We start from the raw sequence: 57,671 nt of genomic DNA, 5'->3' as shown, positions 1-57,671 counted from the left end.
GGACCTTTTAATTGATAGGCATGACTGGTTACTTCAATGGCTGGAGTAAAAGTCTGCCCTTGCGCCATAGCCAATGAAGAAGCCCATAACGCCTGAATAATAGACGCAGTGAGTACACTGCGTCTGATAAAACGGCGGCGGGTGTTAATTGGTGCCACTGTAGTAATAGCCATATCCTTTGCCTTGATTTCGATGCGCTTTATTAATCACAAAGCCGACCGCAAGATCTTCAGGCAATAACGCCACTGCCTGATCAATTTCAGCTAATTTGGATTCGTTCTCTTCCACCACGACCACAGCTTGGCCACACATCGCCGCTAAAACTGCAGTTTCGTTCACACCCAGCAAGGGCGGAGCATCAAAAATAACCACCCGATCCGGGTAGCGAGTGGCAAATTCCGTCGCCAGTTTCAGCATTTTTTCGCTGGCCAGCAGCTCAGTGGATAAATGATGGGGCCGCCCCGCAGCAATCAACTTAAGCCGATCGACATTGGTACTCAGCAACACGTCTTCGACATCCAAATCATCCGATGATAAATAATCGGTGAGGCCATTTTCAACGCTAAAGTCCAGCGTTTTTGAGACCATAGGACGTAACACATCGGCATCAACCAGCAGCACCGTTTTGTCTTTTTCCAGAGCCATGCTCAACGCCAGATTAATGGCATTAAAGGTTTTGCCTTCACCCGGGCGTGAGCTACTCACCATAATTAAGTTTGGGTGCTTCAGGGTATGGCTCAAGCCACCAAAGGCATTATTAAGTAGCTTACGCTTAATCACCCGAAACTCTTCGTTGATCACCCGGCGCTCTGGGGTGAGTGAAACAAAGTTCATCAGCTCCAGCCGCTCTAAATCAAGCTGAACTGTCGCTTTGCTCAAATAATCTTTTTGTGTGCTGGCTTTAGCCGCTGCATCTGCACGGGCAGCCTTGCGCTCAATGGTCGTTGCATCTTGAGCTGTAGGCATATCGCCAGACTCAGTTGAGGCTATCGATGACGCTTGTTCGGCATCCAGTTTCGATTGTTTATCGACCGCTTTTTCAATAGTACTCATTGCAAGACCCTCGACAGCATTTCAGCAGGCTTGCCTACCAAGACTTCATTACCCACCAGCCCAATGTAAGCCGTTACCAATAAACCACTAAGCAGCACAAAGTATAGAAAGTGCAGTCGTACCTGACGAATGATCGCCCCTTTATTGGTATGCGATACCACGCCAAAAACCGGATAATTTGAAATACTGCGCAGTTGCAACGAGTTCGTTAGCACCGGTGAAATCAAATTGCGTAATAGTGCCATGCCAACCCCAGCACCAACACCAATGAACAGAACCGCCGTATAGAACAAAATACGATTCGGGCCTGATGGTTGCATTGGCACCCTTGGCGGGTCAATCACCCGGAACTGCAACTCAGACTCCGATGCATTGACCCGACGCGACATATCAGCTGCTTCGCGGCGCGACAGTAAAGCCTCATAATTGGCTTTATTGATTTCATAATCACGATTTAATGCCGCATATTCCGCTTCAATTTCAGGGATCAAATGCAAACGGCTACGCAGATGCTCAATGCTGTCTTGTATCGAACCTACGCGCAATTCACGCGAAGCAATTTCACCTTCCAGCTGCGAGATTGCTGTGACCAAATTCTCATACAAGCTACTTTGCATTAAAGCACTGTTATCACCGGATGAACCCAATTGACGCAACATGTCCAGCTCATCGTCGCGTTGAGTTTCTAAACGTTCAATTAAGCGAGACACTTCCACCACATCAGGGTGATTTTCGGTGTAACGCATCAGCAAATCATCCAGCCGGGTTTTGTTTTCACTGATACGGCTGTCGAACTGGGTCGCAGGCTGACGCCCTTCACGACTCATCGAGGTTAAATTTTCCAGCTCACGCTGCAAGCCTTGTCGGCGAATATCTAACTCCTGAATTTCCAACTGCGTTTGCGCTAACAATGCTTCTTGCGTATTAATGCGCCCATAGTAGCTGGCTTCCCCCCCAGACAGAACATTCATCTGATTGCGACGAAACTCGGAACGTTTACGCTCAGCAGCAAGTAGTCGACGCTCATAATCAGCGATTTGAGTGTTTAAAAAACGTTCAGCTGATTGCTGGTCGGCCCGGCTAGTGCCCAAACGACTTTCAATAAACACATTCATCATTTCTTGCACAACACGAAGTGCAGTACGAGGGTCACTGTTATTGTAGGTTAGCGTATAGATATTGGTCGTGTTGCGGCCAGTGCCCCCAAGGTTCAATCGTAACTGACGCTCTAAGCCGTCAATGATACGTTCAAACTCAGCTGGGGTTGGTGCGTTGCGATCCAAATCAGCCTGCCGGGCCACTTTTTCCAAATTAGGTCGGGTCAGCACTGTGCGAGCCAGGGCTTGCACCTGCTGTTGTGAATTGGTAGATACCGTCAAGCCACGCAACAAAGGTTCGAGGATGGTTTGGGTATCAAAATAAACTCTTGCTTCGGCCTGATAGGTCGGTGGCATGGTATACACATAATACCAACCAATTGGGCACAATAACCAAGCGGTGATGATGATGTAACGGCGGCGGATCCATATGCCATGCAATTGGATCATTATTTGCTCAATCGCTAGATTCAGCTCCTTCATGTACTGCTCCCTGCATTGGGTGTTACGATACTATTTTGTATACGAAAGGTGTGCATACGAAAAGCCTGGATTAAAACCAGGCTTCTGGAATAATGACAATGTCACCGGGTAAAACATCTACATTGGCTCGGATATCACCATCGCGAATGAGATCATCCAAACGGACACGGTAACTGATTTGGCGGCCATCCACTGTGCGCACCAACTGGGCCCGATTGCCACTGGCAAAGTCCGTCAAGCCACCCACTTGGATCATTAAATCCAGTAAAGTCATGTATTGACGGTAACTCACAGCTTGCGGGTTGGCGGCAGCACCAATGACACGTACCTGCTCACTGAATGGTCCCACAAAGCCAGATACTGACACCGTGACAATTGGATCACGAATAAACTGACCCAACACCTGCTCCATATCGCGAGCAACCTGAGTAGGCGTTTTCCCACTAACAGAGATGTCTTCTACCAGCGAGGTAGAAATCATGCCATCGGGACGCACCAAAAATGAACCAGATAGTTCAGGGTTACGCCAGACGAAGATATTCAGGTTATCACCAGGTCCAACCAGGTACTGATAATTATCGACCGAGGTGGTCAATGAGTCCTGAACCGTTGCAGAAGGTAAGCTACTTGTACTACCACAGGCAGCAAGTAACAGCATCATAGCGGTCAACAACACACCGCGAATTCCTTGTATTCGTTGTACTATCATAGATTTGGTCCTTTTTTCCCTAACCAAGCGTTATTACTATAACGTATTTTTTTCGCCTGTGATGCATGAAATAAAAAATTTATTTCCGTTTGGCGCTGGAAATAGTATACTTATTCGGCTAGATTTTAAAGCCTGCAGTCAAACCTTGCCAGGTTCTGTTGTAATTGCAAAGGATGCACAAGGACGAAAGTTATGAACAAGGGTACCGGTTACGGAAAAAACTCACTGGCTGATCATCTGTTTGTGGTAGGTGAATTGGCTTTACTTATAGTCTCCAGTTTCATTGCCAGCTATTTATTTAGTCACTTTATTACTCCAATACCTTTTGACGTTCGTGTACTAAATGCGGTCATTTTTGCGGCTGCAGTTATGTTATCGGCTTTATCCGTTGGTTTGTACGACCAGCAACTTCGCGAAACCCGCAAAGGTATTGTTAAACGTGTGGTCATTACCTTACTGTTTAGCGCCTTCTTGCTTGAAGTCATTGTATTCAATATTTTCGCATCCATCAGTATTGGTGCCTGGTACATGCTGTGGTCGTGTGCTATTTCCGCGGCTTTAATTACCTCATTCCGGGCTTTCTTTCACTACCACGATATTACCCGTATCAGTCGCCGCCGTGTTTTAATTCTTGGTTCAGGCGAACGTGCCTCTATTATTGAGAAGCGTATGCGTCGTACCGTTGATCGTCGTAATTTTGAAATTTTAGGTTTTGTTCGTATTGATGGTGATAAGGAAGATGCACTGGATAACGACAAGATTATCGATTTAAATGTTCAGGAAGACTTGTTCCAATATGTGATGGAGCATGCCGTTGACCAATTGGTCATTGCCTGTGATGAACGTCGCAACATGCTGCCGGTTGAACACTTATTCAAATGCAAAACGCGTGGCATTGATGTGGTCGAAATTCTCGACTTCATTGAGCAGGAGACCGGTCAGATTGCCGTTAACCTTATTTATCCAAGCTGGGTGATTTACTCCGATGGGTTTGAAGCAAAAAAATGGTTTAAATCCAGCCTGGACTACCGTTTAAATGTCGTTCTAGCCATTTTTGTGATGGCACTGGCATGGCCAATTATGTTGGTCACCGCCTTACTGATTTATCTGGAAGATGGTCGTAAAACCGGTGCCTCGATATTTTATAAGCAAGTACGGGTAGGCATTGATGGTAAACCATTCCATATCATTAAATTCCGTAGCATGGGCCCTAATGCTGAAGCCAATGGCGCTCAGTGGGCAACCAAAGATGATATGCGAGTGACCCGGGTAGGTCGCATTATTCGTAAGTACCGTATTGATGAGTTGCCTCAGTTGCTGAATGTACTGCGTGGCGAGATGGGCTTTGTAGGGCCACGTCCAGAGCGGCCAGAGTTTGTCTGTGAACTGGAAAAAGATATTCCTTATTACAGCCAGCGTCATAACGTGAAACCAGGTTTAACTGGTTGGGCTCAGTTGAAGTACCCTTACGGTGCCACCACAGAAGACTCGATGGAAAAGCTAAAGTTTGATTTGTACTACATCAAGCATCGCAGTCTGTTGCTGGATTTAGTCATCTTGATCCGTACCGTAGAAATCGTCCTCTTCGGTAAAGGCCGATAATAACAATAAGCAGGGCTTTATCTTTGAAAGTATTACATATTCTGGAGTACTCACGTCCAAATATTAGTGGGTACTCCCTTCGTTCAGATGCCATCATCCGTCATCAACGTCAGTTAGGAATTGAAACGGTTCAGTTGACCAGTCAACGCTACCAGGACTTTAAAGCACTTAGTGAAGATGTCGATGGGGTGACGTACTTGCGAACCCCACAGTCTGGTTCTCTACTGCAATCTATTCCATTCCTTAACTACCTGCATCACATCAATCATCTTGCACAACGTATTGAAGCCATTGTGAAACAGGAAAAACCAGACCTTATTCAAACCCACTCGCCCATGTTTAATGCATTGGCAGCCGCGAAAGTCGGGAAAAAATACAATATTCCGGTTACGTATGAAGTGCGTGCGTTGTGGGAGGATGCTGCTGTTGATACTGGAAAAACGAAAGAAGGCAGCTTTAAGTATCGACTAATCAAGCGCGTTGAACAGATGGCTTTTGATAAAGCAGACGCTATCAGCTGTATTTGTGAAGGGTTGAGGCAGGATCTACTGAAGCGCGGTATCTCGCCAGATAAAGTATTTGTCACCCCAAATGCGGTAGATACCGCTCGATTCCAGCAACTCACCTCACCTGATAAGTCGTTGCAACAGCAACTTGGCCTGACCGGTAAAAAAGTCATTGCCTTTGTTGGTTCCTACTTTAAGTACGAAGGGCTAGCCATCGCTATCGATGCCATGACCATCATTGCTAAAAGCCGGCCTGATATTCACTTGCTATTGGTAGGCGGTGGTAATGAACAAAGCGCCTTAAAACAACAAGCCGAACAACGACAACTCACTGAGCACATCACCTTCGTTGATCGAGTGCCCTTTGAAGAAGTCAGCCGCTACTATAGCTTGGCTGATGCATTGATTTTTCCACGCCAAAGTATTCGCTTAACCGAGTTAGTCACCCCATTAAAGCCTCTGGAAGCGATGGCGCAGGGCAAAGTCGTGTTTGCATCCGATATCGGTGGTCACCGCGAACTCATCCAGCATGAGAAAACCGGCCTGCTATTTCAGCCAGATTCAGCCGAAGCGCTGGCGGAATCGGTATTGACCTACATAGACCAAGCGGACTTGTTCGCACATATCATTGACAATGGTTTAGAGTTTGTCCGGCATGAACGCAACTGGCTCACCACAGCTGGTAACTATTTGCCTGTGTACCGGAGACTGATCAGTGGCAGCTAAACAAGCATCTTTGCTGGCTATCACTAATCTATACCCACTGCCCTGGGCTCCACATCGTGCAAGTTTTAACAAACAACAGTTTGATTTGCTGGCAGAACACGTCTCACTTCGCATTATGGTATTGGTTCCCTGGCGCGAATGGCTTCAGCACAAAAAAGACTACAGCAAGAGCAGTCAGGCAACACAGCAACTCTGCTATGTCCCCTACTTTCAGTTACCCGGTTTTGGCCGCTCGTTAACCCCATGGTTTCAACGGTTTGCCATTGCACGTAGCAAAAAGTGGATTGAGCAATCACCACCCAGCCATATTATTGCGTCGTGGGCTTTCCCAGATGCTATTGCTTGTTTAATGTATGCGAAAAACAAGCCTGTTGAAGTACTGGTTAAAACCCATGGTACAGATATCAATGAACATACGCTTTATCCCAAACGCCGAAAAATTATGGCTCGCTGGCTGAAAGAAGCCAAAACTATTTTCTGCGCCAGTCAGGCTTTGGCTACGAAAGTAATCGAGCTAGGCATTCCATCCACTCAGGTGTATACCAACTACAATGGCGTCAACTCAGCTATTTTTTATCCGGAAGCACAAACAACGAGTAGCGAACGCCTGCTATTTGTCGGCAATTTACTGGAAACCAAAGGCGTGTTTGAGTTGATCGATGCATTTATAGCGATCGCTGAAACCACCCCGGCTTCATTGCACTTTGTTGGTCAGGGGCCTGCTATGGCAGAACTACAAAGAAAAGCCACCGCAGCGGGGTTATCTGAGCGCATTCACTTGCATGGTGCTTTGCCACTAACCGACGTAGCTGAACATATTCGCCAGGCAGCAGTGGTGGTATTACCGAGCTACCGGGAAGGTGTGCCCAACGTGTTGCTTGAAGCATGTGCTTGTGGTGTACCTGTAGTGGCTACTCGTGTCGGCGGGATCCCTGAAGTTGTCACCAACGAAACCGGTATTCTGGTCGATGCGAAAAACAGCAATGCACTGGCTGAAGCAATTTCAACAGCACTTGCCAAACCATGGCAAAAAAGTGCTATTGTTCAGCATGCAGCTCGTTTTAACTGGCAACAGAATATTAAGAACTTCCTGGCCCGACTTTGATGATAAAGATTTTTTGGCAAGACATTAAACAAAAACAACAATTTATGCTGGAGCAAGGCTATCAGGTTTCTACCCTGCGCGCCCTTCTTAGCGATGGTAGCAGTGCCAATTTTTTATATCGTCTTACCTCTTCACTGGTCCGCTATCGGTTATCTCCATTGGCATTTATCACGCTCTGGTTGAATAAAGTACTTAATGGCTGCGTGCTGGGCGCTGGTTGCCAATTTGGCCCCGGCTTAATCTTAATGCACCCCAATGGGGTTGTGATTAACTCGAAAGTTCGTGGTGGCATGAATGTGGTCATTGAAAGTGGTGTGGTTATTGGCGATGAAAAAGGAAAAGCCCCTGTGCTTGGTCATGGTGTATTTATCGGCGCCGGAGCAAAAATTATTGGTGGGGTCTCGGTAGGTGATCACGTCAAAATTGGTGCCAATGCGGTCGTCGTGAAAGATCTACCCGACCATGTCACTGCAGTCGGTATCCCTGCCAAAATCATCAAAACAGGGGTCGACGTCTAATGGAGGTTTTGTTCTGGTTTTCTGTCAGCGTGCTGCTGTATACCTACCTCATTTACCCGATATTGCTCAAATGCTTCGTCACGCCAAAAGTGAGCAAGCCACAACAACCAGAAAGCTGGCCATCGGTTGATGTCATTTTATCCGCTTACAATGAAGAGTCTTGTATCGCTGAGCGGTTGCACAATCTGTTGCAACAAGATTACTCAGGCCAATACCGAATTCTGGTCGCTTCCGATGGCAGCCACGACCAAACCGGCGAACTGATTGAGAGCGAAACAGATCCTCGGGTACAAGCCTACGTTTTTACCGAAAACCGCGGTAAAGTCACCGTTTTAAACGAACTGGTCGCACAATCCGATGCCGATATTCTGGTGTTTACCGATGCCAATACCTTCTTTGAAACCGATACCGTTCGACAGCTGGTCATGACATTTCATGGCAACGTTGGCGCCGTCTGCGGCGAGCTGCATCTGTACACCGATGCTGGCAATCAAAACTCCGATGGCCTCTACTGGCGTTATGAGCAGTTTTTAAAGCAAAGCGAGTCCGCATTAGGTGCGCTACTAGGGGCTAATGGTGCCGTCTACGCCATCAAGCGATCCTTGTATCAACCCTTACCTAAAAGCACCGTAGTCGATGATTTTTGCATCGTTATGAACATCAAGCGTCAAGGCTATGATGTGGTTTACAATGATGCTGCCAAGGCCAAAGAAGAAGTCGCCCCCTCACTCAAAGACGAATATGGCCGACGGGTGCGTATTGGCCTGGGCAATTACCGCGCTTTTGTACAAAACTTATGGGCCTTGTCGCCAAGCCGTGGCATTCTCAGCTGGTGTTACTGGTCCCATAAAGTGCTTCGTTGGTTTGGTCCTCATTGGCTGCTACTCGCGTTAATCGCCAATAGCGCCTTAATCATGAACCCCTTATATCAGTTTACTATGGTTGGTCAGCTGCTGTTTTATGCTATTGCCTGGTTTGGTCATCGAAAAATCTCACAGAACAAACCCATAGCATCATGGATATCAATCATCACCTTTTTTGTTTCAATGAATATGGCGCTTGGCCAAGGGTTCCTGCGCTTTTTGCAAGGTAATCAGCAAGGGGCATGGAAACGAACCGCCCGACATGGAGAGTTTAAATAATGCAATGGATACTATGGATTTTTCTTGGCTTGCTGGTGGTTGCTGCTGTGTTATTTAACGTCGTTTTGCGCAAAAAATACATGCACCTGTGGTTAGGCAGTTACCTCAAACAATTGATGGCAGCCAAGCCAAAACATGATGGCCCTAAACACATTCTGTTTTGTTTTGTTGACCACTTTGAACCGCAGTGGAAGAACAAAGATATCGATCGCGAACGCGCCCGGGTAGATCGCTGGTACACCGATTACCCAGCTATGGCAAAGCAGCATGTTGATGCCGATGGCCACCACCCAAAGCATACGTTTTTTTACCCGGAAGAAGAATACCGGCACGAGCACTTGGCGAAGCTAGCGGATCTTTCAGCACGAGGCTATGGTGAAATTGAAATTCACCTGCACCACGACAATGATACCGCTGAAAATCTTACCTTAACCCTGACTAATTTTGCCAAAGTTCTGCACGAACAGCACGGCGCCCTACCCGTTCACCCGGAAACGGGCCAGATCCAATATGCTTTCATCCATGGCAACTGGGCACTAGACAACTCATTACCTGGTGGCAAGCACTGCGGTGTCGATAATGAGTTAAAAGTATTAAAAGACACTGGCTGTTATGTCGATATGACGCTGCCCTCTGCCCCCAGCCCGGCACAAACCAGCACCATCAACTCAATTTATTACGCCACAGGCCGCGATGGCCAATGTAAATCACATGACACCGGTGTCGAAGTCGAGGTTGGCAAAGCGGCCAGCGGCGATTTGATGATACTGCAAGGCCCGTTAGGTCTGAACTTTAAATGGCGCACAAAAAGCGGCATGCCTCATATTGAAAACAGTGACGTGCGTAAAACCATGCCGCTACTGCAAACCCGAATTGATCAGTGGGTCAACAGCAATATCCATGTCAAAGGCCGGCCAGAATGGGTATTTATCAAGGTACATACTCATGGCGCTCAAGAAGGCGATATGGATACCTTACTGGGCGAGCCACGCCATTTCCTGCATGATTATCTGGAAGACAAATACAACGATGGCAACGACTATGTGCTCCACTATGTTTCTGCACGGGAGATGTATAATATTGCCAAAGCAGCTGAAGCCGGCATGAGCGGAAACCCTAATGATTTCCGTGATTACGTTTTCAAAAAACCACCCTTCAAAGTACTTGAGGGGTAACGGCTTATGCACCAACTACATAAACGGCTGTGGCGTCGGTTTTTAACATACAGTAAGTTCTACAAGCTACTTTGGTATTTCCTGCCTAAAGGGGTTTATGTTTTTAACTACCATAGGGTCGGACGTAAAGAAGATAGCATTTATGACCGTACAATTTTCTCTTGCGACGCAGAAACCTTTGATCAACAGATTGTGACCATCAAATCGCACTTTACCGTAATTAGTTGTAAAGAGTTATCGGCGATGCTCGACAAGCATGGACCAAAATTTAAAGAACGTTATGCACTGATTACTTTTGATGATGGCTATCTGGATAACTATACAGAAGCATTTCCAGTGTTAAAAAAGCATCAGGTGTCGGCTGTTTTTTTTCTACCCGTCAATTTTATTGGCGCTGATGTGATCCCCTGGTGGGATCAAATGGCTCATACCTTGCGGCAGCACATAGGGCAAAACATCCGTTTCCCAGGCGAGCATGGTGAGATTTTTCTTGATCCTGCTAACCCAGATAGGACTATTCACTATTACATTCATAAAGCAAAACGCCTGCCCGATTATTCAGCTGCTGATGTTTTGCATTTTTTATTAGAAAACTATCCACTTCCTGCTGAGCAAACTCCTGAGGCAGGATCAATTTTTATGGATTGGCAGCAAGCAAAAGACATGCTAAATCAAGGAATGGAAATAGGCTCGCATACCATCCACCACCCTATTCTTTCTGAAGTCGATGAAACGACGCAGCGTCTTGAAATCACTGATTCCAAAAAACTGTTAGAGCAAAAGCTGGAAACTGAAATCATTGCGCTGGCTTACCCAACTGGCCGTAAAAACTGCTACAACCAATTATCGGTGCAACTTGCTCAAGAAGCTGGCTATCAATTGGCGTTTAGTAACGAGCCTGGTATCAATACCTCAAATAACATCCTTTTGTATGAAATAACTCGCTTTTCGGTCAGTCAGGATGATATCAAAGCGTCCGTTTTATGCCAGGGATAGTGATTCCATAGCATGTCACAGCCAAGTAGTACCTTTTGGTTTATGCCAGTTGTGAGTGATGATCTGAATTATTGATTCACCACAGCGCCGGCTGAAGTCCGGGACTGCCGTTCATTCATAAAATAATCGTAGGCAACGCCTGATGTCTCAACCATGAAAGGCTCACCGTTGATTGTAGAGCGGTAATTGACGCCCAGAGCCAGCTCGCCAACTTTAGATCCCTCATCAGAACCACTGTGTCGCTGCCAGTCAGGCAAAGTCGAACGTTGATGCAATCGGGAGTCGGGCCGGCCGTCAGAAAAATTCACCCTGCCACTAGCAACCGCATAGCCATTCATACGCATCTGTGGCATGCCAGTCAATGAACTCAAAGGCCCTACCTGACGGTCCCGCATGTGGCGGATGTTCAATACCGGATTATTACCTTTGGTATGAAAGATATTTCCAACCACTTCGACATCTATCGCTGGTGGACGTTTTCCATCAGCTCGCCTGCCATGCAAAACGTTGCCAAAAAATAGCGCAGCATGATAGGTCTGGGCACTGTTCAGCACCGTGTTGTGCCGTATCAACGAGTTCTTGGCAGCATATACGCCAATACCAGAATTACCTGTGCCATCAATAATATTGTTATCAACCATTGTATTAATTGCTTCGTACATTTCAGGGTTTTCTGCGAGGTCGAAAAAGTCAGGGGACGTATCAAAGCCCACCAAAATACCAGCAGAGCCAACATCCCGGATTAAGTTTCGCTGTATCACTGAATTTCGGGCGCCACCTTTAGCATAAACGCCTGTAGTCGCAATGCTATGAATGTAATTATCCTGAACCGTCATAAAATGGGCATTAACGTTATCGATACCCTCCGCATTACTCGAGTCACGCTGGCCGGAGTTGAATATTTCATTACGCTCAATGACGACGTGTTCAACCATAGGCTTTAATTTCATTACATCGCGGCCACTGGCATGAAAACGATTTTGAGACAATAATACATGGCTTACCCCTTTACGCTCAGGGTTGTTTTGTGACCAAGTACTTTCAAGCGATACGGTATAAAAATAGCCACCGGAAATATCCAAACCAATTACCCGGGTATGGTGCGCCCCTGCATCAATGCGCAACGCAAAATACACCGAACGATCATCATTGGGACTAATCACTCTGGCCTGATGCAATGCATCCGCACGAAGGGTAATATGAGGCTGACGAATTCGTAAACGTTCATGATAATCACCTGCCGCAATAATAATTTCATCATGTGGCTTTGCTTGATTCAATGCTGCGGTAATAGTTGAAAACGGTTTATCAACAGAGCCATCGGCATCCGAAGCTTCTGCGGCGGCATCAACATAAAGAAAACGACCTTCAGCATAATCAAAGCTTACCCAGGCTGGTAAATCAGGGCCAGCAGCACGATCAGGTACCCAAATATCAGCCTGCAACAAAAAGCTGCAAAAACATACCCAGACACAAAAAAGCTTTTTCATCATGCTCTCCTTAACAAGCTGCTATTGTCGTCATCACTCCTGAAATAAAACGCAGCATGTAACGACGAAAATACGATTGGGTAACCATAAGTAACCTAACACGGCTGAAATCATCATGCCTAAGTCTAACAAAGTGTTCATTCAAACTAGTCAAGATCAGCAGACATTTGGTTCATATGACCAGCTAGAATAAGTGAACAGCATAACAATAACACAAACCTGATGAAAAGCCGGATGATGCTCATCATCGTTAATTCAACGACTGCTCTGCCAGCAATTAATACATGTGAATACTCCATTATAGACACTAAAGCCACGAGACTTCATTGACTTACACTCCTGCCAATTTAATTACAGTTACAGTTAAAAATCACTCTTCTCAAACTAAATTTTATTACGGTACTTTTCATTGAATTTATGCAATCGAAAAAATTATTTGATAAAATAATTACTCCCTTGTTGTAAGTGGTAGTTTGCAAATATTGCTGATAAAGTGTTGTGTCGACGTATTAAGCTATTCGCGCATTGAGTTCAGAGTGGTTATCAGCTTTTAGAAATCGGTTTGTGATTTACCTTCACTTTTACCAAGGTAATTTGAAGCATAAGCTGAGAAAATGTAATCAGAGTGCGTTATTATTTGTTTTGGCATATCTTAACAAGTGTCGGATGTTATACTCACCAACCACTGCTTTGATTTTTGGCATCGGCGACTGATACAACCCAAACACGGAATTTATTGGTAATGTTTAATGGAAATAAGTAAAACTTTCTTTGTGACAGGTGGTGCTGGCTTTATTGGCTCAGCTGTCGTGCGACATCTCATTAAAGATACAACTCACAAGGTTATCAACGTCGATAAGCTGACTTACGCAGGCAACTTATCATCAGTAGCCGATATTGTTGATTCAGATCGCTATCATTTTGAGCATGCTGATATTTGCGATAGCATTGCTATGGCCGACTTATTCAAAAAGCATCAGCCTGATGTGGTGATGCACTTAGCAGCAGAAAGCCATGTCGACCGCTCAATCAATGGCCCTGGCGACTTTATCCAGACCAATATTGTAGGCACTTACACCTTATTAGAAGCTGCCCGGACGTATTGGAGTAGTTTAGCTACCGATAAAAAAACTGAGTTTCGTTTTCACCATATTTCTACCGATGAAGTTTATGGTGATTTACACGGAACAGATGAACTTTTCACTGAAACTACGCCTTATGCGCCCAGCAGCCCGTATTCAGCAAGTAAGGCTGGCTCAGATCATCTAGTGCGCGCTTGGTTGCGTACCTATGGCATGCCTACAGTTGTGACTAATTGTTCAAATAATTATGGACCTTACCATTTCCCGGAAAAGCTAATCCCACTGATGATTTTAAATGCCCTGGCTGGCAAACCTCTGCCGGTCTATGGCGATGGAAAGCAAGTGCGTGATTGGTTGTTTGTAGAGGATCACGCCCGGGCTTTGGTGTGCGTCGCCACTCAAGGTGAAGTCGGTGAGACTTACAACATTGGTGGGCATAATGAGAAAAAAAATATAGAGGTGGTGAACACTCTATGTACTTTGCTAGAAGAACTAGCACCGAATAAGCCACCCGGTATTAATCAATACACTGATTTAATCCGCTACGTAACTGACCGTCCAGGCCATGACTTACGGTACGCTATTGATGCAAGCAAAATTCAGCGTGAACTGGGCTGGGTACCAGAAGAAACCTTTGAAACCGGTTTACGAAAAACGGTGAAGTGGTATTTGGAAAACCCTAGTTGGTGGCAAGCAATTCTTGATGGCAGCTATCAGCAAGCGAAGAAAGCTTAGTAAGGAATACTATGCCAAATATTGTATTACTCGCACCAAATGGCCAGGTTGGTTTTGAAGTGGCCAGAGCGGTCGCGCCGCTTGGTAACGTATCGTCTTTGAGTCGTAGCGATGTGGATTTTTCGGATATCAAAGCGACTATTACCAAAGTTGAGGCTCTCGACCCTGCACTAATTATTAACTGTGCCGCCTGGACTGCAGTCGATAAAGCTGAAGCGGAATCAGTCTCATGCCATTTGATCAATGCAGCGCTGCCTGGCGCGCTTGCTACCTTAGCAAAACAAAAAGATGCCTGGTTAGTTCATTATTCCAGTGATTACGTATACCCAGGTCATGGCACAACGCCTTGGCAAGAAGATGATGTCACCGGGCCATTGTCGGTTTATGGCCAAAGTAAGTTAGATGGTGATATAGCAGTTATTGAGGGTACTGATAAATACTTAATTTTCCGTACCAGTTGGGTTTATGCTGCACGTGGCAATAACTTTATGCGTACTATGTTAAAGTTAGCCCAAAGCCGTGACACTTTAAGTGTCGTTGCCGACCAGATTGGCTCCCCTACACCTGCCCGGCTCATTGCTCAGGTGACGACCCTGGCTTTACAGCAAGTATTTACGAAAGAAAGGCAGAAGGAAAATGCATCCATTTTGTCTGGTATCTATCATCTAACACCAAAAGGCTATTGCAGCTGGTGCGATTTTGCGGCTGAGATTTTTAGTTTGGCCAGTACCCATGGTATGCCACTAGCGCTTAAACCAGAGCAACTGACTGCAATCACTACGGCAGACTACCCGACACCAGCAGTACGGCCTGCGAACTCACGCTTAAATCTGAACAAACTAGAGCATACTTTTCAGGTACAGTTGCCTAGTTGGCAGCAACAACTTGCACTAACTTTTGCTGAGCTTGCAGATAAAAACATTTAAGGACTAAATTATGCGTAAAGGAATTGTTCTGGCAGGTGGATCTGGCACCCGTTTACACCCCATCACTTTAGGGGTATCTAAGCAGCAACTGCCTATTTATGACAAGCCAATGATTTACTATCCAATTTCTGTGCTCATGTTGGCCGGAATTCAGGATATTTTAATCATATCAACACCAGAAGACTTGCCAGGTTTTAAAAAACTGCTTGGGACAGGTCAGCAATTTGGTGTCCGTTTTCAGTATGCGGAGCAACCATCGCCCGATGGTTTAGCTCAGGCCTTTATTATTGGTGAAACCTTCATTGGTGACGACCCTGTTTGCTTAGTTCTTGGCGATAATATTTTTCATGGACAGCACTTTTCCGAGCAACTGAAAAATGCAGCCGCCCAATCTACTGGTGCTACGGTATTTGGTTATATGGTCAACGATCCGGAGCGATTTGGAGTGGTTGAGTTTGACGAGCATGGCAGAGCCATTTCAATCGAAGAAAAGCCAAAACAGCCTAAATCTCCTTATGCCGTAACTGGTTTGTATTTTTACGATAACGATGTAGTGCAAATAGCCAAGACGGTAGAACCATCTGAGCGTGGAGAGCTAGAAATAACCAGTGTTAATAATGCCTATTTAAAGCGTGGTGACTTGACGGTTGCTAAACTCGGCCGTGGTTTTGCGTGGTTGGATACTGGCACGCACGATAGCCTGTTAGAAGCCAGCAGCTATGTGCAAACGATAGAGAATCGACAAGGGCTAAAGGTAGCTTGCTTAGAAGAGATAGCATGGCGCAATGGCTGGGTCAGCGACATCGAAATGAAAAAACAAGGTAGAGTCTTTAGCAAGACCCAGTATGGTAAATACTTATTAGATTTAGTTAAATACGGTAAATAATATGGACTATCAAGCTTTAGCTATACCTGATGTTGTACTGATTACACCCAAGGTTTTTGGTGATGAGCGTGGCTTTTTTCTGGAAACTTTTCGACAGGATGAGTTTTCCAAACATTGTGGCGACTATCACTTTGTGCAAGACAACCACTCTAGCTCAAGTCATGGTATTTTACGTGGCTTGCATTACCAGCTTAATCAGCCACAAGGTAAGCTGGTTCGTGTAACTAAAGGCGAAGTATTTGATGTGGCAGTTGATATGCGAGAGAGCTCGCCAACCTTTGGACAATGGGTTGGTGTTCTGCTGAACGAAACAAACAAACAAATGCTTTGGGTGCCGCCGGGCTTTGCCCATGGTTTTTATGTCACCAGTGAGCAAGCTGAGTTTCAGTACAAATGTACCGATTTCTATGCCCCAGAAGATGAGCACTCATTACTTTGGAATGATCCTACAGTGGCTATTAAATGGCCGATTCATAACGAGCCAGTGCTATCGCAAAAGGATAGAATGGCATTACTCCTGAAAGACTGTCCGAAGTTTTAGGTATGGTAATTTATCAAGTATTACCCTCATCAACTCAGGGAGGAAATCATTGATAATAATTAGCCCTTAGTTTTATCTGGTAAGGGCTAAGGCTTTTTCTGGTGCTACAAACTAAGCACCAGCTTTTATTACTCTTCTTACTACAATGACACCTTTAATGTTAAATACACCATAAATACCATGACCCAGGATGCCATTCCACAGTAAACAGCCATTTTGTAACTCATCAATGATTTTAACTCCGGCACATACTTGAAAACACGATAATGGGACGCAATGCTCATTCCTAAAAAGATAAACAACAACAATATATAGGAGCGACTGAGGAAAAATGCAGTAACCAGATAGGCAATCATGGAGAAAAATAATGCTGTGTTGATCTTTATCTCATCGATGACCATAGCCCGCTGTGGATGGTTTGCAAAGCGTTCTAATGGAAGTTTAAAGATCTTATAGCCAACATAAATAGTTAGTGTCAGCGCCCCCCCCCACAAGGTATAACCTAAGGTTCCTAACTCCGCCGCCACTAAAATAAAGGAGTTATGCGCGGCACGACCATGCCAGTCGGTAAAGTTACCTTTTCCAATACCGAATACTGGATTGTTTAACAGATAGTGTACCCCGTCATACCAGGCATACAATCGAGATCGTGCTGATGACTCATCAGAGCTCAAGCCACCAAATTGCGATAATAAAGTGGCTACAACTGGCCCAAGTGCAATTCCCGCAATGATCAGGCGAGTTCCGCCATAACGTAGTAATAAATAGAAACCAAATAAAGCTGCGGTTCCAAGTACAGTTCCACGTGAACCAGTGATATACACACCGTACAAGAAGATAGGAAAAATGATAAGACAGATTATTTTCGTTAAAAAACCACCGCGATGAAAAAAGTAAGCTAAAAAAGGCAAATTCATCACAAGCAACATGCCTAAATCGTTAGGGTCCTGAAAAATACCTACGTAGACGATACGCCTTAAGTCACGAGCAACAGCTTGTGTACCCGTCCAGCCAAACGCATCGTAGCTAGTTTGCTGAACCCAGCCATTATGGACCATGGCCAAGGACGCAATAATTGAGACCACCATCAGTTTTTTCTGCCTGGATGCAGAGCTGACAACAGTAGCAAATAAAAATAACGGTAAAATAGAAGAGATAAAGATATTTTGCGACTCAATAATACCCTTTGTACCCCAGCCATTTAAAAATGCGGAGACACTAATGACTGGTAAAAGGAGCAGTAACATGGTCTGTTGTGGGGCCCAGCGTAACGGTCTTTGTAACGCTAATCCTGCAATAGTACACAAGATCATAACAACCATGATGACTGGTAAACCAACCAGAGGAGTAAAAATTTCTTGAGGTCTTAGTAAAACAAGCGCTGTATATAAAAATAATAGAATGAAAGCCGCTATAGAATCCTGAGGCTGTAACTGGGCTGTGGGTTGTTTAAAGTCCGCAATCTTCTCCGAACGACTTAACTGTTCCATGTTATCTCCACACTTATTCAACATTGAGTAATGTTACTAGTCAGATGAAATTAATCCAGTATTTCCATCATAATATGTCGTCACCTGCGTAATAAACTTCATTAACCCGTCAGGTCTAAGGCCATTCACGCCTGCAGCCCCCTCGCGCCCACCACCGGTTGGAAACTGACTACAAATATCTGCGGCACCATAAGGGTTATTTTTGGGTGCCCGCAAACTAATAGTAAGGCTACCATCGCTATTCGTGCTGGCAATGACAACGGCTTTTGCAGGGTTTCCTGCAGCCAGCATATTGCCATAAGTACCACTTATCCGTGCAGCCCAGGGAGCATTGTCCAACTGTACGGCCAACACAGTGTCGTTATTGACTAAATATGGGCTCGCTGAAGCCAAGGCTAAATCAGCTTCATAGCCTGCTTTTAACACTGAAAAAGGCGACTCACTATCTGCAATCACCGCAAAAGGGTCGTCATAGGCCATAAGCTGCTGGTATAAGCTTGCAGGAGGGAAGTGCAAATCGGCTTCGCAAGCACCATAGCCATTGTAATTAACCAGAACACCCAACTCTTTCAACTGCAACTTGTGTTCAGCTGTCAGGCCGAGGCTATCTGCTAACTGCCCAGCTGAAGCATCCATGCCATCGCCATAAGCTCCGGACACTGCCCAAAGCGACTGATCTCCCCCTAGATAGGTATTTATTAACAAGGCCGTGCAGACTGTTGGTGATGTATCAATGCGGTGACTTAGCTTAGGATGCTCGAACAAGGTCTTTGCCTGGTGATGGTCACAATAAAACAGGCTTTCTACATGCTGTAGTACACGCTCTACATCAGCAGCATTCTTATCAAAGGAAACATCCAATACAGTGATACTGGCGTCATTTGCCTGAATATCCGATATGTTTCGCAATAGGCTGATATCTCGCTTTACACCAGTCACCAGTTGCTGCTGCCCGGCTGGCACAGGATAAGTTTTGCGCAGTTGAATCAACGAGAAAATACCATCCGCATCGCCGTTAAATACATCAATATTCATGCATCAGTCTCCAGCTTTGCAATAATTTGTCGCTGCTCTAAATACTGCACAACTTTTAAAGCGGCCTGCTCAATAGTCAGCTCCGACGTTTTCAGATGAATTTCTGGCTGCTCAGGGGCTTCGTAAGGCGAGCTGATGCCGGTAAAGTGAGGGATCTGCCCAGCTCGTGCCTTTTGGTATAAACCTTTTGGATCGCGCTGCTCACAGACTGACAATGGGGTATCGACAAACACTTCGATCATATAGCCTTTGGCCAACTCACGGGCCTGCTCGCGGTCTTCCTGAAATGGTGAAATAAACGCCGTGCTGACAATTAAGCCCGCATCCATAAACAGACAAGCGACCTCACTGATCCGGCGTATGTTTTCCACACGGGAGCTATCATCAAACCCCAGATCTTTGTTCAAGCCATGGCGCACATTATCGCCATCCAATACATAGGTATGACAGCCACGCTCAAACAGCATGCGATCAACTGCATTCGCAATGGTTGATTTACCAGAGCCAGACAACCCTGTATACCACACTAAACAGGGATGATGGCCATGCTGGGCGCGGCGCTCACTTTGCTCGACTGCAGCCTGGTGCCAAACAATATTGCTACTCATAAACATACCTTAAAACTTAATAAAACGGATACACCAGAGGGATGAACACAATGCACAGCACCATATAAGTCAGAGCCACCGGCACACCACACACCATAAAGTGTTTTAAACGATATTGACTGGCATTGTACACCATTAAATTGGTCTGGTAGCCGTAAGGGGTAACGAAACTGGCTGAGGCCGCAAAAGCCACCGCCATCACCATCGGCAGGTAACTGACCTCCATCCCCGATGCCAGGTTATAAGCCACCGGAAACATCAAAGCCGCAGCAGCATTATTGGTAATCAGCTCAGTTAATAGATAGGTCGTCACCAGTACACCAATAAAAGCCAGCATCACCGAGCGCTCACCCAGAGTATCTGCAGCAAACTGGCTAATGTGACCAGCCAGACCAGTACTGGTCATTGTAGTTGCAATGCATAGCGCACTGGTCACCACCAGCCAGATCTCTACCGGAAAGCGACGTTTAATTTCATTGGCCGATAAACACCCGCTGAAAATAAGCGCACCTAATAAGAAAAGTGCCGAGGTAAGCAGTGACACACCAAAGCCAGCAGAGGCCAGGATCATGCCAGCAAAGCCCCACCAAATTAGCGACTCACGCCAGCCAGACACAACACTGTGCGGCTTCACACCAGACAACACAAAAAAGTTTTTGCTGATATTGGGCCGCCCTGCAAAATCGGGGCCTGTAGCCAGCAGCAGAAAATCACCAGCTTTCAGCGGAATATCTCCAATCCGACCACTAACGCGCTCACCTTCACGGCGAATAGCGACCACAGCGGCATCAAAACGGGAGCGAAAACCAGCGCTTTTTAGTGTACGCCCACGAAGCACAGACTCCTCTTTAATAATGACTTCAGTGAGTGCTTCGATGGTCAGGCCATTTTCATCGGCAAAAAGTTGTAATCCCGGGAACTGGCGCAAAACCTGCACTTGTTTCACATCACCGGAAAACAACAATTTATCGCCAGCACAGAGTACATCGTAATGCGCCACTGGCCGAATACGATCCTGACCACGCACAATCTCAGCCAGGAATAAATCACTTAAATGACGAAGCCCGGCCTGTTCAACAGTTTGACCTACCAGGGGTGAGTCTGGACTCAACTGACCTTCAAGCAAATATGGACGGGCAGTTCCTTCCTGAAAGCCAGTGGCTGGAAGCCAGTGTGCCATCAGGTAGGTTACCACCAAACCGCCAGCCAATACCCCCAGACCGATCAACGTAAAATCGAAAAAGTGAAACCCTGGCTGCCCGACATCTGTGAGCATACTGTGCACAATCAGGTTAGTTGAGGTACCTATTAAGGTGAGAGTGCCGCCCATAATGGCAGCATAGGACAGCGGCAACAGTAATTTGGTAGGAGGCACTTTTTTATTTTTTTTCACAGTGCTCAGCAAGGTAGCCACCACGGCCGTATTGTTTAGCACAGACGACGCTAAAGCAGCAAACCCCATGGTTCGCCACAAAGAGCCAGAGACCGAGCCCGAAAACAAAAAACGTGAAAACCGACGCAACAAACTGGTCTTTTCCAGCGCGATGGATATAAGCACTAACACCACCAAAGTGGCAAGCCCGGGGTTAGCAGCACTTCGAAGCAGATCCTCGATTTGAATAAAACCAAGTGCCAACAAGCAGAGCAACATGGCACCAAACACGGAGGCAACCTGCTGCTGAAAGCGAACTAAAGCAATCAGCAGCAACGCTAACAAGCCAACTAAAGCATAAGCCTGCAGCGACATACTTAGCCTGGGTTACTTAACTGCGGGAAATGCTGTCGTATCAGTGCAATCAAGTCTTTTTCGAAGGCAGATAACGTCTCTGAACTAACCTCAGGCTCTATATGGGCAATTAACGCAGAGTCTACCATTCCAGCCCCTACCGTTAGGTTGGTCATGCGGTCTATGACAATAAAAGCGCCGGTGTGTTTGTTTTTCAAATACGCATCAAATGCCACCGGCTCAGTCAGCTGAATATTTACCAAGCCAATTTCATTCAGTCCTAATAAATCACTATCCAGTTCTTCTAAGGTATTCACATCAATGCGATGATGTAATTTCTCGATGGAGCCACCTGTAGTTTTACAAACAAACTTAAACAAGTAATCACGCTTTGCGCGCATGGGTGCATCATGCATCCAAATCACCCGTGCCCGTAACCGGCTGGATAAATGCGCCATAGAATCTTTCTTCACCAGCATATTACCGCGACTGATATCAATTTCATCATTCAGCGTCAGGGTGACAGACATCGGAGCGTGCGCTTCTTCCAGCTTGCCATCAAAGGTCACGATCGACTGTATGGTGGAAATGGTACCCGCTGGCAATACACGGATGGTGTCACCTACCTGGATCGTGCCAGACGCAATGGTGCCCTGAAAGCCGCGGAAATCTGAGTTTGGCCGTGATACCAGTTGCACAGGAAAACGGAAATCCTGATTCACAGCAGCTTCAGTAACATCGATGCTTTCCAGGTATTCCATAAGTGTTGAGCCACGAAACCAAGCCAGCTTTTCGGAGCGATTCACTACATTATCGCCCTTTAAAGCCGATATTGGCACAAAGCGAATATCTGGTATATCCAGCGATCCTGCCAGCTGCAGATATTCGTCCTGAATTTCTTTATAACGTGCTTGCGAGTACTCCACCAGATCCATCTTGTTCACAGCCACAATGACATGTTTTATACCAAGCAATGAACAAATAAAGCTGTGGCGACGGGTTTGGGTTTGCACACCTTTGCGAGCATCTACCAGAATAATGGCTAAATCACAAGTCGATGCCCCCGTCGCCATATTGCGGGTATACTGCTCATGACCTGGCGTATCGGCAATAATAAACTTACGCTTATCGGTGGAAAAGTAGCGATAGGCCACATCGATAGTAATGCCCTGCTCACGTTCAGATTGCAAACCATCCACTAATAAGGCCAGGTCCACTTCATTGCCTTGCGTGCCCGACTTTTTGCTATCTTCGGTGATCGCAGCCAGCTGATCTTCAAAAATCATTTTGCTGTCGTGCAGTAAACGGCCTATCAGGGTACTTTTGCCATCATCGACCGAGCCACAAGTGATAAAGCGCAGTAACTCTTTTTGTTCATGTTGCTTTAAGTACGCAAGAATATCTTGTTCAATCAAAGGTGATGCATGGCTCATTAGAAATACCCTTCCATTTTTTTCTTTTCCATCGACCCACTGCTATCGTGATCAATGACCCGACCCTGCCGTTCAGAGGTTTTCGTCAGCAACATTTCCTGAATGATTCCCGGCAAGGTTTCAGCTTCGGATTCAATGGCACCGGTTAACGGATAACAGCCTAAGGTACGAAAGCGTACTTTTTTCATTGTGGGCTTCTCGCCCAGCTCAAGTGGCATGCGATCATCATCCACCATAATCAAGGTGCCGTCGCGCTCGACCACAGGGCGCTCTTTGGCAAAGTACAAATCAGGGATTTGGATATTTCCCAGATAAATATATTGCCAGATATCCAGTTCAGTCCAGTTAGATAACGGAAACACGCGGATACTTTCACCTTTATCCACACGTCCATTAAAAATACTCCATAATTCCGGCCGTTGATTCTTTGGGTCCCAGCGGTGGTGCTTATCGCGAAACGAATAAACCCGCTCTTTAGCGCGCGATTTTTCTTCATCCCGACGGGCACCACCAAAAGCAGCATCGAATTTGTATTTATCCAGAGCCTGCTTTAGAGCCTGAGTTTTCATGATGTCGGTGTGCTTAGCACTACCATGGCTAAAAGGGCCAACATTCATCGCCAAACCATCTGGGTTTTGATGCACCAGTAGTTCAAAATCATGCTCTTTGGCCACCCGATCGCGAAAAGCAATCATCTCGCGAAACTTCCAGGTGGTATCCACGTGCAACAGCGGAAACGGAATTTTACCAGGATAAAACGCTTTCCTTGCAAGATGCAGTAATACCGATGAGTCTTTGCCCACCGAATACAACATCACTGGATTTTCAAATTCAGCAGCTACTTCGCGGAAGATTTGGATGGATTCGTTTTCAAGTGCTTTCAAATGCGTAAAATGTGATTCAAATGACATAACTTAACCTATGCGTCTAACATCAAAAATATGCAAGCAGAGCATCACAAAGTTGAAACGCAGTCCTGCATGCCTAGTTAGCTGAACAACAAAAGAAAAGCTCATATTTCTAGTTCATTTTGCTTCATTGACCAATACCTCCATTTTATATTCCTTTATCTGTCTGGTCGCGATCACATACCTGAATACTGAATTAGCGAGTAACTATGCTAATAAAAATTTAGCTGATAAATCGAAGAGAAAAGTATTTTACTGCTTTTTTAGCATTCGTCCGATATATCTGAATGGCCACATTGCTTTCCACCATATGGTGTTATATGCGTCTTCGAATAAATTTCTAAATTTAACTTCTGACACCAAAATTCTATCGCTATGTTCTATCAGAACTTTATTAATAGAAGAGCAGTAATCTAAGTATTGGTTATGTAATTCTTCAACCAGCAAATCATCCTCAGATTTAATAGCCTCATAAAGCTTATAAGATAAATGAGTAAGCTCATCCTGATCTTTTACTGCTGAATGATCTGTAACATGAGTTCGCAGGCTATTTTCGATAAATGTTTTTTTATCCTGATTAAGCTCAATTCCGAATGACTGCGCTATCTGCTGTCTTATCGCAACGGGATCCGCCAACAACTCGGTAAATGAAACAACAAGCCGCTGTTGATTTTTTGTACCATTATAAGACGCAAAGTTATAATTTAACCAAAGCATCAAGCCCTTATCGATACTAAACTTATCACGTTTTTCCAACGAGCGAGCCACTTCAATAGGATCTCGAATCATGAGTATATAATTTGGTTTTATGCTCAGTTGCTCAAAAATATCACTCCAAAAATTCAGTAAAACCGACACTCTTGGATCTTTCATGCCCCAAAGACTTTTCCCAAGATATTCTTGATTAATAAAACTGCTTGCTCGCTGATAAAAATTTGGCTCTGGTTTTAAATCAAGTTTAAGAATCGACAAAGGATCGTCCCAAGAAGTTGTCAGGGAGTCTTGAATGGCTTCATTGAGCTCGACTAAACGGGCATTTTCAAAAAAACCTTTTTCATTCACGCCTTTCTGAGCTTTGTAAAGAGAACGCCCCATAAAAACGCCTAAACTATCAAGCTCTCCAGATAAGGCTGATGTACCGCTTCGGTGCATACCAATAACGATTATAGGTTTGTTTTCTGAGCTCATTATATTCAGTTCTCATCTGATTAATTTTAAGTGGAAGATAATAATTAAAATTACCACACAATTACTATTTTCTTCTTTTTAACTTTTGCGAATAAGACAAAACTAACGTTGGTAATATTAGAAGCAATATTGACTTGATCAAAACTTTAAAATCAAAAAAAGCAGCATTCGCATCTTTGAGAGAGCGCCCAGCTTTTCGAAAATCGCTGTTGTAGAGATAACACGCAGCATATTTTTTATGAACTTCACTCTTTACTTTTGACCAATCAACTTCTCTCGCACTTAAATCTATTGAATCACGGATTTTATCCAAACAAACCAGCTCTGCGGCATGCATTTTTTCGTCATTCGAAGAGTAGTTTTCACCATGAAACACATGAATAGCCAGGTGCTTCTCAGCAAAGTCAAACTCAAATTGGTTCGCAATTTTCAACCATAAATGCCAATCATCAACGCCCATAAGTGAGCGGTCTTCATCAAAGCCCCCAACCGCTAAAATTGCACTTTTTCGTGCAATGACCGTACAGCAGGTAAACATATTCTCGTAAATTAACTGATCAAACACCATCCCTCGACTGTGTGATGAGAAATCAGATCGCACCTCTCGGTTATCGTTTGTATGATGAGCAATGGCACCGCAGTACACTAAACCTATTGCTTCATTTTCGAATAAGGGGACTTGATGTTCTAATTTGTTTGGGAGCCAGAGATCATCTTGATCACAAAAAGCGATTAAATCGCCTTTTGCTTTATCAATACCGAAGTTTCTCGCGCATGCCACACCGCCATTTTCTTTGTGGAACGCCCGAACCGATTCATAAGTCGAAGCTAAATCATTGATAATTTGTGCAGAGCAGTCCGTTGAGCCGTCATTGATAAGTATAACTTCAAAGTCGGTGTATGTTTGCTGCAAGAGAGAGTCAACGGTTTTGTTTATATATGTAGCGCCATTATAAACAGGCACTATAACCGAAACGAAGTTTGACACACGCGCACCATCCTATGCGGGAAATCTGTATTGTACATAGTACAAGATCCGCAAGGCAAGATCACGAGTACTTTCAATTATTGATTAGAAACGATGACGTACGCTTGAAAGCAAGCACTCATCAACGGACACGGCATGTCAGCTTGAGAAAGCTGTAGACACTAGAAGAGATAACCGAGCAAGGGATCCAGTTGCTAGCAGCCCACCAGAAGATTGCTTTTAACCTTTTCCCCTTTACATTATACTGCCAAGTACTACTTACCCTGCTAAAGATCAATAGCACTCAACAAGAAGTTACGCGGGTTTTATGAATCAAAAAACCAAGCATGTGAATGTATTTATCACGATTGATACTGAAGTCTGGAATTTTTACGACAACTTTACCGATAACTTCAATAGTGCAATCCATGGAAGAATTAATGAGCGCAGCTATGGCTTAGAGTTTCAGCTTGATCAATTTGCAAAACATAACCTGAAAGCAAATTTCTTCGTTGACCCACTATTTTCTTTGCCGGGCGGACAAGACTCACTGAAAGAAGTTGTTCAATTAATCAATAAATTCCAGCAAGATGTCCAGCTACATATCCATACTGAGTGGCTGGAAATTACAGGTATTGATCTACTAGGTAATAGAAAAACTGGCTACAACATTGCCAGTTTTTCTGCCGATGAACAAATTAAACTACTGGGCCATGCCAAAGAGTTACTAGTATCAGCCGGTGCAACTAAGTTATGTGCATTTCGAGCAGGTAATTACGGAGCCAACACATACACCTTATCAGCTCTGGCTGCCAATGACATTTATATAGATACCAGCTACAATCGCATGTATTTAGACGGTCACTGTGGTTTAAAGCAAAGTCAGGATTTATTAGAACCTCAGTACCTCGGCGAGGTGTTAGAATACCCTATAAGTTTTTACTATGAGCCAAATGGGAACGTTCGGCATGTGCAGGTTGCTGCTTGTAGCTTTTATGAGATGAAAGCCATACTCGAATACGCCCATCAACAAGGCTGGCCTTCAGTGGTCATTGTATTACATTCATTCGAGTGGATTAAGCGAATAAAAGGAAAAGCCAAGAAACATGTGCTGGACCCTATAGTACTGCAGCGGTTCGATAAGCTCTGCAAGTACTTGGCAAAGCATGAAGACAGGTTTAAAACACAGCTTTTTTCAGAGCAAGACAGAAACGCAGTCAAAAGCCATGGCATTAGCACATTGTATAAACAAGCAAAATGGACGTATTTCCACCGTCAGCTTGAGCAAGTTCGCAGGAAAATCAACATTTAATAGCCGCTAACAAGGATAGTTAAGTATCAAATGAAAACAAGTGATTCGCCACAGGCAACCCAAACAGTAGCTGCTCCTAGAGATTGTTCTTATTCACAGGAATTAAATATTCAGCAGACACTAATTGTTGTAGGCAAGATGTCACCGCCAATTTTCTCCTGCTTACTCGACTTTAGTACTGTAGGTGCTTTTAAAGTATGCTTTATCGACACACATCAAAAAACGCCCCCTTTATCATCTAAATTGTTCAATTCATTCGAGTGGCTAAGCTACCAAAATAGTTGGTCTGACTGTCTATTACGTTTAGCCGCCACTAGTGAACAAGACATTTATGTTACCTGCGTTTCGTATTTCCTCGCAAAAAAAATACGGGCAATGAAAATAAAAAATATCGATTTAATTTATGCTACCGATACTCAAATAGCACTGGCTGAGGACAAGCAATTACAAAACAAATTAGCAGAAAAAAACAACCTGGCAGTACTACCCAGTTGGTATGTGTCCCCAGGTATAAAAATTCCTGACGACATTCATTACCCTGCTGTAATAAGGCCGATCTCTGAGCTCAGCAAGGCCGATTTTAAAGTCGAAGTCATTGACTCTCCTCAACAGCTTCAGCGTTTTAGCGATAAATACCCAGTCGTCGTTCAACCATTACTCACTGGCAGGAAGCTTTTGATCCATTGCGCCAGAAATGCTGAAAACCAAACCATTGTTAGTATATATGAGGTAACAGCAAGCTTTCAGGGCCTCACTTTAGCATTGAGGAATATGCAGAACCCACCGGCTGTCGTCATTACATCATGTATTGATATGCTAAAAGACATTAATTTTATTGGGGTTTGTCACTTTGAGATTATTGAAGGAAAAAATGAATGGTTTTTCTTAGACTTAAACCTCCGGTTGGGGGGGACTACCAATAAAGTAAGGTTTCTGGATAACCACGAAGGGGCGCAACTGTTGAAAGCTTTTGTCAATCAACCTCTGGAAACGCCGCCTACACACTCAAAAATTGAAATAACGAATAAGCTTATGGTATTGAAGGCCTTATACTCCATTATGTTCAGGAGATGGACCAGAATTGACTATCCAATCATGCCAAGTGGAAAGCTAGTTATTTTTTTATTAAAGAAAATAATTTTCTCAAGAGATGAGATATTTAACTTCGGTAATATTCGATATTCTGCTTTCAAAATACTCCAGCTTGCCTCATTACCTTTTTCTTATGTAAAAGTAAGAGGAAAAACCAATAAGGGCGATAGATAACAATGCGTATTCTTAACTCTCTAAGATGGTTAGTCGGATTAGTTGTAAAAGAGTATCTTATATTCGATATCTATAAATATGATTTATTGGGGATAAAAGAGCCCCCCTCTGTTCCGGCCCCCTATAAGCTCAGCCAGCTAGAATCAACTGACGAAATATTAATTTCTGAAGATACAGATCTAAGAAAGTGCCATTCCGCTATTAATGCTGATTCTAGAGGATTCGGTATTTGGAAGAATAACTTACTGCTTGGTGTTTGCTGGATCTGGAGCGGCGAATATTATAAAAAGAAAAGAAACTTCTTACCCTTGAAGTCAGATGAAGCAGAGTTAGTTTTCTTATCTGTTGCCAAGTCAGCTCGTGGTGAAGGCTTAGCTAAACTGTTAATACAGCATGCAAGTTACTATACTAAGCAAAATCAGTACAACAAAATTTACGCTCGTATCTGGCATTCCAATACACCTTCAATTCGCAGCTTTCAAAATGCAGGCTGGTTTAAACATAGTAAAGTGATTCAGATACATGTTAAAGGAATATCAAAGCCTTTACGCTTCACCAAAATATTTAGTCAGTAACGCTGTTGTGTACCTTAGCTAGCTTTTCTCTTATCTCTAAAAATTTGTACATGACTAGCTCTTTCGTGCTTATTAAAAGAAATTAGCCAAAACAGTAAAAGATTACATATGGAAAATACTGCAACCGCGATCAGAAGCTTAATCCAGCCATTGATATACAGTGCAAGATCAAGCTGTTCGGCAAGCACAAGTAGCAGCACTGTCGCCAATATTGCCGTCAGTAGCACTTTCATAAAGTGCTTCCGTTGCTCAGCCAGTTCCCGCAATAGAATAGGAGTAAAGAATAACAACTCAGTACACAGTGATGCGATAACCAACCCACTCACCACCCCAATTACTCCATAGAGTTTCGCTAATACGATGCTTAGTGTAACCGTTAGTACCGCACCAAAAATATGAATTACAGGTAGCAGCTGATGTTTAGCTTTTGCAATCATCACAGACTGGGCCGAGTAAAAAATAAACTTGCTGATCAACATCAAGCTAAACAGCTTAATGAAAAACGCTACCGCTATAAATTCCTCTCCCAACCAGATCCGGACAAAAGCATCGGAAAAAACCAATAAAGGCATTAAAACCACGACTGTGCTGAACAGGTTTAACCTGCTCATCATGCTGATGTATTTTGCTTGCTGGCTTTTATCTTCGCGGTTAAGCACTCGCGTGGCTGCAGGGCTTGCCACCTGGCTGATAATCGTAATGATGTTCTCGCAGTGCAATACCAGCTGTTGTGCGATATTAAAAGTAGCTACCGATGCAACACCAACAAATTTTGACACCACATTCACGCCGATGCGCTTTCGGACTATCAAGGCAACATTAGCAAGTAAGATATACTTAGAGAAAGCAAATATATCCTTAATCTGTTGATAGCTTATAAAGGAAAAGCCTAACCTCAGATCAGGGTAGGTTTTTTTCAGAAATAAAAGCTTAGCGATAAATGCCAGAAAGTCAGTAACCAGCAACGCGAATAGCATCCCCATAATGCCATAACCGTTCAGTACCAGATAAATAGTACCGATGCCTTTGCCAAGCTCAGATAAAGCACTAATGTTTGCTACCACGTTCTGTTTCAAAGCGGCTGAAAAATAGCTGTTAGCCGACATGAGTACAAAGTCTGCCAGAACTTTAATACACAGGCACATTAGAATGAAAGCTGCCTCATCAAGATAGCTCTCTGGCAGCTGTAAAATATTTGGGAAGAAGATGGGTAAACTGACAATAACGATCCCAATAAATCCAAGAGCGCCATTCAACAACAAGCTGCTATTGAAAAGTGAGTTCATCTCAGAGTAATTGTTTCGTTCAATATAAATTGCAGCCGTTCTTGTCACTGCAGAACCGAAGCCTAAGTTACTCATTCGAGCCCAGGCAACCATGTTAATCAGCAGGATCCACACACCATAGGTGGTCACTCCTAGTTCATTCAGAAGAATAGGTGTAGTGATAAATGTCATCAGAATGATGACACCCTTCTCAGCTAAAACACTGACAGCATTTTTGAACAACGACCTAAGCATGCTATTTAATTCCGTTTATTCAGTGAAAGTCCATAAGCTGAAAAGCTGATGATTTACAGTTCCAGATAAGTTACCATCTAAATAATCAATGTATTCATGGTGAATTAATGGCTATCACAACCGAAGTTATCGAGGATATCCAACAACTTACCACTTTAAATTTTTCTTCTGACTTTTTTACAAATGCAGAGCTATCAACCGCTCTGTGTACCACTGCAGAGTGGTTGACTCATTGGCTCACTCATTACCTGACTCCGCAGGATAGACTTTTTATATGCTGCCATCGTCTAGGCTCGAAGTTTATCGCAATCTACCCGCTTTATCTAAAGAAAATTACTCTAGGTTATGAATTACGGTTTATTGGCACTGGTGAGCCAGAAGACTCAGAAGTGTGTAGCGAGTTTCAGGATTTTATCATTCATCCATACTACCTGAACGAGTCACTGACCTTATTTACTGAACAAGTACAACAGCTGGCAACATGCTATCGAATTTGCTTCGATAATATCTTATCAGACTCGCATTGCTTTCATTGGCTTAAGGGGTACACAAAAACAGGCTGGCGCAGCCAACACCAGCTTGTCGGTCAACGCTTTGTGATGCCTGTGGCCATCAGTGAAACTGATCAAATTAAACAGTTGGTTCAATCTGGCTTACGTCGCCATGCCCGACGATTTACCGAGCGACATGATATTGATGTGATTTACTGCAATGAACAGAACCAGTTAGAAGAATTTTTTAGCGATTTGATTCAATTACATAATAGCCACTGGCAGAGTCGCGGTAAAGCCGGCGCCTTCAGCAGCCAGAAATTTTGTAATTTCCATAAAAAACTTGCCAGTAGCATGCTACAACAGAAAAATTTATTACTTTTTAAACTAGTCTGCCAGAGCCAAACTATCGCTGTTTTTTATGGCTTTTATCACAACTTGACGTTGTACTACTATCAAAGCGGGATAAGCTCACTAAGCCCGCTACCAAATACCGGCATCGCGATCCATCTGATCGCGCTGCAGAATGCGAGGGAGAAACAGGTAGGTCACTACGATTTAATGAAAGGTCGATCCAGCAGCTATAAACAGCAGTATGTCGCTGCAACAACACCTGTCTATTCCATTAATCACTCTGTCTTCTGGCTTAGTGCTTTTCAGACGTTTCACAAGACGTTGCTTCCGTCCAGATTAAAGCGTTGGTCTCAAAGTGTACGTCTAGCATTTCAAAAGTCTTTCTCTAAGTAACTTAGCTGACTGTTTACTTCCTGTTGGGCTGCGGTAAAATGCATTTAACAAGGAAAAGCTCTGTAACTCTTCAAGGATGCCCACGTGAATACAGTACCAAGAGATAACCACTTTATATGGCTTCGCTATCTTGCTGCTTTTTCAATTGTGTTCTCCCACTCTCGTCAGTTCAATACCGCGCCGGCAGACTACTCTGATATTGTTGCTACGCTTACATGGCTATTTCCAGGCGTTCCTATTCTATTTTTTATCAGTGGTTTTTTGATCAGTTTAAGCTCAGCTCATAGTGCAAATTTTACCGAATATTTTATAAAGCGCGTTTTGCGTATTTACCCACCGCTATGGGCGGCTTTTGTGGTAAGTATCATTTTGTTGTTTAGCACTGGGATGCTCCCTTTGCAGGAGGTTAACTGGCTACACTTTTTCTTTTGGTGTATTGGCCAAGTGACTTTTATCTTCGTTTATCACCCAGAGTTTCTAAGCCACATTGGCACTGGGGTGCTTAACGGAAGCTTATGGGCTATTCCAGTTATACTACAGTTCTACTTACTAATACCCGTCTTAAAAAAAATAGATGAGCTTTGGCTGCAGCAAAATAAACCTCATCGTATTTATGTATTATTAGTAGCCTGCGCTTTGGTTAATATGGTTTTCCACTATCTCCATAATACAAACCCAAACATGCTGTTGAAAGTCATTCACTTCTTAACGATTATTCCCTGGCTCTTTTTCTTTGTTCTAGGTTATGTATTCAGCCGAGATTTCAATAGGATTATATCCCTGAGTAAACACTGGCTTCCATGGCTTATGCTTCATGTCGTTGTTTTCTTCAGCTTAAGAGAACTAGGCTTCCGCTGGGGAAGAAATGACATCAACCCACTGCTGTTTTCTGTTTTGGCACTCGTGATTATCCAGCTTGCTTTTGTTCCTAAAAGTAGCCTATATTGGTTTAATCGCTTAGAAACATTCCTTGCAAGGAATGATATTTCTTTTGGGTTGTTTGTGTACCATATGCTGGTATTAAATACGATGATCTACTTTGGCATATTTGAAAATTGCTGGTCATGCCGAATGCTTGTATTTATTTCAGTCACTATACTGGTATCAATCTTCAGCCTACTAGTATTGGAAAAGCCAATTAAAAACCAGAGAAGCAACTTAATCGCATTTTTTTCGAATAGGCTTAAGGTGACAAGAGACTAGTTGCTTTCTAGATGCAGCCTTACTCTCAAAGACAAGGCCATAATCTGAGATGGTTCTACCAATATGCTGTATTACGCTGAGCCTGCTCTGTATTATTCAGCTCTTGGGAAATTAAATCGGGTGTTAAAAATCAAGGCGAAAGCACCCTCCCAAATAATACTTAAGACTTGCAAAATCCAGATCTTTTGGTCGGCTTTGCACTCACTTCGCTAACATTTTAAAGATAATCAATTGGCTAGCATCAAAGACCTCGCTCAAATACCTGTTTCTTATTAAATAACCTCAAGGTTTTACTTTTCAGCTTAAGTGATCTTTCTTCTATGAATTGCCAAGACAGGTAGGCGAAAATAAAAGTTATAAATAATGAAACACATAGGAAGTTTAAAAAAACGATATCAGGGTTCACATACATTACTGCTTGCTGGACTGGAAAAGCATAGATGTAAATTCCGTATGAATAGTCGCCGTATTGGTTAAATTTACGGATAATACCAGTAGGAACGTATGCCAGGTAAAATAATACATATGACAGACTCAAATTATAAACTACAAAAAATGAGTCACTATGTAGCGAAGATATACACAACAGTATTGCTGATACAGCGAACAGTGTATGTGATAAAGGTATCTTTTCTTGATACTTATAGTAGGCGACACCTATGAAGAACATAGAAAAAAGCCTTGCATATTCAGAACCAAAATACCATACCGGAAATATCTTATAAAAATGATTAAAGAGATAAAGCCCCATTCCAATTATTGGGATCAATAGATAGATTACTTTCGTTGGGAGCCTTATCCACCTCATCTCACAAAAATGAAGTAAAAGGCCGACAATAACTAGAAGTGCATATGCTCTAACCTCAAAAGGGAGCGTCCACAAAGAGCCGTTCACAGTGTTCGGCCACGGTAGCCCTGCGAATACTCCGGGAAGAGTGGCTTCTTCCCCAAAAAAGAGAATTAGGTTTTTAAAAAAATAAATGTACGTCTGAGAATTGGTAAAGTAGTGAGAAAGCGGTAATGTTGTGAAGATAGGTCCTAAAATTAAAACGGTGAGCAGCAGACAAATAGCTAAAGCAGGGTAAATCCTAAGAACCCGCGCTTTTACAAAGTTAGTTAAGTTCTTTCGATTAAATAAGCTGCCTGCTATAAGAAACCCACTTGAGATAAAAAACAAATCAACAGCTACTGTTCCTAATGAAATCCCAACTAAACTTTTCAGTGGGTCCGACCCACTAGATCCATAAAATAATGGGTAACAATGACTGAACAAAACAGCAGTTGCAGCAATAAATCTGATTAGATTAAAGTTGTTATCCCTACCAGATGCAAAATTTGAAAGTGATGTATTCATATTTAGCGTTAAACACCGTTGTAGTCTATTTTCAGAAACCAAAACCTAAGCATAAAGCGCCAAATAGCTTTTGATGCACGTTGTTTGCTCAAAGATTCGGTGAAACCTTTGCTCACCAGCTTTTACCAAGGCATGCCAGTGATTATCAGCTAATAATTGTTGCAACAAACAACTTAATTGATTTGCATCAGGGTATAAGAATAGCAGACCACTCTTCTGATGCTCTACAATCTCAGCGTTACCACCCACATCTGTGGCGATTACCAAACAGCCTGCTGACAGAGCTTCCAGCATAACTAGCGACAAGCCCTCTGTCTCTGAGGTTACCACCAAAACATCAATCGTTTGGTAAATGCGGGATTTATCCATTTCCAAACCATGGAAAGTAACAGACATATCCTGCTGCAAGGGTTCGGCTTGTCGGCGACAATCATCTAGCAGAGGCCCGTCACCAAAGAAATGGACCTCAAAAGCCTGTCGCTGGTCAGCTGTCAGTTGTGCAAGTGCTTGTATAAGTAGTTTTTGTGCTTTTAAAGGCACAAAACGACCCACCTGTCCTAGCCTGATGACACTGTTATTGGTTCGGTCCGGTCGGGGAGCTTCTACCTGTTGAATGCCGTTGTAAATTAATATGCTTTTTGCTTGAAAGGCGGGATAAGTTCGCAAAAAGTCTTGTCTGGCAATATCGGCAATAAATACAATGTTGCTTAATCTAATGGATGCCAACCGATAAATCAGCCTCCACTTGAACGAGCGATGCACTACTGTGTTATGGCGAGTGTAATACAGCCGACTATCACGCTGAAACAGGGACGCCAATAGAATGGAAAAAAGGCAATGACTGCTATGAATATGTACTGCATCGAAGCGCTTTAACAGACGCCTTAACTGCAGAAACTGCTGCAATCGACTTGTCTGGTTCACGTGGTGAATGGTAATACCTTGGTCAGCACAGCGCTGACAAAGTGTATCATCCGAGCAACCAAAGCTGAGGATATCAGCCTGGACTGAGGGTCGTTGGTTCATGGCAGCAGATATATCCACCACAAACTGTTCTGCCCCCCCCATATTCAGACTACTGACTACATGTAAGACTTTCATGCTACTTTCACATCCATGTGTGCATACCGTCTAGTCCTGAGGCTGCAGTTGAAACTCCTGCAGAATTTTAGGCATAGTCAGCTCCAACGGAATAGGCTCAGCATTATGTTGGTGACTTCGCCCTTGCTGAGATACCCAAAACACACCATGCGGGTGATGCATGCCACTTTTCAGGCTATCTGCCAGGTAAAATACTTCATGAAAATCCAGCGTGCGACCATTGAGCTCTAACGTTGCCTGCGGATCGACCTCTTTATAGATGCGACAACCACCAAACACATCATGACCTTCCAACCGCAATGAGAACAGTGGACCATCATTAAAGGTTAATGCTTGTAAGCGCTCAAAGTTATCTTTTGCTGCAGCCTCACTCTCACAGAGCAAGTGGAACTGATGCGACATAACCGGACTGACTTTTTGCACCCCCGTTAAACCGAACATTGCAGGAATCTTTTGCATGTCATGCGGCCGGTAAAAGCGCTTACCGCCCTCTTCATCTTTCAATGTATAGGGCTGCTGGCTAAGTGCAGACGACAAAATGACCACAGTATCTTTGTCGGCCATTTTGAATACTTCACCGATTAATTCATCATGATTTTTGTAAGCGTGCAGCACGGCACCACCATATTTTTCAATCTCAGCCTGGGTTGGCTTCAATGGAAACTTCTCTGGCTCCATGTAACGCCAGAATTTATGCTGAAAATGCGCGGTGCTATTGGAGAAAAAGGTCGCAAAGTGCGGTTTTTGCTGCTGATAAATATGCTTAAACACATCAAATTGTAGCCAATCGAGTACGGTAGCTTTTTTCCAGCGGTCATCCGCTTTGGTCAGTTGCTTCCACAGCATAGCTGCCAGTTTTTTACTGGTTTTAAAGCTCAGGCCATGTCGCAGCATAAACCAGAAAAACCGGACGTAATCACCGGCTGAAAGCGTAAAGTTGGTATTACTGTGCTCTTGTACGTTGGCACGGACAAATTGATAAAAAGGCTGCAATGAATGAGGCGAAGCCAACACATCAATGCTCCAGGGATCTGGCAATGCGGTAATTTTGGAGTCAGCGGCATCCCATTTGGTATTCATGCTGCCACACAACCAACTGGTTTTATTGTGCTTGGCCAATACATCCCAGATGGAGTCATGTTTAAGGTTTTGGGCTTGGCCCAAACGAAACACCTGATGCTTTTCAAAAGGTAAGCCGGTGTGCAAAGTCACCCATTGGATCCAGGGTTCAAGATACTCTGTTTCACAATTCGCGTCAGTCACATACACATCAGCACTTTGATACAGCTTTGAAAAGTTTGGCAAGTCACCCGACTTCATAAAACGTTCGAGGAGTTCGGGGCAAAGTTCGTTGAACTCCAATAAAATTACTTTTTTACTATCATCCATAATTAAACTCCTAGTCATTCAAATTGCTCTTTCCCTGACCACAAAGAGCTTGCTCTATTCTACATCAAATCAGTCTAAGTTCACTTGTCCTAATCAACAAAACGACTAATTTTTGTTCTAAGTCATATCTGTTACGAATTCAATTCAATATACCACGGCATAGCCTGCTCCAGGCCTTGGCCAATCCGAAACTCTGGCTGATACCCCAGCTGTTGCTGTGCTTTGCTGATATCGGCCTGTGAGTGACGCACGTCGCCGGCACGAAAATCCCGATACACTGCTGCTTTCGGATAGCTAATTCCTTGTTGCTGTAAGCATTGCTTAATCGAGGAGAACAGCTGATTTAAGGTGGTACGATCCCCTACCGCTACGTTAAACACTTCACTGCTTTCTAGTGGAGTGACAGCAGCCAGAATATTCGCTTGCACGGCATTGGCGATAAAACAGAAATCCCGGCTGGTTTCGCCATCGCCATTAATGGCGACATCATCACCGGCTATCATCGCAGCCGTCCATTTTGGAATCACTGCAGCATAGGCCCCATTAGGGTCTTGTCGTGGGCCAAATACATTAAAGTAGCGCAAACCAGCACTATGAAACTGGTAGGTACGGGAAAATACATCGGCATAGAGTTCGTTGACGTACTTGGTGACGGCGTAAGGCGACAATGGCTTGCCAATGTTGGCTTCTACTTTAGGTAGCGCCGGATGGTCGCCATAGGTAGAGCTAGAGGCTGCATAAACAAAGCCACTGACCTTTGCATCACGGGCTGCGATCAGTACGTTCAGAAAACCGCTAATATTCGCTGCATTGGTGCGGGCAGGATCTTCTATCGAACGAGGCACCGAGCCTAAAGCTGCCTGGTGCAACACATAATCGACATCGGTGCAGGCCCGGTTACAGTCATCTGCGGAGCAAATATCACCCTCGATGAACCGAAAGCGTTGCCATTGTTCTGCCGTAACCAGTGCTTGCACTTGATCCAGGTTACGCTGAAAACCGGTGGCAAAGTTATCTAAACCAACGACCACTTGATCGTGCCGTAGTAAAACTTCCAGTAAATTTGAACCAATAAAACCGGCACAACCAGTGATTAACCAACGCTTTGGTTGTTGCTTTAACTCATCCAGTACCTGTTGGTAACGTGTCATCCGAAATCCATCCTTGTTATTAAAAGCGTAACTCTACCTGGGCCGGGTCAAGCATGTACTTTAAGTCATATACCACATGGTTTTCTTTGGCAAAACCCACTATTTTTTCTGTACCATAGTCTTTAAAGATCTGATGCGCCACCGCCAGAATCACTGCGTCGTAGGTCGTTGGTTGTAATTCACTACACAATTCAATGCCGTATTCACGCTTCGCTTCATCTGCTGCCACCCAGGGGTCAAATACATCGGGCAGCATGCCGTAATCTTCTAACTCCCGCACCACATCAATGACTTTAGTATTGCGAATATCCGGGCAGTTTTCTTTGAAGGTTAATCCCAGCACCAGCACCCGGGCACCCTGTACCTGAATACGCTTTTTCAGCATGGTTTTCACCAACGACGACACCACAAACTTAGGCATGCCATCGTTGATACGACGCCCCGCCAAAATCACTTCCGGGTGGTAACCAATGGATTGTGCTTTGTGCGTTAAATAATAGGGGTCTACCCCGATGCAGTGCCCGCCAACCAGGCCTGGCCGAAACGGTAGGAAATTCCATTTGGTTCCTGCCGCCAGTAAAACTTCTTCGGTATCAATATTTAACTTGCTGAAAATCACCGCTAACTCATTCACTAAAGCAATATTGAGATCACGCTGGGTATTTTCAATAACTTTAGCCGCCTCTGCGACCTTGATACTACTGGCTTTATAGGTACCGGCCGTAATAATACTGGCGTACACTTGATCCACAAACTCGGCTATTTCGGGCGTTGAGCCGGAAGTGACTTTCTTAATGCTGGTGACCCGATGCTCTTTATCGCCCGGATTAATTCGCTCAGGGCTGTAACCTGCAAAGAAGTCTTGATTGAAGCGTAAACCAGAGATCCGCTCAATCACCGGAATGCAATCCTCTTCGGTTGCACCGGGGTACACGGTAGATTCATACACCACAATATCCCCGCGCTTGATCACTCGACCTAACGTTTCGGATGCTTTGATTAACGGGGTTAAGTCAGGTTGGCGATGCTGATCGATAGGTGTTGGTACCGTCACAATATAAAAGTTTGCCGCCTGCAAGTCTGCAGCATCGCTACTGAAGCGAAGCAGGCTGGCCGCAGCCAGTTCGTCTTTATCCACTTCAAGGGTATGATCAATGCCCTGTTGCAACGCTTTGATACGATTGGGCTGAATATCAAAACCCATGGTGGGGTATTTTTTACCGAACTCGACGGCCAGAGGCAGACCAACATAGCCGAGGCCGATAATGGCGATTTTAACGTCTGATAATAAGAATTCGCTGTCCATAGTGTGTCCTGATACTGACGAAAGTTAATTAAGCTAGCACATTAAATGGCGTTGCTGGTTTGCCGCTTCGTAATGGCATCGACAATGCGCTGGCAGGCTTTGCCATCGCCATAAGGGTTGTGTGCCACACTCATCTGCTGATACCAGTTTTCATCATCCATCAAGCGCGATACTTCGTGAATAATGGTATCTGCGTCGGTGCCAACCAGTACAACGGTTCCTGCAGTCACCGCTTCTGGACGCTCGGTGGTTTCACGCATGACCAGTACAGGCTTGCCCAGTGAAGGTGCTTCTTCCTGAATACCACCAGAGTCGGTCAGCACCAGATGTGATTGACGCATCAGGTAAACAAATGGCAGATAATCCTGTGGCTCAATCAGATGAATGTTGCTGCGCTCGCCCAGCAAACGAAACACAGGTTCGCGTACATTGGGGTTAAGGTGCACCGGGTAGACAAAATCACAATCCGGGTATTTTTCTGCCAATGTTTTGAGCGCGGCGCAGATGTTTTCAAAGCCAGAACCAAAACTCTCACGGCGATGGCCGGTAATCAGCACCATGCGCTTATCACTTCCGCCCCAAGGTAACCGTGTTGCCAGGTCGCTAAAGTCTTCCGGTGAATGATCGAATTTAGCCACCACTGACAACAATGCGTCTATTACGGTGTTACCGGTCACTACTATGGATGCATCGGCTTTGCCTTCAGCCAACAGGTTTTGTCTTGAGCTTTCTGTTGGTGCGAAATGCAGCTTGGTAATCACACCGGTCAGCTGACGGTTTGCTTCTTCTGGCCACGGGCTGTAGAGGTTACCGGTTCTTAGGCCCGCTTCCACATGGCCAACCGGGATTTTTTCATAGTAACAGGCTAAAGCGGTAGCAAAGGTGGTGCTGGTATCGCCATGCACCAAGACCAAATCAGGCTTAAACTCGCGCAATACGGCTTTGATGCGCTCCAGAATATGGATAGTGACATCAAACAAGTCTTGCCCGGGTTTCATAATATTGAGATCAAAGTCGGGAGTAATATCGAATAAGGCCAAGACCTGATCCAGCATCTCACGGTGCTGACCAGTCACGCAGACCTTGTTGTCAATTTGAGGCTCTGCATTCAGGGCGGTTACCAGCGGAGCCATTTTAATGGCTTCAGGCCGGGTGCCAAATACAGTAAGAGTTTTGAGCATAACGTCAGCTTCCTTGTTAACTGAGCCCACCGACAATGTAGGGGCGTTACCTGTAATCCAACTGGTACAAAGGCAGCTCAGCCAAAGCTTGATTGATTTGTGCCAGCATTAATTGATATTGTTCGGATTCGATTGTATCAAAGTCTTCCCGGAAAGTATCGTATTGGATCCCTTCTGGAAATAGCGAAAAATCGGGCAATAGCTCTGCATCGGTTAAACCGTTTTGCACGATAAACTGCTGAAGTGCTCGGGCCGTTGCTTCCGAATACAGGGCAATTTCAGCGAAGCGCACACCGGCTTTATCCGCCAGTAAATCCACAAAGCTAAAGCCACTGCCACCGGGGTTGGTATCCAATAATTCTTTCATTTCACCCGCTAAAAAACCTATATCACGATTGGTGAGTGTTTTGATGGCGGCTGAATAGACAAAATGCTGCTGTAAATCCAGCCGGCCAGCTAAAGTAACCCGTTGACGGCTTTGTGCAACAGGTTGTTTAGTTCGTACATCACCTAATATCAGTTCTAACTTAGAGGAACCAAAAAAAACAGCAAGTGCAAGTAAAGCAGCCTGGTTTTCTTCAATCGCCGAGCGCGAGCCATTATTATCCTGATACCGCCTGGAGGCTTCTTTGAAAAGCACTTCCAGATAACCAGAAAGCGCCGTACCGCCTGATTGCGAATTAACCAGAGTTTGATAGTAATGTTGGATATGTTCAGGATCGCCATAGGGCTGCCACTGCTCCCTAAACCGATTTAATTGGCTGAGCTGTAATTGCTCCGGCACTTGATAATGCAAAATCAGCGTGTCGTGCTCAAAAGTGACTTCATGAATAGCTGCGCGCAACTGAGTCGCCCCGGCAGGCTTAAGCAATTGATTGCCTATTCGCTCTGCAGATGATAACACCAACCAACCGGGTAAACGTAAACGTCCAATTCGAACCTCATCGAGCTTAAGTCCCTGTTTGGACGGTAACACCAAAGCTGAGACATTCAGGTAGAGCCGCTGCTGAAACAAAGGAGCACTCATGGCGACAATCATTTGATGATTGGCAATATTCACGCGCCCTTGTACTTCGGGATATATCCTTCGGCCAATTGCAATTAGCGCATTGGCTTCATCGGACGTTATTTGAAACTCGGTTTGATGGTAGGCCCGACGTAGCCGGGTCGCTAATTGTTCTGCATTGCTGGCAACCTCAGGCGTGACCGTTTGGCTGGATGAAACCAGAGGTTGAGTCTGGATCATAAACAATAACAGTATAAAGGTCAGGACCAACACTGTAAGAAGGATCTTAAATAGGATTGATAGCAATTTTCCCACGGCAGAAAAGCTCCCTGTCTTTTGCCTATCTTATAATGACATGACCACCGAGCAATAAAACCCGAACTCCAGACAATCGCAGACAGTCTATTCTCTGTTTTGAATGCTGTTAAGAGGGTAGCGAGGGTTGGCATTGACCTTTTAGAAGCAATAGTTTAGCCTAGCTCAAGAAGTTATTAAAGGATTAATACTGTGGCTCATAAGGATCCTGCCCTCCCACTGCGGCAGTCAGTTTTTATTTTATTGCCCATCGCGCTTATTTTTGCGTTGTTCTTTCTTGCCAACCCAAGCATCATATCTGATCTGCGCTCCTACAGTTTTGATGACGGAACATACTCACATGCCTATCTCATCCCCTTCGTCATTCTTTATTTGTATTGGAATGCGGCGAAACAGCATGAACTGATACCACGCTGGAATACGCTTTTTTTCATTTTATTTTTAGGTTCGTTGCTGTGCTTTTTACTGCTGCAACTGGCTCAACAAAATATTCTGAGCCGCCTGTTACTGCCATTGGTGGTCATTTTTGCCCTGTTAAGCCTGTTTCGTGTATCAACCAGTGTTATCGTCCCTGCCAGTTTACTGTGGTTTATCACGCCGATTTGGATGGCCATTAATGGTCTGCTGCAAAAAATATCGGTGGTGGCCGTCACAGAGATAATGAAGTGGACAAATGTGCCTACCTTTGTTGAAGGTAATTTTGTTTATATTCCAGCCGGCACCTTTGAAATTGCCGATGGTTGTAGCGGGTTACGTTATTTTATTGTATCGCTGGCTTTAAGTGTCATTTTTTCGTTTTTAAATCTTAAACGCGTACGCAGTATTGTGCTGTTCTTTACGGTGGCCATTATAGGCTCCATGATCACCAACTGGATCCGCATTGCGTTGCTGATCCTGATTGGCGACTACACCGATATGCAAAGCTCATTGATGGATGACCACAATACCTTTGGCTGGTACCTGTACGTGCCTTTTATTGCATTGCTGTTTTATTTTGGTAGTTTTCTGGACCGTGATACCAGTCAGAATAGTGAGGCTGCGTCTGAAAATAGTGACACTGCGCCTGAAAAAGCAGCCTCACAAGTCACAGTGTCCGCATTAAAATGGCCCCATTACCTGTTGGTATTGCTGCCTTTAGCCGTGTTTTCAACACTAACTACCAATATCATCAGCCAGACGACCCCACGCTACCCCATCCATGCAATTGTGGTGGAGAGTAAGCCCCAAAGTGCTGATTTCACCGGGATAAGCCCGCGTATTTTTCAATCTGATCAGTATGTTCATCAACAAAGGATGGTGGGACAGCACCGGGTGTTTGCTCAGCATTATCATTTTAGTGGCACCGATGATTCACGGCGCTCAAACTACTACCTAAATCAGGTTGTCCCGGATGGCTGGAGGACACAACGCCAGCGTAACGAACACGATGGCGCCTGGTTGTGGGTGCAATCAGCCAGTGGCCAACCTGGCCTGATCTACTATTGGCATCAGGTCGGCCCGCATCGGGTTGTATCTGGCATGAACATTCGGTTAAAGCGGCTGCAGCAAGCGTTATTGCTGAATCAGCAGACAGAGTTATACTGGTATTTTATTTATTGTGATACAGCGGATTGTGAGCCAGAACAAAAAGCCGTTCTTCAACTGGTTTCATCACCAGAGATGGCTCGGTAAACAAATGATATTTTTTTAAGGAGCAGTTTCATGCAGGGTTTATCAAAGGTTGCTGTCATTGGGCTGGGTTACATTGGGCTGCCGACAGCAGCTGTTATTGCCTCACGAGGAGTGCAGGTTCACGGTGTTGATATCTCACAACATGCCGTTGATACCATAAACCAAGGTAAAATTCATATTGTAGAGCCAGATTTGGATATGCTGGTTCAGGCAGCAGTATCTACCGGTAAGTTGAAGGCATCAACCGAGCCGGAAGCGGCCGATGTCTTTATGATTGCAGTACCAACCCCCTTCCAGGGCGATAAAAAGCCGGATTTAAGCTATATCGAAGCTGCTATCAATACCATTGCGCCTTTTATTGAGAAAGGCAATTTGATTATTCTGGAGTCTACCTCTCCGGTGGGTACCACAGAAAAAATATCGCAATGGTTATCCGAGCTTCGCCCGGATTTAACCATGCCACACCAAAACCCCGACCAATCCGATGTATTTATCGCTCATTGTCCCGAGCGCGTTTTACCAGGTCAGGTTTTGCAAGAGTTAGTCAGTAATGATCGCATCATCGGTGGTATCAGCTCGCGCTGTGCGCAAAAAGCGATGGAGTTGTATCAATTGTTTGTCCGTGGAGAGTGCCTGCTCACAGATGCTCGCACCGCTGAAATGGCCAAACTGACCGAGAACTCATTTCGGGATGTTAACATTGCCTTTGCCAACGAACTTTCAATGATCTGTGATCATCTCAAAATCAATGTATGGGACTTAATTCAGCTGGCTAACCGCCATCCGCGAGTCAATATTTTAAACCCGGGCCCGGGTGTCGGTGGTCACTGCATTGCAGTTGACCCTTGGTTTATTGTCGACTCTGCTCCAGAACAAGCAAAAATGATACGCTTGGCTCGTGAAGTCAATGATAGCAAGCCTCTCTATGTGATTGAGCGAGTCAAAAAAGCAGCAGATGAATTTAAAAAACCCGTGATCGCCTGCTTAGGTTTATCATTTAAAGCAGATATTGATGATTTACGTGAAAGCCCTGCACTGGATATAGCTGTTGAGCTCACAAAACAGCAAGTGGGCGAAGTATTATGGGTAGAGCCTAATATTCACTCACTGCCTAAAAAATATCAGCAACACAGCTCTCAGTTGGTCAGCTTGCATGAAGCGTTAGAGCGAGCGCATATACTGGTGGTGTTGGTCGATCATAAACTCTTTAAATCTTTGAAGTCAGGCGACGTTGCCGCTAAAGTCGTCATCGATACCCGGGGCCTCTTTGGCTAACTGCCTCCTTAAGGAGAGATAACAATGAAAACAACACGGTTAATTCCAAGCTTGGCCATACTGGCTATGCTCACCGCATGTGGCAAAAAAGACAGTGCTGAGCATTACCTTGATGCCCAAAACTTTCTGGCCAACCAGCAATACAGTGCAGCGGTAATAGAGCTTCGTTCTGCAGTGCAACAAGATCCAGATAATGCCAGCTTTCGCCTGGCCCTGGGGCTGGCATTGATGGGTGCCGGCGATATCACATCAGCCGAGCGAGAGTTAGAGCGAGCATTGGAGTATGGTACTGCCCATGAAGATGTTGCCTTGCCGCTCATCCAAAGTCATTACATGCTGTCAAATCATTCAGCCGTCATTCAATTGCTGACTGACTCTACTGAGCTTAGCCCGCGGACACAAGCACTGCTTGATAGTTACCGGGCGCTGTCTGAATTGGAGTTGGGTGATACGCCGGCAGCCATGGTTCACCTGGAGCAGTTAGCTGCTTCTCCCGAAGCTGATGTCAGTGCTTTTGCGCAAGCTTTCCTCTATTTATCCAGTCAGAATGCTGAAGAAGCCATGAGTAGTTTACTGACCATTGGTAGCGATAGTGAGCTCTACGCTGAGTCGCTGTTTATGCAAGGTAAAATTCAGCTAAGTGATGAAAATTTATCTGACGCGATTACCAGCTTAAATCACTACATTGAGTTGGTACCCAGTGCCCACCTGGCTCGACTATTTTTAGCGCAAGCCTATGTCCGTAACGATCAATTCGATGAAGGTGAAAAACATCTAACGTTATTATTGCGCTTGTTTCCTGATCAACCGCTGGCAAACTACTTGCAAAGTATTATTACATTTGCCCGGGACGATTTTGAAAATGCCAAGATGCATAGTGAAAAAGCCGTCCGTCATGGTTTAGTGGGGACCAGAGCCAGAGTTATTGCTGCCCTGTCGTCTGTTCAGCTCGGATTAGAATCCCAGGCGATGGGCCATCTGGAACCAATTAAAGAGCAACTGCATCAGTTCCCGGCAGCACAACGTTTATACGCTATGCTGCAGCTCAGAGCGGGCGATGCCGAACAAGCACGCAGTATTCTGGCTGAAATGCCGGAGGATGAGCAAGACTTGCAATTGATTGCTTCAACTGCGTTTGAGCTGGTGCGTCGCGGTTCCATTGATACGGCTCAGGATTTGATTAGTAATTATCAGCAACAGCACGCACAAGATGCATCCAGCCTGACGACTTTAGGTACCATTAAGCTTGGTATTGAAAGCCAGCGTGATGCAGGGATCCGTGACTTAGAACAAGCATTAGAGCTGGACCCAAGCATTAACCAAACTCGATTAGTGCTGGCTATGACTTATTTGCAACAAGGTGAGTTTGAAAAAGCATCCGATTTAGCCGATGGCTGGTTGCAAGATCCTGAAATGGAAGTCGCTGGTTACAACCTAAAAGCCTACACTCACTTTTTGCGACGTGAGATGGCTCCTGCCATGGAGCTGACCAATCAAGCGTTAAGCATCAAACCAAACAACCCCTTTTCATCATTACTGCAAGCGATGGTGAAAATGCAGCAAGGTGAGCAAGCAGCAGCTAAGCAGCAATTAGTCACTATGTTAGATATCCACCCGACCTACTTAGCTGGCTTAGAGCAATACTATATTGTTAGCCGTCTTGATGGGGATACGACTGATGCAACCCGCCGGATTGAGCAGCTCTTTAAAAGTAACGAGCAAGTCTACCCTGCCCGGTTGATGCGAGCCCGGGTGGCGCATGATCAAGAGGACTATACCCTCACCGTTGAGCTACTGAATGATGTCAGCACATCAGGACAAACCTTACCGGCCATGCATCATTTAATCCTCATTGAAGCCCACCAACGTATTAACCGTGCTTCGGCTGCTGTCCGTATAGCAGAGCGCTGGTACCGTCAGGCGCCACAGGATATTCAGGCTGGTTATGCCTATGCCAATGCACTGACAGTAAATCAGGAGTTTGATAGTGCCTTGAAATTGGTTAATGAGTTAGTGCAACTTCATCCAGGTAATCGCCAATTAGTAGCGGCTCAGGTTTCGTTATTGGCTCAGTTGCAACGACCAGACCAAGCACTGGCCATTATTAATAATTTACCTGCAGAGCAGCTGCAGAGTGCGAATATTCAGTTTATTAAAGGCCGGTTAGAATTAATGAACAACAATATGTCAGCATCTCTGCAAGCATTTCAGGCAAGCTATGCTAATGAGCCAAGTGCAACGACAGCTTTGTTTATCGCAGATCTTCTGGCTCAACTTCAATCCGAACAGCATGCAAAAGATTTTATTGAGCAGCACATCAGCCAACATGGTCCGGATCACAACCTGCAAACCTATCATGCCAATTTACTACTGAGCTCCGATACTGAGCAATCGATGTCGATGTATCAGCAATTGCTGGCTGAAGAGCCTAATAACATTGTCGCATTGAACAACTATGCCTGGCTGTTAGCAGACAACGGCAAAGCAGAGGAAGCTAAGCCATACGCAGAGCGAGCGATTGAACTGATGCCAAACCATCCTGATATTTTGGATACCTACGGCAAAATTTTACTGATGCTTGGTCAGCATCAGGATGCCTTGCAGCAATTTGAGAAGTCATTAAGTACCCGGCCGGAACACCCGGAAGTACAATTGAACTATGCAGAGGCACTGAGTAAAACGCAACAGCATGACAAAGCACGGCAGGTTCTGGCAGACATACAGAGTGATGATCCAAAAGTCATCAGCCGCCGCACTGAGCTACAAAATCAACTACCCTAAACATTAGAACAGGAAGCACAGCAAAGGGAAGATGGTGACATCTTCCCTTTTTTATACCTCATAACGGATACTGAAACCTATTAGGCTATTTCAAGTGCGAGTGGTTCTGCGGCGTTTAATTCGGCAGCAACTTGCTCACTGACATGATCAAAAAAAGGCTTGAACAATGGCTTTATATTGGCGATTAGATCATCCTTATACAAAATGAACGGCATGCGGATACCATGATAGTCAATCATATCTCCCGCCGATTGAAAGTAGATGCCCGTTCGATTTAGATGCTTCATCAGCCGAGGTTCCATCATAGCAATCAAATACTGAATGGAGTCTTGTTGTGAAAAATACGCAGCCAAAGCAAAATACAGGCAAGTCGCTATATGCGAAAAGCTCTTCAACTCATCTTGGCTAAAGTTATAAGTCTGATGATCGAGGTAAGCATGTTGATCAAGCGTTATACGGCGTCGAAACTCGGCTCGTATTGCAATGCGGGATACCTCGGAGTAATCACCACGGCGTAAACCAATAGGCGTAATGATTTGCTCGTTCAATGCGTTTTGGCAAAAGACTTCTGACGGTAACCGCTGTTTGTGAGCAAACTCATCAAAAGGCAGTACGCAACGTGCCGTACCTGCACATAAACCGCTGCGGCGATGGCGTATCAGGAAATGTTGAGCGTGCGTATCAAATGGATCGCGCTCCAGAGGTTGCTTGAACTGAGTGACATCTTCATAGCCCAGCTCTTCACAGTACACCTGATAACGGATTTTATAAACTTCACGCTTTAAGGCTGGTGAATCGGCAAACACCAGTTCAAAATAATCGAAGAAATTATTAATAAATCGTCCCCTCAAACGATAAAACTGCTCACAGTCTTTATTTTATATCTTATCTAAATGATTGTTGTGACTGTGTATTCAGTGAACATTGAACACCTTGGCGAATATGTTCAAAAAGTACTCGAATATCATCCTTGAGGTTGGCAATCAGGCTTGCCTTTTCCACGACAAATGGGGCTCGTTGACCGTTAAAATCAATCACACTACCCACTTGATTAAAATAAATGCCAACACGGGATAAATGCCGTGCTAGCCTTGGCTCCATAAGTGCCATCACAGATTCTAACTCAGTTGATTCAACAAAGTAAGCCGCTATGGATAAATATAACCCAACTGAAATAAAAGGAAAACACCTTGGGTCCCATTCTTGAGGAATAACTGAAACATGGGTCTTGTACTGCTCATCGGGCCGCCGCCTGAACTCAGCTCGCACGGCTAAACGCGATACCTCAGCACAGCGTCGCGCCGACAAATAAAGGTGCTCAGTACTAGGATGTAGTATCGTCTTGCAGTAGTGCTCGATCGGTAACAGCTGATCGCTGTGTAAAATAGGATCGCGAGGTAAGATAAGCCGGACTGTGCCAGCAAATTGCCCGGAAGCTTTATGACGAATTAAAAAGTGTACCGAATGCAAATCAAAATCGTCCAGCTCCAATTGTCTTATAAAAAAGGTTTTATCCTCAAAGCCTAATTCTTCACAATAGACTTGATAGCGAATGGCATAGGCTTCTTGTTTTAACTCGAGGCTATTTGCAATCAGTACATCAAAGTATTGGAAAAAATGCTGATTAATAGGGGGCTGCGCCATAAAACGACCGCTCTTCAGTTGGGTCACATTGAATTTTACTCAATAAAAAACCAGTCACAAGGACTGGCTTTTTAATCAACGAGTGAAGCTGATAAAATTAAGCAGCTTTGTTGTTGCGACGACGACGAGCTGCGAAGCCCATGCCCAACAAACCAACACCTAAGATAGCTACTGAAGTTGGCTCTGGTACCTGAAACGAGACGTCAACTGAAGGCAAAGTAGTTGTACGAGTGTAGGTATCAAAACCATCATCATTTACACCAGCAAATTCTGGCACATTACCAATACCAAAGATATCGCTGTTGGCAAAGCCCCAAATGATTTCTGAATCAAGCAGTGTCTGAGCGAAGTCACGACCAAACTCATCATAAAAGGTTTCTGCGTAAGCAAAGGTCACACGGCCAAAGACTTCGATACCTACTGAGCCTCCACCTGGCACACCTAAGCTTGAACCAATAACATCAAGTGATAATGCAGTAGTACAGACATTCATTGCATCACAGATATTGAAGTTTACGGTTCCGCTGTTGAAAACACCAAGGAAGTCTGCGCCAACGACCTGAGTTACACCTTCAAGTTCCCAATCAACGTTCATGCCCCAAACGGAACCAAAACCACCGAAGTTGCTTCCTGGGAAAGATAATGGATTCAGGTTACCAACCGTGGCAAAACCAGAATCTAATACTGTATCGCCTGTAGTTACACCTGCAACACCGTCATCATCAATATAGGTTGATGTTGGGCTAAAGGTATTAAACGTCATACGGTTAAAGTAATCAGTTTGGTAAGTACCTGCAACTGCACCAAGTATACCTGATGCATCAATCTGAATTTGAGTGGCTTGAGCGGCGCCCATGCCAAGTACACTTGTTGCTGCGATTGCTAATGCTAATTTTTTCATTTCTATTTCCTTAATCGAACATGAAAACCATTGTTACGATTAAGAATGCACGAGCCGTGCCAACTAATTAATATTTTTTTACCCATTAAAAATCAATGGCTTACACATCTTCAAAAAGTCAGGCTAAAGCCATGTGTAAAAAAATCAGACGCTTTTTACGGCTTGCTCTTTGGTGACCACTCTTTTGGCGATAGCAAACATCAACCGTGGAAGTAATCCCCTATTACCAAAGGGACGCCAGGTCTTTTTCAGCTTATTGCGATAGGCATCAAAATGCAGGCCATAAGGCGCAGCGATGACATCGCCACGACCAAGCAAAATTTTTAATGCAAAGGTGGATGCCATGCCAGCGCATAACTGCACACCCATAATGGTGGAAGGCCCCTTTCGGGCTTTGAAGTCTACCCTGCTTTTATCGACCAAGTAGGGCATTTGTAGCATGGAGGGCGATAAACCAATTAAAAATTGAATGTACTGATCCAGTTCGGAGCGACCTTCAAAACAAAAGTACTGCTCATAATCCATTTGGCCAGGCATAAAACACAACACAGCACTGCCCATACCAAGCGGTGCAGCGGTAACAATAGGGATTTTCTTTCGCGTACAGACGGCAAAAACCAGCTTGCGGGCTGACAAAGCGAAAAAATCCAGGCTATCCACATACAAGTCGACACCATCCAGAAAAGCTTCAACGTTCGACTCATCGATGCCTTCGGGATAACTGTTGATGGTTAGCTCAGGATTGATATCTTTCGCTAGCCGCTCCATCACTTCGACTTTATCTTGATCAATCGTCGACATCATGGCCCCTGCCTGACGATTAAAATTGTGTACTTCGAACTGATCAAAATCAGAGATATTGAAGTGGCTGATCCCCAACCGCGTTAAGGTAAGCAAATGGGCACTACCAACACCTCCTGCTCCGGCAATAGCCACTTTGGCCTGACGCAACTTTTGCTGCTCTTGCTCTGTAACCCAGCCAATATTGCGTGAAAATGCTTGTTGGTAATTAAACATGAATGCCTCGTCGAATTGCCGAAAAGATGACAATCAAATTAAAGCTAGTTAGTTGATGGATGCTGCCGATAATTTATTGACTGTAAAGTTGGATCCTGCCCTTTACTTTGCGAGGCAGTCGGTGGCTTTAAGCCGCCAGATAATATCAAATCATGCTCTACAGATTCCAATAATTTTAAATAGCCCGAGCTAAGATTATTTCTTAGCTCACGTGCATCAATGTAATAAGGCGCTCGTTTACCATGAAACTCGATGACTTTTCCTATCGGCTGAAACTTTATACCCACAAAGGTCAGACTTCGTGCTAGCCGTGGCTCCATCATAACAAAACCATGGTAGCGTTTCGTTTGCATAGCCATAGCCGTTGCCGCCAAATAAAGACAGATGGCAATGTAAGGAAAACAACGTAGTTCAGTTTCAGAAAAAACTTGCTCGTTGATGGCACCTGTAGCTGCCCCTTTGAACTGATCGATTGCACGTTTACGGAAGTTCTCCGGCACGGCCAACCGGGATATCTCACAAATGGAGTGGCGCGGGAAATTTGCCGGAGATAATTCAGGATGGTCAATGGCTTCACCGCAAAATTGTTCCAGCGGTAATAACTCGTGCGGGCTATTCGAGCCAATGAGCCGGACGGTGCCTGCAAGGTTCTTAGAGCCAAGATGCCGTACAAAGCAATGAATAGCGCGGTCATCAAACTCATCGCACTCTTCATGGCTTTCTTTTACATCTTCAAAATGTAGCTCTTCACAATAAACCTGATGCCGCAAACGATACACTTCATGCTTTAAATCATCGTCGGTAGCAATTTGTGGCCGCAGATACTGCGAGAAATGCCGGGAGATCACCTTAGCATCATTGCTTGCCAATGAAGTCATAGCCCTTTTTACAACGCCACCAATAATCGGCTTCTCTGCAAGAGTTCTCAATTTTTTCATGGTGCTATCATCGGATGTTCAGTGTTAGTTCAGCTAATCTTTAGTATGGCTGTAGTTTAGTTGCGAAGCCAGTTTAATTTTAATGGAATCACCTGCATTGTCGTTTCGTAGCCCAAACGTAATAGCTGCAGCTTGGTTTCCAGCGGCAAACTGAAATCGACCGAAGATACATCGCCGGTATTAATCAGTACCGTATTATGCCAATACTCAGCATGAACATATTCACGAGACACGGCATTCATAAAGGTTTGGATCAACATGTTGATGTAGGACACCAAAGGGAAGTATCTATTTTTTATAACCGGACGATCTTCTGAATCGCTTTTCAGGCGAAAACAAACGGCGGGTACTTGCCGGCCCGACCAATTCTGATGCAATGCATCCTCCGATAAGATCACCCCATCAGCCATGATATGGCTTTCAAAGCTCTTAAAGGAAAACAACAAAGGGATCGACATCGAGTAACGAATGGCTTGAGAGATTTTTATATGTGGAGTCAGCTTTTTATTAAAAAGAACGGGCCCTCCGCCGTTAATATCAGTCGCGAGTACATGCAAATCCAACTCGACATCGGCAAAGGTTTTGCCTTTTAATTTGTCGTCCAGCCAGTGCTCAAATCGATTGCCGTCCGACACCCCCCCAGTTCTGAGCAATGACCAGAATGAGAACTCTTTAAACTGCTTAAAATCCGTTTCCATAGCCAGTTTTTTCATTGCATCCATCGACCAGCCAACAGCATAGAGGGCTGCAATAATACTCCCCCCTGAAACACCGACTAAATGGTTGAAAGACAGCTTCATCTCTTTTAGTGCCATCAATATACCTATATAGCAGCATAACCGGGTACCACCACCGGAAAAAATAGGTACGATTTCCCGTTCGAGAGGCTGAACAAGCATAATGCGATCCTTTTTGATCTGTAGCGATGTTCTGCTTTTGCAAAAACGGCACAATGCGATACACTCAGAGATGTTCGATTCTGCCTTTACCCCGATGAGTTTAGTCCAAGGATGATAAAAATGCGTTTGCTAATTGGTTGGATCCTCTTCTTTAGTTGCTCACTTCAAGCATCAGCCCTTGTAGAGCTGATCCCCGAAATCAAGCCTTCTGTGGTGGCTATTGCCATACACAACCCAACAGCATCGCCCCGGATTCGATTTATCGGCACTGGGTTTGTTGTCGGTAACGGCAAGCAGGTGGTTACAAACTATCATGTGATTGGCAGAGCTTTAGACGAAAGCCGACGAGAAGCCTATGTCGTGGTATCTGGCAATGCTAAAAATATTACCGTCCACCCCATGATCAATCGTCGCAATGCACCCCAGTATGATTTGGCGATCATGGAGATTGAGCAGGCATTACCCGCCTTGCCATTGGCAGATGATAATACATACACTGCCGAAGGCACGCATATTGCCTTTACCGGCTTTCCTATTTCAAGTGTTTTAGGGCTGTACCCCGCCACCCATCAAGGCATTATCGCGGCTGTGACGCCGATAGCGATTCCAGCCGATAACTCCAGAGATTTAAACATTCAAGCGCTCCGTCAGTTGCGCGAGCCCTATTTAATCTATCAGTTGGATGCGACGGCCTATCCTGGTAATAGCGGTAGCCCACTGCTCAATGTCAATACCGGCAAGGTCGTGGGCGTGATTAATATGGTGCATGTTAAAACCACCAGAGAAGCGGTATTAAGTGATCCCAGCGGGATCAGTTACGCCATTCCAGTCCGACATGTTCGTGAGTTGCTGCAACAGCCGTAAGCACAGGGATCATCATGACCGATTTTTGGAGCCAGCTGGCACTGGATAGAATTGGCTTTGGCTTAGCTACGGCAGGCTATCTTTTCTTCTTTGCTCTGTTATTAACGGTTAAAGTCCGCAATGTCCCGCGAAGTTTGTTGATGGCATTTTCATTAGCAACTGCTTGTTGGGCGTTCAGTTATGCCGCTTTTTCAATCATTCCCTATCAATCTTTGGTATCCATTTGGCTGGAAAACATTCGCCTGCTATTGATCATGCTATTTTTGTACGCCGCTTTGCACATCAGTCAAAACTCATTAACGAGTTTTTTAAGGCGAAAAGCGGTCTGGCTGAGCGGCTTAGCAATGCTCGTTTGGACCTTAACCGCACAATATGGCCTGATTTCGTTGAACAGTCAGGTCAGTGGTCAGCTTTTATTGACGATTTTTGTACTGGCTTTGCTCGAGGCCTTATACCGAAAAGCTGGTGAGGCTCGCTGGCAATTTAAACCGCTGATTTTTGCGCTTAGTATTTGTGTGTTATTTGATTTTGTCTTATTGGCAGAAGCCACCTTATTTCAACGCATAGATAATGAGCTCTGGGCTACACGAGGCTTTATTCATGTCTTAATGATACCGCTGCTGGTGATCTCAGTACGCCGCATTAAAGCCTGGAATATCCGTGTCTATATCTCGCGGGATATTGTTCTGCAAAGCTCACTGGTATTAGGTGCTGGTGTCTATTTGTGTTTGTTGGCTCTGGCTGGTTTTTACATCCGCCTTAGTGGCGGAACCTGGTCGCAATTACTGCAAGCTGTTTTCGTGGTACTGGGCTTTGCTATTTTAGCGGCTTTGGTCTTGTCAGAAGCAATTCGCCGCCGTTTAAAAGTCTTTATTGAAAAAAACTTTTTCGAGAATACCTTCGATTACCGGGTTAAATGGCTGGAACTCACGCATCGCTTGCGGCAAATAGATGTCAATAAAGACGATGTGCATCAACAGTGCCTTATGACTTGGTTGCAGGCGGTTGGCTACACCAGAGGCGCTTTGATCCGTGTGAACCAACAACACTTGCATGTACTGGCGTTAAGCAATCGTGAGGCACTCACACCGCACGAGCATGCTATTTTAGAGCACTACAGAACAGAGTTTCCCGATAGCAACTGGATGATCGATCTGAAACAACCCAATGATCCCTTTGTACAAAGTTTGTCGTTCTCTATAAAGAACATCAATACTCAGCTCATCATCCCTATTCGCTCTAAAGAAGGCTTGTGGGGTTTGTGTTTAATGAATGCCGAAAGCAATTTGCAGTTGAAATTGAATTGGGAATTGCGTGATTACCTCATTGCTGTGACGGAACAAATTGCCAGCTATCTGTTTTTACTGGAAGCCAGCCACAAGCTGATGGAAAACGCCCAATTTGCTGCTTTTAACCGAATGTCTGCTTTTGTGGTGCATGATTTAAAAAATATCAAAGCCCAACTTGATCTACTGCTTAAAAATGCTGAAAAGCATCGCGATAACCCCGAGTTTATTGCCGATGCCTTTGATACCATGGCAGCTACTCAAAGCCGCATGCATAAGATGCTGGCCCAGTTGATGAATAAAGAGCGTACCGAGGATCAGGGCTCACGTATCAATGTGGCTGCTGTGATACAGCAACTGATCAATGAGCGCTGTAAAGGGCAGCTCCCACTGCCTGAACTGATGGTTGAGCATGACTCAAGGCTATCACTCGATAAAGAGCGGTTTAGCAATGTATTGTTTCATCTTATTGATAATGCCCAGTACGCAACTCAATCAGATGGGCAAGTTCAACTGCACTTATCGCATGACGACAGCTTTATGATTTTAAAAATACAAGATACCGGTTGTGGCATGAGTCAGGACTTTATCGAGCACCGGCTGTTTAAGCCTTTTGATTCGACCAAGGGAAATGCTGGCATGGGGATAGGAGCTTACGATGCATTGCTGTTTGCTCAGCAGTTGGGGGGGCAATTGCAGGTCGAAAGCCAAGCGGGTGTGGGGACTACCTTTACCATGCAACTTCCATTAAACTAGAATCTGTTCAGTTTTAGTGCTGAAATAGATCAAGCACCTTCATAAGAACAATGAAGACAAGGATTGTGCCATGAAAACATTATTAATTGTTGAAGATGACCTCGGTATTCAGAAGCAGCTGAAATGGAGCCTGCCAGATTATGAACTGGTATTCGCTGAAGACCGCAGTTCAGCCCTGACTCAAGTGAGACGGCACGAACCTGCCGTGGTCACGCTTGATCTTGGGCTACCGCCTGATGCCAGCAATGCGTCTGAAGGCTTGGCTTGTTTAACCGATATTCTGGCCATACACCCTGACTGCAAAATTATCATCATCACTGGCAGCACTGATAAAGAGCATGCACTCAAAGCCATTAATTTAGGTGCCTACGACTACTACCAAAAGCCGATTGATCCGGATGTGTTGAACGTTATCCTCGCCAGAGCTTTTAAGTTAACCGCGCTAGAGCAAGAAAATCAAAGCCTGCGTAGCTCAGGTTTGCATCAGCAAGATATTATCGGCAACAGCGATAGTATTTTAAAAGCCTGCCGCATGGTCGAGAAAATTGCACCGACGGAGATCACCACCTTATTGCAAGGCGAGAGTGGCACGGGCAAAGAGGTCTTTGCCCGTAGCATTCACAAGCAGAGTCCTCGTGTTGATAAACCTTTTGTTGCTATTAACTGTGCGTCTATTCCTGAGAACCTGTTGGAAAGCGAGCTGTTTGGTTACGAAAAGGGCGCCTTTACCGGTGCCAACAAAACCACCCTGGGTAAAATTGAATGCGCCAGCGGCGGTACGCTGTTGCTGGATGAAATCGGTGATATGCCACTTAGTTTGCAAGCAAAGATGCTGCGTTTTTTGCAAGAGCGTGTCATAGAGCGTCTGGGCGGCCGTCAGGTGATAGAAGTGGATGTACGTGTGATCTGCGCCACCCACCGCAATCTGGCCGATATGGTTGCTGAGCAAACGTTCAGAGAAGATTTGTATTACCGTATCAGTGAAATGACTTTGTTTATCCCACCACTACGTGACCGTGGCCATGATGTGGTGATCATCGCGAAGGCCTTGCTGCATAAGTTTAATCAAGAGTTTAAAACTCAGGTGCATACGTTTTCTGAAGATGCCATTCAGTCGTTATTGAGCCACCGCTGGCCGGGCAATATTCGCGAACTACAAAACAAGCTCAAATCAGCCGTCATTTTAGCCGACAGCAAACAAATCACCTCCGAAGATCTTGGCCTGCAAGCGAATCAGGAATCGAGTGCTCCCAGAACCCTGCGAAAAGTGCGGGAAGACGCAGAAACACAAGCTATTCGCGAAGCCTTTGCCTTGAGCAATGGCAACTTATCCAAAACGGCCGATCAGCTGGGTGTTACCCGCCCTACTCTGTATTCATTGATCGATAAGTACCGCATGCTGGATTTGCGTAACAACGAAGTGACTAGTGACTAGTGTTGAATGTTTAATGTTTAATGTTTAATGTTTAATGTTTAATGTTTAATGTTTAATGTTTAATGTTTAATGTTTAATGTTTAATGTTTAATGTTTAATCACTAATGATAGAGTCTCCGATTTAGGATTTATCAATGATAAAAAAACCCGCCAGCTGGCG

49 protein-coding genes (1 of these 49 running past the window's edge) are annotated in these 57,671 nt (G+C 44.6%); 22 read left to right on the top strand and 27 right to left on the bottom strand.

The window, feature by feature from the left end; all coding sequences use genetic code 11:
• The 4 genes from Q3O60_RS09315 to Q3O60_RS09300 form a co-directional block, all read right to left on the bottom strand.
• A protein-coding gene (locus Q3O60_RS09315) for a TIGR03016 family PEP-CTERM system-associated outer membrane protein (protein WP_305893653.1) crosses the window boundary here: on the bottom strand, window positions 1-173 show its start. It extends 1,456 nt beyond the left edge of the window; the window shows 173 of its 1,629 coding nt (coding positions 1-173); the start codon lies at window positions 171-173; its stop codon lies beyond the left edge, outside the window.
• Window positions 145-1,053, bottom strand: coding sequence for an XrtA-associated tyrosine autokinase (locus Q3O60_RS09310; protein WP_305893652.1), 909 nt, complete (start codon window positions 1,051-1,053; stop codon window positions 145-147). Before Q3O60_RS09310 ends, Q3O60_RS09315 begins: the two co-directional genes overlap by 29 nt.
• Entirely contained in the window at window positions 1,050-2,633 is a 1,584-nt protein-coding gene (locus Q3O60_RS09305; protein ID WP_305893651.1) for an XrtA system polysaccharide chain length determinant, read from the bottom strand. Before Q3O60_RS09305 ends, Q3O60_RS09310 begins: the two co-directional genes overlap by 4 nt.
• Before the next feature lie 70 nt (window positions 2,634-2,703).
• Window positions 2,704-3,294: an XrtA/PEP-CTERM system exopolysaccharide export protein gene (locus Q3O60_RS09300; RefSeq protein WP_305893719.1), complete on the bottom strand. Its 591-nt coding sequence runs from the start codon at window positions 3,292-3,294 to the stop codon at window positions 2,704-2,706.
• 240 nt (window positions 3,295-3,534) lie between these two features.
• Here Q3O60_RS09300 and Q3O60_RS09295 point away from each other — a divergent pair, with 240 nt between their 5' ends.
• From Q3O60_RS09295 to Q3O60_RS09265, 7 genes are read left to right on the top strand one after another with little or no spacing between them, the layout of a single operon-like run.
• A complete protein-coding gene (locus tag Q3O60_RS09295; protein ID WP_305893650.1) occupies window positions 3,535-4,944 on the top strand; it encodes a TIGR03013 family XrtA/PEP-CTERM system glycosyltransferase in 1,410 nt (469 codons plus the stop codon).
• A 23-nt stretch (window positions 4,945-4,967) separates the two neighbouring features.
• The gene (locus Q3O60_RS09290; RefSeq protein ID WP_305893649.1) at window positions 4,968-6,176 is read left to right on the top strand and encodes a TIGR04063 family PEP-CTERM/XrtA system glycosyltransferase; all 1,209 of its coding nucleotides are present in this window, start codon (window positions 4,968-4,970) and stop codon (window positions 6,174-6,176) included.
• Window positions 6,166-7,281 carry a glycosyltransferase gene (locus Q3O60_RS09285; RefSeq protein WP_305893648.1) on the top strand — a complete coding sequence of 372 codons (1,116 nt, stop codon included), beginning with the start codon at window positions 6,166-6,168 and terminating at the stop codon, window positions 7,279-7,281. Before Q3O60_RS09290 ends, Q3O60_RS09285 begins: the two co-directional genes overlap by 11 nt.
• The gene (locus Q3O60_RS09280; protein WP_305893647.1) at window positions 7,281-7,799 is read left to right on the top strand and encodes a serine O-acetyltransferase; all 519 of its coding nucleotides are present in this window, start codon (window positions 7,281-7,283) and stop codon (window positions 7,797-7,799) included. The genes Q3O60_RS09285 and Q3O60_RS09280 overlap by 1 nt, the downstream gene beginning before the upstream one ends.
• Window positions 7,799-8,941, top strand: coding sequence for a glycosyltransferase family 2 protein (locus Q3O60_RS09275; protein WP_305893646.1), 1,143 nt, complete (start codon window positions 7,799-7,801; stop codon window positions 8,939-8,941). Before Q3O60_RS09280 ends, Q3O60_RS09275 begins: the two co-directional genes overlap by 1 nt.
• Complete coding sequence (locus Q3O60_RS09270) at window positions 8,941-10,116, top strand: hypothetical protein (RefSeq protein WP_305893645.1); 1,176 nt, start codon at window positions 8,941-8,943, stop codon at window positions 10,114-10,116. Before Q3O60_RS09275 ends, Q3O60_RS09270 begins: the two co-directional genes overlap by 1 nt.
• A 6-nt stretch (window positions 10,117-10,122) precedes the next feature.
• Complete coding sequence (locus Q3O60_RS09265; protein ID WP_305893644.1) at window positions 10,123-11,112, top strand: polysaccharide deacetylase family protein; 990 nt, start codon at window positions 10,123-10,125, stop codon at window positions 11,110-11,112.
• A 68-nt stretch (window positions 11,113-11,180) separates the two neighbouring features.
• On the opposite strand, the gene Q3O60_RS09260 is transcribed toward Q3O60_RS09265, so the two are convergent.
• On the bottom strand, window positions 11,181-12,605 hold the full coding sequence (locus Q3O60_RS09260) for a right-handed parallel beta-helix repeat-containing protein (protein WP_305893643.1): 1,425 nt from the start codon (window positions 12,603-12,605) through the stop codon (window positions 11,181-11,183).
• A gap of 746 nt (window positions 12,606-13,351) precedes the next feature.
• On the opposite strand from Q3O60_RS09260, the gene rfbB reads away from it, so the two are divergent.
• Genes rfbB through rfbC form a run of 4 tightly spaced genes read left to right on the top strand, consistent with a single transcriptional unit; the run spans window position 13,352 to window position 16,772 of the window.
• Entirely contained in the window at window positions 13,352-14,419 is a 1,068-nt protein-coding gene (rfbB, locus tag Q3O60_RS09255; RefSeq protein WP_305893642.1) for a dTDP-glucose 4,6-dehydratase, read from the top strand.
• Between the two features lie 11 nt (window positions 14,420-14,430).
• Entirely contained in the window at window positions 14,431-15,345 is a 915-nt protein-coding gene (rfbD, locus tag Q3O60_RS09250) for a dTDP-4-dehydrorhamnose reductase (RefSeq protein WP_305893641.1), read from the top strand.
• 10 nt (window positions 15,346-15,355) lie between these two features.
• Entirely contained in the window at window positions 15,356-16,231 is an 876-nt protein-coding gene (gene rfbA, locus Q3O60_RS09245; protein ID WP_305893640.1) for a glucose-1-phosphate thymidylyltransferase RfbA, read from the top strand.
• A gap of 1 nt (window position 16,232) precedes the next feature.
• The gene (gene rfbC, locus Q3O60_RS09240) at window positions 16,233-16,772 is read left to right on the top strand and encodes a dTDP-4-dehydrorhamnose 3,5-epimerase (protein WP_305893639.1); all 540 of its coding nucleotides are present in this window, start codon (window positions 16,233-16,235) and stop codon (window positions 16,770-16,772) included.
• Between the two features lie 140 nt (window positions 16,773-16,912).
• Here the strand turns inward: rfbC and Q3O60_RS09235 are convergent, their stop codons facing one another.
• The 8 genes from Q3O60_RS09235 to Q3O60_RS09200 form a co-directional block, all read right to left on the bottom strand.
• Complete coding sequence (locus tag Q3O60_RS09235; protein WP_305893638.1) at window positions 16,913-18,262, bottom strand: O-antigen ligase family protein; 1,350 nt, start codon at window positions 18,260-18,262, stop codon at window positions 16,913-16,915.
• 36 nt (window positions 18,263-18,298) lie between these two features.
• The gene (locus Q3O60_RS09230; protein WP_305893637.1) at window positions 18,299-19,297 is read right to left on the bottom strand and encodes a DHH family phosphoesterase; all 999 of its coding nucleotides are present in this window, start codon (window positions 19,295-19,297) and stop codon (window positions 18,299-18,301) included.
• Window positions 19,294-19,905: an adenylyl-sulfate kinase gene (cysC, locus tag Q3O60_RS09225; RefSeq protein WP_305893636.1), complete on the bottom strand. Its 612-nt coding sequence runs from the start codon at window positions 19,903-19,905 to the stop codon at window positions 19,294-19,296. The genes Q3O60_RS09230 and cysC overlap by 4 nt, the downstream gene beginning before the upstream one ends.
• 16 nt (window positions 19,906-19,921) lie before the next feature.
• Window positions 19,922-21,652 carry an SLC13 family permease gene (locus Q3O60_RS09220; RefSeq protein ID WP_305893635.1) on the bottom strand — a complete coding sequence of 577 codons (1,731 nt, stop codon included), beginning with the start codon at window positions 21,650-21,652 and terminating at the stop codon, window positions 19,922-19,924.
• Between the two features lie 2 nt (window positions 21,653-21,654).
• Entirely contained in the window at window positions 21,655-23,064 is a 1,410-nt protein-coding gene (gene cysN, locus Q3O60_RS09215; RefSeq protein ID WP_305893634.1) for a sulfate adenylyltransferase subunit CysN, read from the bottom strand.
• Window positions 23,064-23,975, bottom strand: a complete 912-nt coding sequence (cysD, locus tag Q3O60_RS09210; protein WP_305893633.1) for a sulfate adenylyltransferase subunit CysD — start codon at window positions 23,973-23,975, stop codon at window positions 23,064-23,066. Before cysD ends, cysN begins: the two co-directional genes overlap by 1 nt.
• Before the next feature lie 249 nt (window positions 23,976-24,224).
• Window positions 24,225-25,160: a sulfotransferase family protein gene (locus Q3O60_RS09205; RefSeq protein WP_305893632.1), complete on the bottom strand. Its 936-nt coding sequence runs from the start codon at window positions 25,158-25,160 to the stop codon at window positions 24,225-24,227.
• A 64-nt stretch (window positions 25,161-25,224) separates the two neighbouring features.
• Window positions 25,225-26,148, bottom strand: a complete 924-nt coding sequence (locus Q3O60_RS09200) for a glycosyltransferase family 2 protein (RefSeq protein WP_305893631.1) — start codon at window positions 26,146-26,148, stop codon at window positions 25,225-25,227.
• A 307-nt stretch (window positions 26,149-26,455) separates the two neighbouring features.
• Between Q3O60_RS09200 and Q3O60_RS09195 the strand changes: the two genes are divergently transcribed.
• Genes Q3O60_RS09195 through Q3O60_RS09185 form a run of 3 tightly spaced genes read left to right on the top strand, consistent with a single transcriptional unit; the run spans window position 26,456 to window position 29,280 of the window.
• The gene (locus Q3O60_RS09195; RefSeq protein ID WP_305893630.1) at window positions 26,456-27,439 is read left to right on the top strand and encodes a polysaccharide deacetylase family protein; all 984 of its coding nucleotides are present in this window, start codon (window positions 26,456-26,458) and stop codon (window positions 27,437-27,439) included.
• A 30-nt stretch (window positions 27,440-27,469) separates the two neighbouring features.
• Entirely contained in the window at window positions 27,470-28,705 is a 1,236-nt protein-coding gene (locus Q3O60_RS09190) for an ATP-grasp domain-containing protein (protein ID WP_305893629.1), read from the top strand.
• A 2-nt stretch (window positions 28,706-28,707) separates the two neighbouring features.
• The gene (locus tag Q3O60_RS09185) at window positions 28,708-29,280 is read left to right on the top strand and encodes a GNAT family N-acetyltransferase (protein WP_305893628.1); all 573 of its coding nucleotides are present in this window, start codon (window positions 28,708-28,710) and stop codon (window positions 29,278-29,280) included.
• A gap of 14 nt (window positions 29,281-29,294) precedes the next feature.
• Here the strand turns inward: Q3O60_RS09185 and Q3O60_RS09180 are convergent, their stop codons facing one another.
• Window positions 29,295-30,800 (bottom strand): oligosaccharide flippase family protein, encoded by a 1,506-nt coding sequence (locus Q3O60_RS09180; protein WP_305893627.1) that lies wholly within the window; start codon window positions 30,798-30,800, stop codon window positions 29,295-29,297.
• 107 nt (window positions 30,801-30,907) lie between these two features.
• Between Q3O60_RS09180 and Q3O60_RS09175 the strand changes: the two genes are divergently transcribed.
• Together Q3O60_RS09175 and Q3O60_RS09170 are read left to right on the top strand one after the other, a co-directional pair.
• The gene (locus Q3O60_RS09175) at window positions 30,908-32,038 is read left to right on the top strand and encodes a GNAT family N-acetyltransferase (RefSeq protein ID WP_305893626.1); all 1,131 of its coding nucleotides are present in this window, start codon (window positions 30,908-30,910) and stop codon (window positions 32,036-32,038) included.
• 84 nt (window positions 32,039-32,122) lie between these two features.
• A complete protein-coding gene (locus Q3O60_RS09170; RefSeq protein WP_305893625.1) occupies window positions 32,123-33,241 on the top strand; it encodes an acyltransferase family protein in 1,119 nt (372 codons plus the stop codon).
• A 241-nt stretch (window positions 33,242-33,482) separates the two neighbouring features.
• Here Q3O60_RS09170 and Q3O60_RS09165 read toward each other — a convergent pair whose 3' ends face one another.
• The 7 genes from Q3O60_RS09165 to Q3O60_RS09135 all read right to left on the bottom strand — a co-directional run bounded on the left by Q3O60_RS09165 (window position 33,483) and on the right by Q3O60_RS09135 (window position 41,969).
• Window positions 33,483-34,595 (bottom strand): acyltransferase family protein, encoded by a 1,113-nt coding sequence (locus tag Q3O60_RS09165; protein WP_305893624.1) that lies wholly within the window; start codon window positions 34,593-34,595, stop codon window positions 33,483-33,485.
• A 45-nt stretch (window positions 34,596-34,640) separates the two neighbouring features.
• Window positions 34,641-35,696, bottom strand: a complete 1,056-nt coding sequence (locus Q3O60_RS09160; protein ID WP_305893623.1) for a glycosyltransferase — start codon at window positions 35,694-35,696, stop codon at window positions 34,641-34,643.
• 30 nt (window positions 35,697-35,726) lie between these two features.
• Window positions 35,727-37,085, bottom strand: coding sequence for an alkaline phosphatase family protein (locus tag Q3O60_RS09155; protein ID WP_305893622.1), 1,359 nt, complete (start codon window positions 37,083-37,085; stop codon window positions 35,727-35,729).
• 131 nt (window positions 37,086-37,216) lie between these two features.
• The gene (locus tag Q3O60_RS09150; RefSeq protein WP_305893621.1) at window positions 37,217-38,236 is read right to left on the bottom strand and encodes an NAD-dependent epimerase/dehydratase family protein; all 1,020 of its coding nucleotides are present in this window, start codon (window positions 38,234-38,236) and stop codon (window positions 37,217-37,219) included.
• A gap of 19 nt (window positions 38,237-38,255) precedes the next feature.
• Window positions 38,256-39,542: a Vi polysaccharide biosynthesis UDP-N-acetylglucosamine C-6 dehydrogenase TviB gene (gene tviB / locus Q3O60_RS09145; protein ID WP_305893620.1), complete on the bottom strand. Its 1,287-nt coding sequence runs from the start codon at window positions 39,540-39,542 to the stop codon at window positions 38,256-38,258.
• 41 nt (window positions 39,543-39,583) lie between these two features.
• Window positions 39,584-40,723: a non-hydrolyzing UDP-N-acetylglucosamine 2-epimerase gene (gene wecB / locus Q3O60_RS09140; protein ID WP_305893619.1), complete on the bottom strand. Its 1,140-nt coding sequence runs from the start codon at window positions 40,721-40,723 to the stop codon at window positions 39,584-39,586.
• A gap of 46 nt (window positions 40,724-40,769) precedes the next feature.
• On the bottom strand, window positions 40,770-41,969 hold the full coding sequence (locus Q3O60_RS09135; RefSeq protein ID WP_305893618.1) for a YfiM family lipoprotein: 1,200 nt from the start codon (window positions 41,967-41,969) through the stop codon (window positions 40,770-40,772).
• Window positions 41,970-42,236: 267 nt separating this feature from the next.
• Between Q3O60_RS09135 and xrt the strand changes: the two genes are divergently transcribed.
• The 3 genes from xrt to prsT are packed head-to-tail and all read left to right on the top strand — an operon-like array spanning window position 42,237 to window position 47,771.
• Window positions 42,237-43,715: an exosortase gene (gene xrt, locus Q3O60_RS09130; RefSeq protein ID WP_305893617.1), complete on the top strand. Its 1,479-nt coding sequence runs from the start codon at window positions 42,237-42,239 to the stop codon at window positions 43,713-43,715.
• 30 nt (window positions 43,716-43,745) lie between these two features.
• Window positions 43,746-44,990 carry a UDP-N-acetyl-D-mannosamine dehydrogenase gene (gene wecC / locus Q3O60_RS09125; RefSeq protein WP_305893616.1) on the top strand — a complete coding sequence of 415 codons (1,245 nt, stop codon included), beginning with the start codon at window positions 43,746-43,748 and terminating at the stop codon, window positions 44,988-44,990.
• A gap of 24 nt (window positions 44,991-45,014) precedes the next feature.
• Window positions 45,015-47,771 carry an XrtA/PEP-CTERM system TPR-repeat protein PrsT gene (gene prsT / locus Q3O60_RS09120; RefSeq protein WP_305893615.1) on the top strand — a complete coding sequence of 919 codons (2,757 nt, stop codon included), beginning with the start codon at window positions 45,015-45,017 and terminating at the stop codon, window positions 47,769-47,771.
• Window positions 47,772-47,851: 80 nt separating this feature from the next.
• Here prsT and Q3O60_RS09115 read toward each other — a convergent pair whose 3' ends face one another.
• From Q3O60_RS09115 to Q3O60_RS09090, 6 genes are all read right to left on the bottom strand, one after another.
• Window positions 47,852-48,622, bottom strand: a complete 771-nt coding sequence (locus Q3O60_RS09115) for a PEP-CTERM/exosortase system-associated acyltransferase (protein ID WP_305893614.1) — start codon at window positions 48,620-48,622, stop codon at window positions 47,852-47,854.
• Window positions 48,623-48,656: 34 nt separating this feature from the next.
• The gene (locus Q3O60_RS09110; RefSeq protein WP_305893613.1) at window positions 48,657-49,415 is read right to left on the bottom strand and encodes a PEP-CTERM/exosortase system-associated acyltransferase; all 759 of its coding nucleotides are present in this window, start codon (window positions 49,413-49,415) and stop codon (window positions 48,657-48,659) included.
• Window positions 49,416-49,512: 97 nt separating this feature from the next.
• Window positions 49,513-50,316, bottom strand: coding sequence for a PEP-CTERM sorting domain-containing protein (locus Q3O60_RS09105; RefSeq protein ID WP_305893612.1), 804 nt, complete (start codon window positions 50,314-50,316; stop codon window positions 49,513-49,515).
• A gap of 144 nt (window positions 50,317-50,460) precedes the next feature.
• The gene (locus Q3O60_RS09100; protein ID WP_305893611.1) at window positions 50,461-51,333 is read right to left on the bottom strand and encodes a ThiF family adenylyltransferase; all 873 of its coding nucleotides are present in this window, start codon (window positions 51,331-51,333) and stop codon (window positions 50,461-50,463) included.
• Window positions 51,334-51,377: 44 nt separating this feature from the next.
• Window positions 51,378-52,271, bottom strand: a complete 894-nt coding sequence (locus tag Q3O60_RS09095) for a PEP-CTERM/exosortase system-associated acyltransferase (protein ID WP_305893610.1) — start codon at window positions 52,269-52,271, stop codon at window positions 51,378-51,380.
• Between the two features lie 56 nt (window positions 52,272-52,327).
• Window positions 52,328-53,170: a patatin-like phospholipase family protein gene (locus Q3O60_RS09090; protein WP_305893609.1), complete on the bottom strand. Its 843-nt coding sequence runs from the start codon at window positions 53,168-53,170 to the stop codon at window positions 52,328-52,330.
• Between the two features lie 120 nt (window positions 53,171-53,290).
• Between Q3O60_RS09090 and Q3O60_RS09085 the strand changes: the two genes are divergently transcribed.
• From Q3O60_RS09085 to prsR, 3 genes are all read left to right on the top strand, one after another.
• The gene (locus Q3O60_RS09085; protein ID WP_369812654.1) at window positions 53,291-54,034 is read left to right on the top strand and encodes a S1 family peptidase; all 744 of its coding nucleotides are present in this window, start codon (window positions 53,291-53,293) and stop codon (window positions 54,032-54,034) included.
• 14 nt (window positions 54,035-54,048) lie between these two features.
• Window positions 54,049-56,076: an XrtA/PEP-CTERM system histidine kinase PrsK gene (prsK, locus tag Q3O60_RS09080; RefSeq protein ID WP_305893607.1), complete on the top strand. Its 2,028-nt coding sequence runs from the start codon at window positions 54,049-54,051 to the stop codon at window positions 56,074-56,076.
• A 70-nt stretch (window positions 56,077-56,146) separates the two neighbouring features.
• Window positions 56,147-57,511: a PEP-CTERM-box response regulator transcription factor gene (gene prsR, locus Q3O60_RS09075; RefSeq protein ID WP_305893606.1), complete on the top strand. Its 1,365-nt coding sequence runs from the start codon at window positions 56,147-56,149 to the stop codon at window positions 57,509-57,511.
• The last annotated feature ends 160 nt before the right edge of the window (window positions 57,512-57,671 follow it).

It is taken from the genome of Alkalimonas collagenimarina (assembly GCF_030717845.1).
Classification (GTDB): Bacteria; Pseudomonadota; Gammaproteobacteria; order Enterobacterales; family Alteromonadaceae; genus Alkalimonas; species Alkalimonas collagenimarina.
This window is presented reverse-complemented; position numbering and strand designations above follow the sequence as displayed.

What these genes read in the sequence shown, in the direction of transcription:
- Q3O60_RS09150 (WP_305893621.1), bottom strand. Translation starts at nt 38,236, where the DNA reads ATGACACGTTACCAACAGGTACTGGATGAGTTAAAGCAACAACCAAAG.
- Q3O60_RS09280 (WP_305893647.1), top strand. Translation starts at nt 7,281, where the DNA reads ATGATAAAGATTTTTTGGCAAGACATTAAACAAAAACAACAATTTATG.
- Q3O60_RS09235 (WP_305893638.1), bottom strand. Translation starts at nt 18,262, where the DNA reads ATGGAACAGTTAAGTCGTTCGGAGAAGATTGCGGACTTTAAACAACCC.
- Q3O60_RS09165 (WP_305893624.1), bottom strand. Translation starts at nt 34,595, where the DNA reads ATGAATACATCACTTTCAAATTTTGCATCTGGTAGGGATAACAACTTT.
- rfbB (WP_305893642.1), top strand. Translation starts at nt 13,352, where the DNA reads ATGGAAATAAGTAAAACTTTCTTTGTGACAGGTGGTGCTGGCTTTATT.
- cysN (WP_305893634.1), bottom strand. Translation starts at nt 23,064, where the DNA reads ATGAGCCATGCATCACCTTTGATTGAACAAGATATTCTTGCGTACTTA.
- rfbA (WP_305893640.1), top strand. Translation starts at nt 15,356, where the DNA reads ATGCGTAAAGGAATTGTTCTGGCAGGTGGATCTGGCACCCGTTTACAC.
- Q3O60_RS09190 (WP_305893629.1), top strand. Translation starts at nt 27,470, where the DNA reads ATGAAAACAAGTGATTCGCCACAGGCAACCCAAACAGTAGCTGCTCCT.
- rfbC (WP_305893639.1), top strand. Translation starts at nt 16,233, where the DNA reads ATGGACTATCAAGCTTTAGCTATACCTGATGTTGTACTGATTACACCC.
- Q3O60_RS09175 (WP_305893626.1), top strand. Translation starts at nt 30,908, where the DNA reads ATGGCTATCACAACCGAAGTTATCGAGGATATCCAACAACTTACCACT.
- Q3O60_RS09220 (WP_305893635.1), bottom strand. Translation starts at nt 21,652, where the DNA reads ATGTCGCTGCAGGCTTATGCTTTAGTTGGCTTGTTAGCGTTGCTGCTG.
- Q3O60_RS09160 (WP_305893623.1), bottom strand. Translation starts at nt 35,696, where the DNA reads ATGAAAGTCTTACATGTAGTCAGTAGTCTGAATATGGGGGGGGCAGAA.
- Q3O60_RS09155 (WP_305893622.1), bottom strand. Translation starts at nt 37,085, where the DNA reads ATGGATGATAGTAAAAAAGTAATTTTATTGGAGTTCAACGAACTTTGC.
- Q3O60_RS09305 (WP_305893651.1), bottom strand. Translation starts at nt 2,633, where the DNA reads ATGAAGGAGCTGAATCTAGCGATTGAGCAAATAATGATCCAATTGCAT.
- Q3O60_RS09270 (WP_305893645.1), top strand. Translation starts at nt 8,941, where the DNA reads ATGCAATGGATACTATGGATTTTTCTTGGCTTGCTGGTGGTTGCTGCT.
- Q3O60_RS09310 (WP_305893652.1), bottom strand. Translation starts at nt 1,053, where the DNA reads ATGAGTACTATTGAAAAAGCGGTCGATAAACAATCGAAACTGGATGCC.
- wecB (WP_305893619.1), bottom strand. Translation starts at nt 40,723, where the DNA reads ATGCTCAAAACTCTTACTGTATTTGGCACCCGGCCTGAAGCCATTAAA.
- Q3O60_RS09110 (WP_305893613.1), bottom strand. Translation starts at nt 49,415, where the DNA reads ATGGCGCAGCCCCCTATTAATCAGCATTTTTTCCAATACTTTGATGTA.
- cysC (WP_305893636.1), bottom strand. Translation starts at nt 19,905, where the DNA reads ATGAGTAGCAATATTGTTTGGCACCAGGCTGCAGTCGAGCAAAGTGAG.
- prsT (WP_305893615.1), top strand. Translation starts at nt 45,015, where the DNA reads ATGAAAACAACACGGTTAATTCCAAGCTTGGCCATACTGGCTATGCTC.
- rfbD (WP_305893641.1), top strand. Translation starts at nt 14,431, where the DNA reads ATGCCAAATATTGTATTACTCGCACCAAATGGCCAGGTTGGTTTTGAA.
- wecC (WP_305893616.1), top strand. Translation starts at nt 43,746, where the DNA reads ATGCAGGGTTTATCAAAGGTTGCTGTCATTGGGCTGGGTTACATTGGG.
- Q3O60_RS09265 (WP_305893644.1), top strand. Translation starts at nt 10,123, where the DNA reads ATGCACCAACTACATAAACGGCTGTGGCGTCGGTTTTTAACATACAGT.
- Q3O60_RS09085 (WP_369812654.1), top strand. Translation starts at nt 53,291, where the DNA reads ATGCGTTTGCTAATTGGTTGGATCCTCTTCTTTAGTTGCTCACTTCAA.
- Q3O60_RS09180 (WP_305893627.1), bottom strand. Translation starts at nt 30,800, where the DNA reads ATGCTTAGGTCGTTGTTCAAAAATGCTGTCAGTGTTTTAGCTGAGAAG.
- prsK (WP_305893607.1), top strand. Translation starts at nt 54,049, where the DNA reads ATGACCGATTTTTGGAGCCAGCTGGCACTGGATAGAATTGGCTTTGGC.
- tviB (WP_305893620.1), bottom strand. Translation starts at nt 39,542, where the DNA reads ATGGACAGCGAATTCTTATTATCAGACGTTAAAATCGCCATTATCGGC.
- prsR (WP_305893606.1), top strand. Translation starts at nt 56,147, where the DNA reads ATGAAAACATTATTAATTGTTGAAGATGACCTCGGTATTCAGAAGCAG.
- Q3O60_RS09095 (WP_305893610.1), bottom strand. Translation starts at nt 52,271, where the DNA reads ATGAAAAAATTGAGAACTCTTGCAGAGAAGCCGATTATTGGTGGCGTT.
- Q3O60_RS09295 (WP_305893650.1), top strand. Translation starts at nt 3,535, where the DNA reads ATGAACAAGGGTACCGGTTACGGAAAAAACTCACTGGCTGATCATCTG.
- Q3O60_RS09135 (WP_305893618.1), bottom strand. Translation starts at nt 41,969, where the DNA reads ATGATCCAGACTCAACCTCTGGTTTCATCCAGCCAAACGGTCACGCCT.
- Q3O60_RS09185 (WP_305893628.1), top strand. Translation starts at nt 28,708, where the DNA reads ATGCGTATTCTTAACTCTCTAAGATGGTTAGTCGGATTAGTTGTAAAA.
- Q3O60_RS09300 (WP_305893719.1), bottom strand. Translation starts at nt 3,294, where the DNA reads ATGATGCTGTTACTTGCTGCCTGTGGTAGTACAAGTAGCTTACCTTCT.
- Q3O60_RS09090 (WP_305893609.1), bottom strand. Translation starts at nt 53,170, where the DNA reads ATGCTTGTTCAGCCTCTCGAACGGGAAATCGTACCTATTTTTTCCGGT.
- Q3O60_RS09275 (WP_305893646.1), top strand. Translation starts at nt 7,799, where the DNA reads ATGGAGGTTTTGTTCTGGTTTTCTGTCAGCGTGCTGCTGTATACCTAC.
- Q3O60_RS09205 (WP_305893632.1), bottom strand. Translation starts at nt 25,160, where the DNA reads ATGAGCTCAGAAAACAAACCTATAATCGTTATTGGTATGCACCGAAGC.
- Q3O60_RS09230 (WP_305893637.1), bottom strand. Translation starts at nt 19,297, where the DNA reads ATGAATATTGATGTATTTAACGGCGATGCGGATGGTATTTTCTCGTTG.
- Q3O60_RS09105 (WP_305893612.1), bottom strand. Translation starts at nt 50,316, where the DNA reads ATGAAAAAATTAGCATTAGCAATCGCAGCAACAAGTGTACTTGGCATG.
- Q3O60_RS09100 (WP_305893611.1), bottom strand. Translation starts at nt 51,333, where the DNA reads ATGTTTAATTACCAACAAGCATTTTCACGCAATATTGGCTGGGTTACA.
- Q3O60_RS09195 (WP_305893630.1), top strand. Translation starts at nt 26,456, where the DNA reads ATGAATCAAAAAACCAAGCATGTGAATGTATTTATCACGATTGATACT.
- Q3O60_RS09260 (WP_305893643.1), bottom strand. Translation starts at nt 12,605, where the DNA reads ATGATGAAAAAGCTTTTTTGTGTCTGGGTATGTTTTTGCAGCTTTTTG.
- cysD (WP_305893633.1), bottom strand. Translation starts at nt 23,975, where the DNA reads ATGTCATTTGAATCACATTTTACGCATTTGAAAGCACTTGAAAACGAA.